Origin of the sequence: Arthrobacter sp. AB6, assembly GCF_031844545.1 — a bacterium.
GTDB lineage: Bacteria > Actinomycetota > Actinomycetes > Actinomycetales > Micrococcaceae > Arthrobacter.
On the sequence record NZ_JAUZVL010000013.1, the window covers coordinates 54,253 to 108,003 of the forward strand.

The following is a 53,751-nucleotide window of genomic DNA, read 5'->3' on the forward strand; positions in this document are numbered from 1 at the left end:
TGGCGGGGTCTGGGGAGCCGTGTCCATGGAACCACTCTGCCACAGGCTGCACCAGGCGGGGCCACTTCCGCCGCTTGCCGCCACTCCTTAACGTCACCCTTCTCCCAGGATCCAGCGCAGGGTCTCGGCGTTGCGCACGGCGTTGCCGCCGCCGTCGTTATTGAAGTAGGCATATACGTCCCGGCCGTTGCCGGACCACTCGCGGATGCGGTCCGCCCACCAGTGCAGGTCGGCGTCAGAGTAGGAGCCCGCGTAGAGGTGCTGGTGGTCGGGGCCGTGAAGCCGCACATACGTGAACGGGGCGGTGGTCCGCAGGATGCAGGGAAGGTTGGCCCCGCTCATGATGCAGTAGGCGGCCTGGTGCCGTTCCAGCAGCGCGTACACCTCGGGGCTGTCCCAGCTCGCGTGCCGGAATTCGACACACACCCGGATCCACTCCGGAACCATGGCCAGGAAGTACTCCAGCCGGGCGTCGTCCCGTTCCATGCCGGGCGGCAGCTGGACCAAAAGGACTCCCCGTTTGTCACCGAGCTCGTGCCAGCACCGCTCGATCCGCTCCAGCCACACCTCCGGCTGGTACAGCTTCCGGGCGTGGGTCAGGCCGCGGGGAGCCTTGACGGACATGCTGAAGCCGTGCGGCAGCCGCCGGTTCCAGCCCGCGAAGGTGGTATCCCGGGGCCAGCGGTAGAAGCTGGCGTTGAGCTCAACGGTACTGAAGCGGGAGACATAGTGGGCAAGCCTGTCCCTTACCGGCAGTTTGGGCGGGTAGAGGACGTTCTCCCAGTGGTCGTAGCTCCAGCCGGAGGTCCCGATGTGGATTGCCATAGTTCCTCCCGTGGGCGTCCGGCCGGCGTTCCTTCAGGCTACACGGCCGATGCCCTTCCTTTTCGGGACGGCTGTGGCAGTGTAAGGACATGGCGCGAATTGAAGATTACGCGGTGGTCGGCGACCTTCAAACCGGGGCCCTGATCAGCAAGGACGGCTCCATCGACTGGCTGTGCCTTCCCCGGTTCGATTCCCCGGCCTGCTTCAACGCCCTGCTGGATACGCCGGAGGCCGGCCGCTGGCTGCTGGCGCCCAAGAGTGGCGGCCCGTGCACCCGGCGGGCCTACCGGGACGGCACGCTGGTGCTGGAGACGGAGTGGGAAACTTCCGGCGGTACCGTGCGGGTCATCGACTTCATGCCGCCCCGCGACTCTGTGGCGGACATAGTGCGCATCGTTGAGGGGGTGAGCGGCAGCGTGCCGATGCACAGTGAACTGGTCCTCCGCTTTGACTACGGCCACATCATCCCGTGGGTCCGCCGGGACGAGCTGGGGCTCCACGCCATCGCAGGCCCGGACGCCGTCTATTTCGTGACCCCCGCGCCGCTTCAGAGCGAGAACATGCACACCGTCAGCGATTTCACGGTCAACGCAGGGGACCGCGTCCCGTTCGTGCTCACTTGGGCACCAAGCCACGTTGCCCGGCCCCACACGGTGGACGCGGAGGAAGTCCTCGGCACCACATCCGCCTTCTGGCGCGGCTGGGCTTCCCAGTGCACCGTCAAAGGAAAATACCAAGAGGCCGTTGTGCGCTCCCTTGTGACGCTGAAGGCGCTGACCTACGCCCCCACGGGCGGCATCGTTGCGGCCGTGACCACGTCCCTGCCGGAGCAGCTGGGCGGCCCGCGCAACTGGGACTACCGCTACTGCTGGCTGCGGGACGCCACCATGACGCTCCAGGCCCTCCTGGCGGCCGGGTACACCGCGGAAGCGGCCGCCTGGCGGGACTGGCTCCTCCGGGCGGTGGCGGGCGACCCCGCGGACCTGCAGATCATGTACGGCATCCACGGCGAGCGCCGCCTGCCTGAGATGGAGCTGCCCTGGCTGAAGGGCTACGAAAATTCGTCCCCGGTGCGCATCGGCAACGGCGCGGCGGAGCAGCTGCAGTTGGACGTCTGGGGCGAAGTGCTGGACTGCCTCGCGCTGACCCGGAATTCGCTGCTGACGCATCCGGACGAGGCCTGGGACGTCCAGTTGGCCCTGATGGAGCACCTGGAGACGATCTGGGACCAGCCGGACAACGGCCTGTGGGAAATGCGGGGCCCGCGCCGCCACTTCACCCACTCAAAGGTGATGGCCTGGGTGGCTGCGGACCGGATGGTGAAAGGCGTCCGGGAATCCGGGCTGCCGGGGCCGGCCGAGCGGTGGGAAAGGCTGCGGGAGACCATCCGCCAGGACGTCATGGCCAATGGCTTCGACGCTGCCCGCAATACTTTCGTGCAGTCCTATGGCCGGCCCGAGCTGGACGCCAGCCTCCTCCTGATTCCGCGCGTAGGGTTCCTGCCGCCCGATGATCCCCGGGTGATTGGAACCATCGAAGCGATCCAGCGTGACCTTACGCAGGACGGGTTCGTCCTGCGGTACCGCCCCGAAGAGAGCGACGACGGCCTGCCGGGGGACGAAGGCGTCTTCCTTGCATGCTCCTTCTGGCTGGTGGAGGCGCTGCTGGGCGCGGGACGGCACGAGGAATCGCGGGAGCTTTTCGAGCGGTTGCTGGACCTGCGGAACGACGTCGGCCTGCTGAGCGAGGAATGGGCCGTGAAAGCCGGCCGGCAGCTGGGCAATACGCCGCAGGCCTTCAGCCACTTCGCGCTTGTGACTAGCGCTTTGGAGCTTCATCAGGATACGGTTCGCCGGAGTGACACCCCCATTCCGCCGGAGACCGCGGAACCGCGCTGAGGCGGCGCGGTCCGGGGTGTCTTCTCCTTCGCAGAAGAGATAAGTATACTTACTAACACCTCATGGAGTGCTCCAACGAAGCACAACGCGGTGACTGATGGAGGAGTGATATGCATGGCCGGATATTTTGAGCTCGTGGATGCCCCTGACGGCGGCTACAGGGTCCGGATGCTGGATGGAGCCGGGAACCTGATGGCCATCTCGGTCACCTTTCCCACCAAAAGGGCTGCAGTTGCCGGCGTGGCAATGGCGCGGGAGATTGCCGGGACCGGATTGATCCGGGACAAGAGCCACGACGGCGCCGGAACGGTTCTCCGCGAACGCGTCCGCCCCGTCAGCTCTGCCAAGGAGGAAGCTGCCCGGCACAAGAAGGCCCCTGCCGCCAAGCGGGCAGCGGTAGGCTGATGGCGTCCCAGGGCACCACACCCCCTGGCGGGCCGCGCCGGGGGGTTCTTTTTGACGTTGACGGGACGCTGATCGATTCGTCCTACATCCACACCATCGCCTGGTGGGGCGCCTTCCGCGAGCACGGCTATGACATCCCCATGGCCTCCATCCACCACTATGTGGGCATGGGCGGGGACCGGCTGGTGGACAGCCTCTTGCCGGAGGGGCGCGACCGGTCAGCGGACCCGGAAGTCATGGCCAGCCACGGGGCGCTCTATGCATCCCACTGGCCTGCGCTCCGCGCCTTCAAGGGGGCAAAAGACCTGCTGGCCCAGTGCCATGCCGGTGGCCTGGCCGTTGCGCTGGCCTCATCCGCCCGCAAGAAGGATCTTGCGGTCATGGAGTCCGTCCTGGACGCCAGCGCTTTCCTTGACGGCGCCACCAGTGCCAATGATGCCAAAGAGAGTAAGCCCGCCCCGGACATCCTGGTGGCGGCACTCGACGCGATTGGCGTGGAGGCCGCGGACGCCGTCTTCATCGGAGACGCCGTCTGGGACATGCTGGCTGCGGGGGCATTGGGGATCCCCGCCATCGGTGTTACCTGTGGCGGAGTCAGCGCCGCCGAGCTCCGGGAAGCCGGGGCGGTTGAAGTCTATGAGGGGCCGCAGGACCTGCTGCAGAACCTGACCTCAAGTGCCATTGGCCGGCTGCTCGCGAGGCCGTGAATCAGCAGTGCGCAGGCTGGGCAGCAGGCTGAGTCAGAGCGACTGCCCGCCCGCGACGGCATCCTCATCGCCTGCATTTGCGGCCTTGTTCCACACCACCGCAACCCTGACCGAACCGTCGTCGTTCCGCTCAATGTCCGTGGCCACTTCCGCCATGTTGGCTCCCATCTCCATGATGCGGGTCCGGTAGCTGTTGACGAGCGCCTCCAGGCTTTCCTCGCTCCACTCGCCTGGCCGCATGCGCGTGGAGATCTCAACGGGTTCCGGCTGGTAGAGCGACATGGCGTTCCTCTTTCATGCGTAGCTGCGGACCTGGCCCTTCCCACGCTAGAAGCCCGGGGCGGAGACGGCAAGTATTTAGTCAGCCTGCTTACTTTTTCTCTCGGAAGCGGATAGCGTCGAATGACGGGCCGCGGCCCGGACGGAAGGCAAAACCTCCAGAAAGGCGAATCGTGAAAGCACTGACCTGGCAAGGAAAACGCTCGGTAAGCGTGGAAGAAGTACCTGATCCCGTGATCCAGGAACCCACCGATGCCATTGTCCGCATCACCTCTACGGCAATCTGCGGCTCGGACCTGCACCTGTACGAGGTCCTGGGACCCTACATGCACAAGGGCGACGTGATCGGCCACGAACCGATGGGCATCGTGGAGGAGGTGGGAAGTGCCGTCACCAACCTTCGCAAGGGAGACAGGGTGGTGGTTCCCTTCAACATCTCCTGCGGCCACTGCTACATGTGCAGCCAGGGCCTCCAGTCGCAATGCGAAACCACCCAGGTCAAAAGCAAGGATTCCGGTGCTGCGCTCTTTGGCTTCTCGGAGCTGTACGGTTCTGTTCCCGGCGGCCAGGCCGAGTATCTGCGCGTCCCGCATGCCGACTACGGGCCGGTGAAGGTGGGAACGGAGCTGCCGGATGAGCGGTACCTTTTCCTCTCCGACATCCTTCCCACTGCCTGGCAGGGGGTGGAATATGCGGACGTCCCCCCGGGAGGCACCCTGGCAGTGTTTGGGCTGGGGCCCGTGGGCCAGTTCGCGAGCCGCATCGGCGTCCAGCGGGGGCTCCGCGTTATCGGCGTGGACCCTGTTCCCGAACGCCGCGCCATGGCTGAGCGGCACGGCGTGGAAACGCTCGACTACGGCAAGGACGTTGCGGACCAGTTGCGGGAGATAACAGCCGGAAGGGGTCCGGACGCGGTGATTGACGCCGTCGGCATGGAAGCCCACGGTTCCCCGGTTGCCGGGTTTGCGCACCAGGCGCTTGGTCTGCTGCCCGACAAACTCGCCCAGAAGGCGATGGAGACCGCCGGGGTGGACCGCCTCGCTGCACTGCACACTTCCATTGATGCCGTGCGGCGCGGCGGGACGCTGTCCCTGAGCGGCGTGTACGGCGGCCAGGCGAGCCCCATGCCGCTGCTGTCCATGTTCGACAAGCAGATCCAAGTGCGGATGGGGCAATGCAATGTCCGGCGCTGGACCGATGACATCCTGCCGCTGGTGGAGGACGACGCCGATCCGCTGGGTGTGATGGACCTGGTCACCCACCGTTCGGGGCTGGAGGGGGCGCCGGCCCTGTATGAGAAGTTCCAGAAGAAAGAGGATGGCTGCATCAAGGTGGTCCTGAACCCGGGGGCGTGAGACTTCCCGGCCCCGCGTTTCCCAACTAGGTAGCGCCAAGTGTCGTTTTGAGGGTCCAGAACGACACTTGGCGCTACCTAGTTGGGAGGGGGCGGCTTAGGTGAGGCGCACCTGGCGGTTCATGTCCTTGTAGAGCAGGTAGCGGAACTCGCCCGGACCGCCGGCGTAGCAGGCCTGGGGGCAGAACGCGCGCAGCCACATGAAGTCCCCGGCCTCCACCTCCACCCAGTCATTGTTCAACAGGTACATGGCCTTGCCCTCCAGGACGTACAGGCCGTGCTCCATGACGTGGGTTTCGGGGAACGGGATGACGCCGCCGGGCTGGAACGTCACGATGTTCACCTGCATGTCATGGGCAAGGTCGTTGGAGTCCGTGAAACGGGTGGTCTTCCAGACGTCGTTGGTGTCCGGCATGGACGTGGGCTCCACGTCCTTTTCGTTGGTGACGAAGGACTTGGCTTCGTAGCCCTCAAGGCGTTCGTAGGCCTTGCGGATCCAGTGGAAGGACACGACGCCGTCCGAGACGTTCTCCAGGCCCCATTCAGCACCGGCCGCCAGGTAGGCGTAGCCGCCTTCCTCCATTCGGTGCAGTTCGCCGTTGAGGGTGAGGTTGAGCCTGCCGCGGGTCACGAAAATGACGCCTTCGACGCCGGCCTCGAACTCTGCCTTGGGAGCACCGCCGCCCGGGGCGATCTCCACGATCAGCTGCGAGAAGGTGGTGGCGAAGCCGGAAATGGGCCGCGCGATGATCCAGGAGCGGGTGTTCGAAAAGCCCGGCAGGTTGGACGTGACGATGTCCGTCATCACGCCCTTGGGGATCACCGTGTAGGCCTCGGTGACGATGGCCCGTTCGGTGGTCAGGTGGGTCTGCGGCGGCAGTCCGCCGGTGGGGGAGTAGTACTTGCCCATGAAGAGGGGTCCTTACCTAGGAGTTGGACGTGGTGGCGAGCCGCGGGTGGGCCAGGGCAGTGAGCTGCGGAATTCCGACGCCGGCAAGCGCCTGGACTTCATCCGCACCGACGGCGCCGCACTGGACGCCGCGGAGGACGAACGCGGCCAGAGCGCGGGCGGTGGCGGGTTCATCCATCACGCCGCCTGCGGTCTGCTCCACGTAGTTCCGCAGCCGGGCCGCGGCTGCGGGCAGTCCCTGCCGGTAGAAGGCATAGGTGGCGGCGAAGCGGCTGGGGAGCTGGGCCGGGTGCAGGTCCCAGCCCTGGTAGTAGCCCCGCTCAAGTGAACGCCGGACGAGCCTGCCGTGCAGCTGCCAGGCGTTTTCCACGTTGTCGCCCACCGGGATGATGTTCGTGGATCCGTCGGAGAGCCGGATGCCGGTGCCGGCCACCGCCAGCTGCATGACCTCCTTGGCGAAGTCGGCCACCGGGTGCTCCATGGACTGGTATTCGGCGGAGATCTGCAGCGACGCCGAGTAGTCGTACGTGCCGTAGTGCAGGCCGCTGATCCGGCCGGGGACAGCGTGCGGGAGCTGCGCCACCGGCGACGTTCCGTCCGGCCCCAGGATGAGCTGCGGTGTTTCCACCTGCACCTCGAAGCGAAGCCGTCCGGCCGGAAGGGAGTGCACGTCCTCAAGCCGGGAGACGGCGTAGTCCATAGCCTTGACCTGGGCCACGGTGGTCACCTTGGGCAGGGTCAGGACCAGGCCTTCCGGGAGTTCCCCGGCGGAGGCCAGGGCGGAGACAAACAGGTCCAAAGTCCGCAGCCCCCGGGAGCGGGTGGCAGCCTCGAAGCACTTGAAGCGGATGCCGATGAACGGCGGAGCGGACCCGGCCGCGACTGCGGCGGCCACGGCGGAAGCCGCGGCAACCGCGGCGGTGTCCTCGGCGTCGTCGCCCCTGTCCCCGAAGCCGTCCTCAAAATCGAGGCGCAGGTCCTCGATGGGCTCGCCGGCGAGTTTCGCTTCGACGCGCGGGGCGACGGCCGCCGCCAGCCCGGCGTCCTGGCCCAGCAGTGAACCGAGCTTTTCCAGCCCGCCGTGGGCGTTCGCCGTGGCCAGCGACTCGGCGCCCCAATCGGCAGCGAACGACGGCGTAAACCGGTCCGCGGGGACGTACACCGTGTGGACGGGCTGGCGGGAGCCGTCGTCGCCCGGGTAGTTCTGCTCCAGCAGCCGGTCCGTGGCTCCCAGTTGCCGGTCGATGTCCGCCAGGTCTCCGGCGGACAGCGACGGCATGGGTGATGCTGCCATGCCTCAGCCCACCAGTTCGTAGGCCGGGGTGGTGAGGAAGTCGGTGTAGTCCTCGGACAGGCAGATATCCGCGATCAGGTCGCTGGCCGGCTTGTAGTAGCGGCGGAAGGCTTCGTCGCCGAATTCGATACGCAGCCGCTCGGTTTCCTCACCCAGGATCCGCTCCACGAGTTCGCGGGTGACGGTGTTTCCGGTATCGGCGAGGACGGACTTGTTGCGGATCTGCTGCCACACCTGGGAGCGGGAGATTTCCGCGGTGGCGGCGTCCTCCATCAGGTTGTGGATGGCCACCGCACCGTTGCCGGACAGCCACACCGCCGTGTAGGCAACAGCCACGTAAAGGTTCAGGCGCAGTCCCGCCTCGGTGACTTGTCCGTCCGCGGAGGCGACGTCCAGGAGCTGACCGGCCGTGACGTTGACCTCGGGGCGCTGCCTGTCCAGCTGGTTGGGCCTGTCACCGAGCACGGTGTCGAAGACTTCCCGGCAGATGGGGACCAGGTCCGGGTGCGCAACCCAGGAGCCGTCGAAGCCGTCGTTCGCCTCGCGGGTCTTGTCCGCCCGGACCTTTTCAAACGCAGCCTCGGTGACTTCCGGGTGGCGGCGGTTGGGGATGACGGCCGCCATGCCGCCCATGGCGAAGGCCCCGCGCTTGTGGCAGGTCTTCACCAGCAGTTCGGTGTAGGCGCGCATGAACGGTGCGGTCATGGCAACGGAGGCGCGGTCCGGAAGCACAAACTCCTCGCCGGCATCGCGGAAGTACTTGATGATGCTGAACAGGTAGTCCCAGCGGCCGGCGTTCAGGCCGGAGGCGTGGTCGCGCAGTTCGTAGAGGATCTCGTCCATCTCGAACGCGGCCGGGATGGTCTCGATCAGCACGGTGGCGCGGATGGTGCCCTGGCCGAGGCCCAGGTAGTCCTGGGCGAAGACGAAGACGTCGTTCCAGAGCCGGGCCTCGAGGTGGCTCTCCATCTTGGGCAGGTAGTAGTACGGGCCCTGGCCGTTCAGGACCAGCTGCTTGGCCACGTGGTAGAAGTGCAGCCCGAAGTCCACCAGCGCGCCCACGGCCGGTTCGCCATTGATCAGCAGGTGCTTCTCCGGCATGTGCCAGCCGCGGGGGCGGGCCACTACGACGGCGAGCGGCGCGTCCGTGCGGAGCCGGTACTCCTTGCCCTCGTCCGAGGTGTAGCTGAGGGTGCCCTGGGCGGCGTCGCGGAGGTTGAGGATGGCGTCGATGACGTTGCCCCACGTGGGTGTGCTCGCATCCTCAAGGTCCGCGAGCCACACCTTGGCGCCGGAGTTCAGTGCATTAATGGCCATCTTTGCCGGTGAGGCGGGCCCGGTCATCTCCACGCGGCGGTCCTGCAAAGCTGCCGGTGCGGGCGCAACTGTCCAGTCGCCGTCGCGCACTTCCTTGGTCTCCGGCAGGAAGTCCAGCTTGCCGGTTTCCGCCACACGCTGCCGCTTGGCGGCGCGGGCCTTCAGGAGTTCGTTGCGGGTGCCGGCGAAACGGTTGTGCAGCTCCTCGACGAACGCCAGGGCCTTCGGGGTGAGGATCTCCTCCGCGCGGTTGATGGGCCGGGGGTCCGTGACAGTGATGGCCATTTCTGGTCCTTTCCTTGTGCTGAAGTCGGGCGGTGAATCAGGCGCCGGCCAGGGCGGCAACGGGAGCCGCGGTTTCCGGAACAGCTGCGTTTGCCACGTTGGCGGCGTGGGCTGCGGCGGCAACGGCTGTTGCGACATCAGCGGCGACATGGGGATCGAAGACGCTGGGGATAATGTAGCTGGCATTCAGCTCGTCGTCAGCAACCCGGTTGGCGATGGCCTCCGCGGCCGCCACCAGCATCTCCGGGGTGATGTCCGAGGCTCCGGCGTCGAGCAGGCCCCGGAAGAAGCCCGGGAAGGCCAGGACGTTGTTGATCTGGTTGGGGAAGTCGCTGCGGCCGGTGGCTACGACGGCGGCGTGCTTCGAAGCAACGACAGGGTCGATTTCCGGCGTCGGGTTGGCCATGGCAAACACGATGGCCTTCTCCGCCATGGCGGCCACCTGTTCCTCGCCGATCACGTGCGGGGCGCTGACGCCGATGAACACGTCCGCGCCGACGAGGGCCTCGTGCAGGGTGCCGGCGAAGCCTTCCGCGTTGGTGTTCTCAGCAATCCAGGCGCGGTGTCCGTCGCCGTAAACCTCCCCCGAGTGGATGGCTCCGGAGCGGCCGGCTGCGATGATGTGCCGCGCCCCTTCGGCTTTTAGCAGCTGGATGATGGCCGAGCCTGCGGCGCCCACGCCCGAGACCACAATCTTCACCTCGTCCAGCTTCTTGCCCACAACACGCAGTGCGTTGACCAGGGCGGCGAGGGTGACGATGGCGGTGCCGTGCTGGTCGTCGTGGAATACCGGGATGTCCAGCTCCTCGCGGAGCCGGTTCTCGATTTCGAAGCAGCGCGGGGCTGCGATGTCCTCCAGGTTGATGCCGCCGTAGACCGGGGCCATTGCCTTGGCGATCATAATGATTTCCTCGGTGTCCTGGGTGTCCAGGCACACGGGCCAGGCGTCCACGTTGGCGAACTGCTTGAAGAGCGCGGCCTTGCCTTCCATCACCGGAAGGGCGGCGGCCGGGCCGATGTTGCCGAGGCCCAGGACGGCCGAGCCGTCGGTAAGGACGGCGATGGTGTTGCGCTTGACGGTGAGGTTGCGGGCCGCCGCAGGGTCCTCGGCTATGGCCAGGCAAACGCGGGCGACGCCGGGAGTGTAGGCGCGCGAGAGATCGTCGCGGTTGCGCAGGGCGACTTTGGGGACGACTTCCAGCTTGCCGCCCAGGTGCATGAGGAAGGTGCGGTCCGAGACGTGCTGGACCGTGACGCCGTCGAGCGCGTTCAGGGCGTCCTTGATGCGGGCGGCGTGTTCGTCGTCCGTGGTGTTGCAGGTGACGTCCACCACGAGGGTCTCGTGGTGGGATTCGCTGACGTCCAGGGCGGTGATGGCGGCGCCTGCCGCTCCGACGGCAGCGGCAAGCTCGCTGGTGGCGCTGAAGCTCGCGGGCGCTTCCACGCGCAGGGTGATCGAATTTCCGGGGCTGGGGTTCGCCATTGAATGTCCTCCTGTTTGGGCCTTCTAAAGGGCCGTGGCCGGCCCGTCTTCTCAAAACCATGTTTTCGTATTATGGATATTATTATCTGCAGAATGGAAATACAAGTTCTCCGAATGCGACTGCGGCAGAGGCATCGCGGTCACCGCGGGGGTGCTGTATGTTGGGTGTTCTAAGCAGCTCTTTTCACGATGCGGATAAGAGTTGTCAGAATCTGAGCCGTAGGAGACAACGGAATGGCAGAAAAAGCGTCGGGCGGCGTGCAGTCGGTAGAGCGCGTCTTCGAACTGCTGGAACTCATCACGGACGCCGGCGGCGACGTCACGCTCAGTGAACTGTCCTCATCCACGGACCTTCCGCTGCCCACCATCCACCGCCTGCTGCGGACGCTGGTGTCCTTGGGCTACATCCGCCAGCTGCCCAACCGGCGCTATGCGTTGGGCCCGCGGCTGATCCGGCTGGGCGAGGGAGCCAACAAGCAGCTGGGCGCCGTTGCCCGCCCGCAGCTCAAGACGCTGGTTGACCAATTGGGGGAGACCTCCAACATGGCGGTGCTGGATTCGGACATGGTGATCTATGTGGCGCAGGTGCCGTCGCTGCACTCCATGCGCATGTTCACCGAGGTGGGCCGGCGGGCCCATACCCACGCCACCGGCGTCGGGAAGGCCATCCTGGCCCAACTGGATGACGAGGTGGTGCGCGGCATCGTCAGCCGCGCCGGGATGCCTACCCCCACCCCCAAGAGCATCGGGGATGTGGATGAGCTCCTCGCGGACCTCAAGCTCATCCGGGAGCGCGGCTACTCCATTGACGAGGAGGAACAGGAACTCGGTGTACGGTGCTTCGCCATGGCGGTACCGAATGCTCCCACTCCAGCGGCAATCTCTGTTTCCGGCCCGGTATCCCGCGTGGACGAGCACTTCGCCGACAAGGCGGTACCCGTCCTCCGCGAAGCGGCCGAGGCCATCTCCCGGGAACTGAACCGCACCTGAGGCACCAAAGCGGCAAGCCGCCGTCGTGCTTAACCGCCGAAATGGCAGTTCGCAGCAATGTTCCTGTGGAGCACTGCCGTGAACTGCCATTTCGCGTTTGCTCCTAGTGCTCCGACGCTTTCTCGGACGACTCGACCTTCACTTCCTTGCCTTCACAGTCGATGAGCTTGCCGCCCTCGAAACGGTCGCCTTCCGCCAGGCACCTGAGGTCTTCCTCCCGCACCACGCGGCCCGTTCCCGCTACGAACACCGACTGGTTCTCCGAGTTGCCGGCTTTGAGGTGGTTGAAGAGGAGGTTCAGCAGGATCGCCATGACCGCTGCCGAGCTGATGCCGGAGTGGAAGATGGTGCCGAACCAGGAAGGGAACTTGTCATAGAACGTCGGCGCGGCGATCGGAATCATGCCGAACCCGATGGACGCGGCCACGATGATCAGGTTCATGTTGTTCTTGTATTCGACCTTCGCAAGGGTCCTGATGCCGCTGGCGGCGACCGTGCCGAAGAGCACGATTCCCGCGCCGCCCAGGACGGCCGTGGGGACGGCGGCAACGACGCGGCCCATGACCGGGAGCAGGCCGAGCAGGACCAGGATCACGCCTCCGGCCGCCACGACATAACGGCTTTTGATCTTTGTGACTGCCACGAGGCCCACGTTTTGGGCGAAGGCGCTCTGCGTAAATGAACCAAACACCGGTGCGATGAGGCTGGAGCCCATGTCGGCCCGCAGTCCTGCGGCGATGCGCTTGGAGTCGGTCCGGGTTCCCACGATTTCGCCGACGGCGAGGATGTCAGCCATGGTTTCGGTCAGGATCACCAGCACAACAATGACCATGGAGATGATCGCCGCAATCTCGAACGTGGGGGCGCCGAGGTGGAAGGGAGTCGGAAAGGCGACAATCGGCCCCTGGCCCACTTTGGAAAAGTCCGCCATCCCGGTGGCCGCGGCGATGGCAGTGCCCGCGACCATGGCCAGAAGGATCGACAGGCGTGAAATAGTGGCGCTGCCGACCTTGCTCAGGAGCAGCACCAGGGCCAAGGTAGCGGCGGCGAGGCCGATGTTCGCCATGCTCCCGTAGTTTTCGGCCTTTCGGTTGCCGCCCATGGCCCAGTTTGCAGCGACGGGCATCAGGGTCAACCCGATGGTGGTGATGACGGTGCCGGTTACCACCGGCGGGAAGAACCTGACGATCTTGGAAAAAATCGGGGCGATCAGCAGGCCGATGGCCGCCGAGACCATCACCGCGCCGAAGACGGCGGGCAACCCGCCTCCACCGCTGACGATCGCGACCATGGTGGCCACGCTCGCAAAGGAAACGCCCTGCACCAGGGGAAGCTGGGACCCGAAGAAGGGGATGCCGATGGTCTGCAGGAGGGTGGCCAGGCCGCCCATGAATAGGGCCGCTGCGATCAGGATGCCGATGTCGGCAGGGGAGAGGCCTGCGGCCTGGCCGACAATCAGGGGAACGGCAATGATGCCCCCATACATGGTCAGGACATGCTGGAAACCGTAGGCGAAGCTGCTCCCGATTGAGAGCCGTTCATCCTCGGGCCTGGTGGAGGTGGCGCGTTTGATGCGCTGTTTGGCGTCGGCTTTGAGGGGGTTCTTGATGTTCATGGCAGACTTTCTGGTTCATGGCAGACGTCTTCGTCTGGCTAACGTTGTCTGGCTAACGGTGTGGCTGAAAGGCTCGGGGCGTGGCCCCGGAGCTTCCCTCCAGGTCACGGGCGCTTCGTAGCGCCATGGGATGACCAATGGAAAGAAACCCCGGGCCCGGATGGGTTGACGGCAGTGCGGTTCAGCAGAACCCGGCGATGCCGGACCAGGCGATATCCGCCGGGGCGGCGTCCTCGCGCTGGACGGTGGCCTCGATCAGGCCGTAGGGGCGGTCCGCCGCATAAAAGACCTCGTTGGGGTTGTCGAGGCCGAACGGCGAGAGGTCCACCAGGAAGTGGTGCTTGTTAGGCATGGAGAACTTGATCTCGTCGATCTCGCTGTGGGCTTCGAGCACCTTGGCGCCCATGTCGAACAGGGTCTGCTGCAGGGCGTGGGAGTACTTCTCGGTGAAGCCTTCGAGCAGGAGTCCCTTGACGTCGTCGTAATTCTTGTTGAAGTCCAGAGCGCTGAAGTCGGTGCCGGCCTTGAAGCGCCAGCGGGCCGAGACATCGGTGGCCAGGATGCGGTCCGTGGTCTCCTGCAGGGTGGTGTATTTGTCCTTCGGGTAGCCCACGAAGCCGGACTGGGTGGACTTCAGGACGGTCAGGTCCTTCAGTCCGGAGATCAGGTGAGTGGCGGCGCCGTCACGGACCAGGACTGCTGTGCGGATTTCCTGGCCGTTGCGCACGAAGGAATGGTTGTGCTCGGCTCCGTGGGCCTGGATCCGGTTCCAACTGTAGGACTCGGCTTCCCAGCGGCCGCCGCTAACCCAGTCGAAGCTGGAGGTGAAGTGCTCCCCGAGGCGAAGCAGGAACGCCTCGGGGGAGCCGATGCCTTCACGGGCAAAGGCATAGATGGTGTTCTTCTGGGTGTCAGTGGCCACCACGTGGGCGTTGTCGCCTTCGAGGTGGGCGGCCGCGAAATCGCCCCGCAGCTGCGAGGTGACGTTGAGGTCTTCGATCTCGTGGCGGTCCGTGTCGCGGGTGATCCTGACCACCCGGACCTCGGCCTTTCCGTACTGGTTGTCGCCGAGGATGATCTTGCTGCTCATGGTCTGTTCCCAACTTCCGGTAAGTGGAACCTAGGTTCCGTCACTGAAATTAAGCGCGCATTTCAAGCGCGTTTCCGGTGGAGCCGACCCAACAAAAAAGAGCCGGCATCCATTGATGCCAGCTCATTACGACCCTGCCTGCTGCTCCCAGGTTACGTGACGTGCGCCACGAGTTGCCTCCCAGCGTACCTCCGCCGGGCCGGTGGTGTACATCACAAGCCGAAAATTCATTTTGTGACCGGACTACCTCCGGACCATTGACGAAGCTGTCGACGGCATCCTATGCTATTCCACATAGCAAAAGTTATTTTCCATTTTATGAAACTATCCCGAGGCCTCGAAGGAGGATCAGATGTACCAGCAGGACAGCACGCCGGCCTCACCGGCACCCTCGGCCCAGGAGTTCTACCTCCCCCTCGGCGGCGGCACCGATCCGGACTTCTACCTGCCGGCTGACCGCGAGCACGTCCCCGGGCCTATCTCGCGCTGGGTCCATGCGCTCCCGGGGTTCGGGCGGCGGGCTTAGCGGGCCCAGGCCGGACCTGCATGAGCACCGCCAGGGACGGCCATGTTCGTTTGCGATGCGGAAAAGGGCTGGCGACACCGGAACTCCGGTGTCGCCAGTCCTTTTCCGCGTCGAGGGTGAGTTCGGGCGTCCAAACCGCGCTACCCGTTCACCGGCCGGCGGGCAACATCGAGGCCCGGGATCTGTCCAGCCGGAAGACTGCCGGGCTATGGGCGGTCGGGTGGTGCAGATTGTGACCGGAGAATGTGAAAGCCCCGAAACGTGGATTTCACATGGCGAAATTAAATTTCCAGAAAACTATGGCGCAGCCCACAATCCGGTGCTAATCTCGTTCTTGCCAAAGGCGGGCACCCGGTTCCCGGGAAGCTATCTACCAGGCGCAACTTAACCTTCACAGCACATGCTGAAGCCTGGTAACCGTCGCACCTGGTTCTACTGGTCCTGCAAGCGGCATCAGGCTTCCCGGCAAAAGGAAGTCGCATCATGAGTACTACCGTCACGGCCGAACAGTTCCTGGCCAGATCCATCAGGTTGGCTACGGCCAACGTCCTGAACAGCGGGGGCCCCTTCGGAGCCATGATCGTCACGGCGGACGGCCGCACGTTCGACGGCGTCAACCGCGTCACCGCGGACAACGATCCCACCGCCCACGCCGAGGTCACCGCGATCCGCACGGCCTGCCGCGAACTGGGCACCTTCGACCTTAGCGGCGCCGCCCTTTACACCAGCTGCGAGCCATGCCCCATGTGCCTGGCCTCTGCGCTCTGGGCCCGGGTGGACCGGGTCATCTTCGCCGCCGACCGGCATGACGCCGCCTCCGTCGGCTTCGACGACGCCGTTTTCTACGAGTACTTCGACAACAAGGACCGGAACTCCCTGATGCCGGTCTCGAAGCTGGTGCTGGACGATCCGGAGGCCCCGGCCCCGCTGGAACCGTTCAACACCTGGAACGCACTCGAAACCAGGATCGACTACTAGGCCCGGCGGCTCACCATGACCATCCTGGACAATTCCCACGAGGAGCATTCGGCTCCAAGCCCCCGCACCCCACAGCCCGCAACGCGCGGCCCCAGGCCGCCGGCACCGGACTCTTTCCTCGACCGGTTCTTCCAGATCACCCAGCGCGGCTCCACGCTTGCGCGGGAGTTCCGCGGAGGCCTGGTCACCTTCTTCACCATGGCGTACATCGTCATCCTCAACCCCCTGATCCTGGGCGGCTTCAGCGCGGACAACGCGCCCACCGACGTCGCCGGCGGCTGGCTCTCCGCCGCGCAGGTGGGCGCCGTCACCGGACTGACAGCCGGCGTCATGACCATCCTCTTTGGACTCGTCGCCAACCTGCCGTTCGGACTCGCAGCCGGGCTCGGCATCAACTCCTTCCTGGCCGTCTCGGTGATCCAGGAAGTCACGTGGGCCGAGGCCATGGGCCTGGTGGTGATCAACGGTTTCCTGATCGTCCTGTTCGGAATCACCGGTGCCCGCACCGCCATCTTCCGGGCCGTACCCAAGGAACTGAAAGCCGCCATCACGGTGGGCATCGGCCTGTTCATCGCCTTCATCGGCTTCGTGGACTCCGGCTTTGTCAAGGCGTCAGCCGGCGGACCCCCCGTCCAGCTGGGCAACGGCGGCTCCATCACGTCGGTTCCCACCTTGGTGTTCATCATCGGCCTGCTGGCCATGGGCATCCTGGTGGCACGCAAGGTCCAGGGCGGGCTGCTGATCGGCATCGTGGCCACCACTTTCCTGGCCGCCGTCGTCGAGGCGGCCATGAAGATCGGCCCGGCCACCGAAACCAACCCCGGCGGCTGGCACCTGAACACCCCGGTGCTCTCCGGCCAGCTGGTCTCGGCACCGGATCTTGGCCTGGTGGGACACTTTGACCTGTTCGGCGCCTTCGGCCGGATCGGAGCCCTGGCCGCCACCATGCTGGTGTTCACGCTGGTGTTCACCAACTTTTTCGACGCCATGGGCACCATGACCGGCCTGGCCAAGAGCGCCGGCGTCGCGCACAAGGACGGAACGTTCCCGCGGCTGAAATCGGCCTTCATCGTGGAAGGCTTCGGCGCCGTGGCCGGCGGGGCAACCTCGGGCTCGTCCAACACGGTGTACATCGACTCCGCCGCCGGCATCGGTGAGGGCGCCCGCACGGGCCTGGCGTCCGTTGTGACCGGCGTCCTGTTCCTGGGCTCGATGTTCCTGACCCCGCTCACCAGCGTGGTTCCGCTCGAAGTGGCCGCGGCAGCCCTGGTGGTGGTGGGCGCAATGATGATGGCGCAGATCCGCGAGATCAAGTTCAGCAAGTTCAGCGTGGCGCTGCCCGCGTTCCTCACCATCGTGACCATGCCCCTGAGCTACTCGATCGCCAATGGCATCGGCGTGGGCTTCATCAGCTGGGCCGTTATCGGGGCCGCGTCCGGCAAGGCCAAGAAGGTCCATCCGCTCATGTGGGTGGTCAGCGCAGGGTTCCTCGTGTACTTCGCCCGCGGACCCATCAACCTGCTGCTCGGCGCCTGACCGCACCGGTTCCGGACATCCGCCCCCGCGACCCGGGGAGCGGATGTCCGGAGCGGCAGCGCATTTTCCGACCCACACGCTTCCAGGACCACATGCTTTCCGAACCAGCCCGCAGGAACGACAATATGGACACCACCGCAGCGCGGAAGAAGGAGTGCCGCCATGCTTGACCTGATCCCCTCACTGGGCAGCTGGGTACCGGCCCTGGCCGGGCAACCTTTCGCAGTGGCCACCATCGTGCGGGCCAGCGGCTCGGTTCCACGGCCTGTTGGCACCTCCATGCTGGTATCCGACGGCGGCGCCATCCTCGGCAGCCTCTCCGGCGGCTGCGTAGAGGGTGCCGTGGTGGCGGCGGCGCTGGACGTCCTGGACGACGGCGTCGCCCGGCTTGAGACCTTCGGCTTCAGCGCCGCCGACGCCTTCGCCGCCGGGCTCACCTGTGGCGGAGAGCTGGACGTGCACATCGAGCCGGCTAACCTGGACCGCACGTGTCCCCTGGGCGAGGCGGTGCGGCAGTTGGCTGCCTACGGACCGGATGAGCCGGTGGCACTGGTCCGCAGGCTGGGCGGCCGCTCTGATGGCGGCAGCAGCGCCGTCGTTCTTCCTGATCCAGGTTCCCCCGGCGTGGCCGGACATCCGGGCCTGGCCGCGCTGCTCGAGGGCAGCCAAGGCACAGGCCGGGCGCCGGCCGCCCTGCTTGGATCCTTCCTGCGCAGCGGCGCCACCGGCGTGCTGGACCTGGCCGGGGCAGGCCTGTGCGCGGGGGGAGCCGCCGTGCTCGTGGAGTCCAGGCTTGCGCCGCCACGCCTGCTGGTGTTTGGCGCCAATGACTTCAGCGCTGCATTACTGCCCGCCGCCAAACCCCTGGGCTGCCGCATGACCCTGGTGGACGCCCGCCCGGCTTTTGCCTCCCAGGCAAGGTTCAGCGCGGCGGATGAGGTGGTCACAGCGTGGCCGCACCAGTACCTCGCAGCAGAGGCCGCCGCGGGCCGCGTGGATTCCCGGACCGTGATCTGCGTCCTCACCCACGATCCCAAGTTCGATATCCCGCTGCTCGAAACCGCACTGGGCCTCAAGGTGGCCTTCATTGGCGCTCTCGGGTCCCGGCGCAGCCACGCCCAACGGGTCCATTCCCTCCTGGACCGGGGAGTGCGCCCGGAGCGGATCGCCCAACTCCACTCACCGCTCGGCCTGGACATCGGAGCAGTGACCCCCGCAGAAGTGGCGGTCTCCGTCCTCGCCGAAATCATCGCCGCCCGCAACCCGGCGGCATCACATCTGCCGTTGAGGGAGACCTCCGGCCCCATCCACCAGACCGCCGAGCCGTCAACACCTGCACCAGCCAAGGCGCCGGCCCCGACAAACCTTTTGCAGCAGGAGATCGCATGGACATGAACACCATCGAGGCGGTGGTCCCCACCACCGACCCCGCAGAATGGCGCGACGGCGACGCGTGGCTGGCCGGCGGCACCGTGCTGTTCTCCTACGGCAGCCTGGCGTTCGGCCCCCGGCCGCTGACGCGCCTCCTGGACCTGGGAAGCTCCGGCTGGGCGCCGGTGACCGTCACTGACGGAGGCATCGAGCTCGCCGCCACCTGCACCATCGCTGAACTGTATGACCTTCCGGCCGCACCCGCAGCGATCGGCCGGACCTGGCCCGCCCTGGACCTGGTCCGCCCCTGCTGCGATTCCTTCGTGGCCTCCTTCAAGGTGTGGAACATGTCCACCGTGGGCGGCAACCTCTGCACGTCCCTGCCCGCCGGACCCATGATCTCGCTCTGCGCCGGACTGGACGGAACGGCCACCATCCTCGGCCCCGGCGGCACCAGCCGCACCGTTCCGGTGGCCGAATTCGTCACGGGCGACGCAAGGAACTGCCTGGCACCCGGCGAGCTCCTGCGCAGCGTCCACCTTCCGGCGTCGGCCCTTGCCGCCCGGGTGGCGTTCCGCCGGCTCTCCCTGAGCAACCTCGGCAGGTCGGGGGTGCTGCTGATCGGGAGGCTCGACGGCGGCGCCTCCTTTGTCCTCACCGTCACCGCCGCCACCAGACGGCCCGTCCAGCTCCGTTTCGTCTCCCTGCCGGAGACGGACGCCCTGGCGGGGGCACTCGACGAGGCGATCCCCGCCGACCTTTACCACGACGACATCCACGGGCTGCCGGCCTGGCGCCGGGACATGACCTACCGCCTGGCCGAGGAGATCCGCGCCGAACTCGCCGCTCCGGACGGGACACCCGGGCTCCGCGTCTCCGGCGACTTCTGGCCAGCCTCCGGCCGTGGATTCCACGCACAGCAGGAAGGGGCCTGAGCATGGCCATCGAGATCAACGGAACGCCGGCCGGGACGGCACCGCGTCCCGGGCAATGCCTGCGCACCTTCCTGCGGGAGCAGGGCAGCCTCGGTGTGAAGAAGGGCTGCGACGGCGGAGACTGCGGTGCCTGCACCGTGCACGTGGACGGCACCCCGGTGCACAGCTGCATCTACCCGGCCGTGAGGGCCGAGGGCCACGCCGTCACCACCATCGAGGGACTGGCGTCCACCGCCGGTGACGGTGCAGGCCTCCACCCCGTCCAGCAGCAGTTCATGGAGCGCCAGGGTTTCCAGTGCGGGTTCTGCACGGCCGGCATGGTGATGACGGCCGCCGCGTTCGACGACGAACAAAAGGAGAACCTGCCACGGAACCTCAAGGGCAACCTCTGCCGCTGCACCGGGTACCGGGCAATTTCCGACGCCGTCTGCGGACACGCCGGCCACCCCGATCCCAAGGGACAGGGCTCCGGAATTGCGGGGGAGGGGCAGCCCGAGCCCGAGCCGGGACAGCTGGGTGACGACGTCCCGGCACCCGCCAGCCGGGCCGTGGTGACCGGCACCGCCCGCTACACACTGGACGTTCCCGCGGACCAGTTGCAGGGACTGCTCCACCTCAAACTCCTGCGCTCGCCGCATGCGCATGCCCGGGTGCGCTCCATCAACCCTGAACCGGCGTTGAAGGTACCGGGCGTGGTGGCCGTCTTCACCCACCGGGACGCGCCGGAACAGCTGTTCTCCACTGCCCAGCACGAACTGTTCACCGATGACCCGGACGATACCCGCGTGCTGGATGACGTGCTGCGCTTCCGGGGCCAGCGGGTTGCCGCGGTGGTAGCCGAAACGGTGGCCGCCGCAGAGGCCGGGGTCCGCGCACTGGAGGTGGAGTACCAGGAACTCCCTGCAGTCTTCTCACCCCGGGATGCACTGCAGCCGGGTGCTCCACTGGTGCACGGGGACAAGGATGGAACTGCGGCGCGCATTTCCCGGCCTGACCGCAATGTGGTGGCCGAGCTGCACTCCGAACTGGGGAGCGTGGCCGAGGGCTTCGCAGCCGCGGATTTCATCCATGAACAGACCTACCGCACCCAGCGCGTCCAGCACGTGGCCCTGGAAACGCATGCGGCCATCGCGTCAGTGGACGGCGACGGGAGGTTGCAGGTCCGCACGTCCAGCCAGGTCCCGTTCCTGGTCCGGCGGACGCTGTGCCGGGTCTTCGGGCTCCCGGAGGAGCAGGTGCACGTGGTTGCTGGCCGCGTAGGCGGCGGGTTCGGCGGAAAACAGGAAGTCCTCACCGAGGACATCGTGGCCCTCGCAGCCCTGAAACTGGGCAGGCCGGTCCAGCTGGAACTGACCAGGACCGAGCAGTTCACCGCCACCACCACGCGTCATCCGTTCACCATCAAGCTCAAGGCCGGCACCAGCAATGACGGCCGGCTCACCGCCCTGGAGCTGGACGTCCTGACCAACACCGGCGCCTACGGCAACCACGGGCCCGGCGTGATGTTCCACGGCTGCGGCGAATCCCTGAGCGTCTACAACTGCGCCAACAAAAAAGTGGACGCCCATGCGATGTACACCAACACGGTCCCGGCCGGGGCGTTCCGCGGCTACGGGCTGAGCCAGATGATCTTCGCCATCGAGTCGGCCATGGATGAGCTCGCAGCCGGCATCGGCATGGACCCGTTCGAGTTCCGCCGCCGGAACATGGTGCGCGAAGGTGACCGGATGCTGTCCACGCAGCCGGAGCCCGAGGAGGACGTCCATTACGGCAGCTACGGCCTGGACCGGTGCCTGAGCCTGGTCCGTGACGCCCTGGCCCGGGGCCGGGAACGCTACCGCGCTGCCGGCCTGGACGAACTGGGCCCGGACTGGCTGACCGGAGAGGGCACGGCACTCTCCATGATCGACACCGTGCCTCCGCGCGGACACTTCGCCCACTCCCGGCTCCGGCTCCTGCCGGACGGAACGTACCAGGCCGACGTCGGAACCGCCGAGTTCGGTAACGGCACCACCACCGTCCACGCCCAGCTGGCCGCCACGGCGCTGTCCACGGAGGCAGCCAGGGTGGTGGTGCGGCAGTCCGATACCGACCTCGTTGAGCACGATACCGGCGCCTTCGGCTCGGCAGGAACCGTGGTGGCCGGCAAGGCAACGCTCGCCGCCGCGGAGGAACTCGCCGTCCGGATCCGCGCCTTCGCAGCCGGCATCCGCCAGACCCAGGCCTCGGCCTGCGTCCTTGACGGCGGTTCGGTGGTCATTGACGGAACACCCGTCCCGCTGGCTGAACTGGCACAGGCGGCTGCGGATGCCGGCGTCGAACTCGCCGCGGAGGGGCGGTGGGGCGGGACGCCGCGGTCCGTCGCCTTCAACGTGCACGGCTTCCGGGTTGCGGTGAAACGCGGCACGGGAGAGCTGAAAATCCTGCAGAGCGTGCAGGCAGCGGATGCCGGCGTGGTGGTTAATCCGCGCCAGTGCCGCGGCCAGATCGAAGGCGGGATTGCCCAGGCCTTGGGCGCCGCGCTGTATGAGGAGGTGGTGGTTGACGACGCCGGCCGGGTCACCACGGACATCCTGCGGCAGTACCACATCCCCACCTTTGCCGACGTCCCCCGCAGTGAGGTGTACTTTGCCGACACGAACGACAAACTGGGGCCGCTCGGGGCAAAATCCATGAGCGAAAGCCCGTTCAACCCGGTTGCACCGGCGCTGGCCAACGCCATCCGCAACGCCACCGGGGTGCGCTTTACCTCGCTGCCCATTGCGCGCGACAAGATCTACCTGGGCCTGAAGGAAGCGGGACTGGTGCCCAACCTGCAGCGCTCGGCCATCTGAGGAACCGGCGTGGCGGGTGCCGTAGGATTCCGATGGCTGCGCAGCCTCGGCCTATAGTCGAGGGATGGAACAGCGGATTTTAGGCAAGACCGGACGGAACGTCTCCATCGTCGGGCTGGGAACCTGGCAGCTTGGCGCGGACTGGGGCAACGTTGACCCGGCACAGGCGCAGGCCGTCCTGGCAGCCTCCGCGGAAGCAGGGGTGAACTTCTTCGACACCGCCGACGTCTACGGTGACGGCAAAAGCGAGCAGGCCATCGGAAAGTTCCTGGCTGACAATCCCGGACTGGATATCACGGTGGCCACCAAGATGGGCCGCCGCGTGGAGCAACGGCCGGAGAACTACACCCTGGCCAACTTCCGCCAATGGGTGGACCGATCCCGGAAGAACCTGGGGACGGATACCCTGGACCTGGTTCAGCTGCACTGCCCGCCAACCCCTGTCTACAGCAACGGCGAGGTGTACGACGCATTGGATACCCTGGTCTCCGAGGGCGCCATCCGCAGTTACGGCGTCAGCGTGGAGCGCACCGACGAAGCCCTGGAGGCAATCCGCCATGAGGGAACCGCCTCCGTCCAGATCATCCTGAACGCCTTCCGGCTCAAGCCCCTGGACGAAGTCCTGCCCGCAGCGAAAGCCGCCAACGTCGGGATCATCGCCCGGGTGCCGCTGGCGTCGGGGCTGCTCTCGGGCAAATACACCAAGGAAACAACCTTCGCGGAGAATGATCACAGGAACTACAACCGCAGCGGTGACTCCTTTGACGTCGGCGAGACCTTCTCAGGCGTGGACTATGAGCTGGGGCTGAAGGCCGTGGCCGAGTTCGAGCAGCTTGTGCCTGCTGGGGCCACTACGGCCCAGGCTGCCATCGCCTGGATTGCCGCGCAGGACGGCGTCACTACGGTGATCCCCGGGGCGCGGAACGTGGATCAGGCAGCGGCGAACGCTGCCGCGGCTTCCGTGCGCGTCAGCGAAGAGTTCGACGCCGGTGTGCGCTGGATTTATGACCACTACTTCCGCGAAGCCATCCATCCGCGCTGGTAGCGTTCACGATTTCGTGGAGCGGCTGGCCGCCATGGAGACCGGGCCTGCCGCCACCAATTTCTTCAACCGTGCTGTGCCGGAGAATGCGCTGCGCAGGCACAACCTGGAGATCTACCTGCAGGAGATGCTGGACCGCCGGCCCAAGGTACTACTGGTCGGGGAGGCCCCGGGTTTCAGGGGCATGCGTATCACCGGGGTGCCCTTCACCAACCGCACGCCCGGGCCCTCCGAGACGGAACTCGGAACCCCTTTCCGGCAGGAACTTGCCGGTTTGTTCGGGATCAGTTCCATCGTGGCGGTGGGCAATGTGGCCCACCACAGCCTGCATCGCAGCGGCCTGGCCATCCCGAAGATCCGGCATCCCGCCCACGGCGGCCGGTCCGGATTCAAACGGGGACTGGAACAATTGCTCGCGGCCGGCATGCAGGCTTGAGCAGGACTCTTTCCCGCACACAAATTCCACCCTCGGCTGCTAGCGGAGAAGCCCCAACTGGTCCGGGGTGTCCACGTCCTCACCGGTGGACAGGTCACTGCAGTCCACCTCATCAACAAGCTCCGGATGCGCCCGCAGGAAGCCGCGTGCCCCGGCGTCGCCCGTCACCGTTGCGCACACCGCCTCCCGCAGGGAGGCGTCGATAAGCAGGGGGTGGCCGCGGCGGAGTGCGGCGTCGCCGGCGTCGCTGCTGTCACGGCTGCGGTACGCGGCGGCGGTGATGCGTCCGGGGCGGTGGCGGGCCAGGAGCCGTTCCACGCTTTCCCGGGCCAGGCCCGGCTGGTCCACCAAAGCGATCAGAACGTGGTCCCGGGGATCCGCGGCCTGGGCCCCGAGCAGGAACGAACCACCCATCCCGGACTCCCAGCCGGTATTGACCACAACCCTGCAGCGCCCTAGGCGGGCAGCGGCTTCAACCTTGGCCGCGCCTGCTCCCAGGACCACCACCACTTCCCGGCAACCGCCATCGAACAGCATTCCGGCGATGGCTTCCACGAGCGGCCGTCCACGGTAGGGCAGGAGCGCCTTCGGCCCCAGGCCCAGCCGGGTGCCTGCGCCGGCGGCCAGAACGACGCCGGTGGCCCTGACCTTATCCGGGAACCCCATAGCTGCACTTTATCCTCCCGGCGGGAACCCCGTCCGGCGCCGGCGTCGAAGGCTCCTGACCGGACAAAGCCGTCAGGTTCATCCGCCTGGCCTGGATGCGTATGGGGCTGCCCACTTCCAAGGTGCGGACCCACGCTGCGCCGCGGCCCAAGACCGTCGTAGGCTGGCCGCTGAACAGCACTGGCGTGCCGGCCGCCCTTTTAGCACCACATCCCAAGGAGAACAGCGTGAACAATACCCCTTCCGCCGCGCGGGTTGCCGTCGTTACCGGAGCAGGTTCCGGCATCGGGCGGGAGGTGGCCCGGCAGATGCTGGCCGCCGGATACCGGGTAGCGCTGGCGGGCCGCCGGGAAGCGCAGTTGAAGGAGGCGGCGGACGATCACCCCGAAGCGCTGGTGGTGCCGTGCGACGTCACCCGGCCCGACGACGTCGAAAGGCTCTTTGAAGCGGTCCGCCGGCGGTGGGGCCGGGTGGACCTGCTGTTCAACAACGCCGGAGTGTTCGGGCCGGCAGCCAGCGTGGACGAGATTTCGCTGGAGGACTGGAACGCTACCCTCGCGGTCAACCTGACGGGATCCATGCTGTGCGCCGCCGCCGCGGTCCGGGCCATGAAGGCGCAGGACCCGCAAGGTGGGCGGATCATCAACAACGGCTCCATTTCGGCGCACTCACCCCGGCCCCGGACGGTGGCCTACGCCGTCACCAAGCACGCCCTGACCGGCCTCACCAAAAGCATCGAGCTGGACGGGCGGGGCTTCGGGATCACGTGCGGGCAGATCGACATCGGCAACACGGCCACGGAGATCATGGACACCATCGGCGTGGGTGCCGGGGCGCTCCAGGCCGATGGCAGCCGCCGCGTGGAGCCCACCTTCCCCGTGGCGGACGCAGCCCGGGCTGTCCTGATGATGGCCAACATGCCGGCGTCGGCCAGTGTGGGGTCCGTGGTGGTCACCGCCGCCGGCATGCCCTTCATCGGCCGCGGCTGAGCCCGGCTACAGCGGGAGCAGTGCAGAGAGGTCAGCCCGGAGGCCCGAGGCAGCAACCTTGTGCGCGGCCACCGCGTCCGCCCAGCCCAACTGGCCCGTAACCAACGCAAGCCAGGTGGCGGCGTCGCACTCTACGACGTTGGGCGGCGTGCCGCGCGTATGCCGCGGACCTTCCACACACTGGGTGACGCCGAACGGCGGCACCCGCACCTCCACGGAATTGCCCGGTGCCCGGGCGGTGAGCTCCTCCAGGCTGTACCGTACGGCAGTAGCGAGGACGGGCCTTGGAACGGGAAGGTCCGACGGCGGGGCGGCGGCTTCCTGCCAGGCTGCGAGGGCGGCGGCACCCTCCGTGGGGTCGATACGACGGCGGGCACCAGCCATGGATCCGGCTTCCTTCACGTTGGGGTTGGCGACAAAGAGAACTTCGAGCGGCAAGAGCCTAGTCCAGCAGCGCCGACACAGCGGGACCCAGCCGAATTTTTCCAACAGGTCTTCCGCCGCCCAGCACAGGGGCAACCACCTTTTCCAAAACGCTGGCAACCCCGGGGATCTCAACCGCACCGGCCGCGGCAAGGAGGGTCAATGCCACCAGCGAGGTGGCCCGGACGTTCCCGTCCAGGATCTTCACGGCTACGGAAACACCCTGCGGCGTGGCCATGGCCAGGACGCCTTCCGCCCCGATCTTCGCGATGATCTCCAGCTCGTCCATAACCAGTGTGTTGGCCTCGCCCCGGCCCTGGACCGCCCAAGGGTAGTCCAGCATGGACGTTGCAATGGTGGCGGCACGGGCGCTGAAGCTCTGGTCGCCCGGGGCTTTTGCCAGCAGCGAGTAACCCCTGGCCAGCCCCATGAGGGAAATTGCCGCCACCGGAGCGCCGCAGCCATCGATGCCCAGGTGGGCGATCTTCTCGCCCGTGTATTCCTCGATGACGGTGCGGACCCGCTGCTGCAGCGGGTGGTTGGGCTCCAGGTAGCTGTGGGTATCCCAGCCGTTTTCGGTGCATGCCCAGAGGAATGCCGCGTGCTTGCCGGAACAGTTGCAGGCAAGCCGGGACTTTCCCCGCTCTGACCGCACCAGCCAGTTGCGGGCCGTCTCGTCCTGGGGCCAGGCCTCCGGGCACTGGAGCTGGTCCTCGCGCACCCCGGCTGCCTTGAGCATTCCTTCCACTACATCCATATGGTCCAGGGACCCGGTGTGGCTGCCACAGGCCACCGCCACCTGCGCGCCCCGCAACGGAACGCCGGACTGCATGGCTGCCAGGGCCTGGAACGGCTTCAGCGTGGACCTGGCAAGAATCGGAGTGTTGATGTCGCCCAGCTCAGTAACCACGGACCCGTCCGCGGCCAGGAGCACGGCAGAACCGATGTGCCGCGACTCCACAAAGCCGCTCCGTTCGATCACGGCCAGTTCCACTGCGGAGTCCACGGTAAAGGTGGCATGCGGGTTGTGCGGCATGGTGCCAGTCTAGGGGCCGCCTGATGGAATGCGGCGGAAGGCCGCCCTACTCGACCGTGACCATCACGGACTGCCAGCCGGACGCGCCGTCGGGAACGGGGTCCGCGCGCCGGTCCGTCTGCACTTCGCCGGACCCGTCGGTGGCACGGACTTTGATGTAGTGCTGGCCGGGGGCCGCGTCCCACTGGTAGGACCACTGGCGCCAGGTAACCAGGGACGCCTCCGTGGAAAGATCCGCGGCCGCCCAGTCGCCGTCGTCCACCTGGATTTCCACTTTGGTGATGCCGCGCGTCTGGGCCCAGGCGGTGCCGCCCACGGCCACTTTGCCTGCGGGAACCTTCGCGAAGGACTTGGGGACGTCCACGCGGGCCATGGTCTTGATGGGGCCTCGTTCGGACCAGCCGCGCTCGGTCCAGTAGGCCTTGCTGTCCGCGAACCTGGTCACTTCGAGGTCCACCACCCACTTGGTGGCGGAGACAAAGCCGTACAGGCCCGGAACCACCATTCGCACGGGATAGCCGTGCTCCAGCGGCAGGGGCTCGCCGTTCATGCCGATGGCCAGCATCGCGTCCCGGTCGTCCTGCAGCACCTCCAGAGGCGTGGAGGCGCTGAAGCCGTCGACGGACGTGGACAGCACCATGTCCGCGCCGTCCTTGGGCTTTGCCCGCTTCAAGACCTCCCGCAGCGGCAGGCCCAGCCATTTGGCGTTACCGGCCAGGTTTCCGCCCACGGGATTGGACACGCAGGTGAGGGTGACGTGGGACTCGATCAGGTCGGCGTCGAGCAGGTCCTGGAAGGTGAGGCGGACCTCCTCCTCCACCATGCCGTGGACCCGGAGCTCCCAGCTGTCCACGTCGATTTCCGGAACGCTGAGGGCGGTGTCAATGCGGTAGAACTCGCCGTTGGGCGTCAGCCAGGGCGCAACTCCCGGCACCGGTGACTGGACGCCGGCGGGAACGGCCGGCGCAGCCTTGGCCGGGGCGGGCAGCTTCAGGGCGTCCCGTGCCTGGAGGATGTTGCTGCGGGCCGCGCCCAGCAGCCTGCCTCCGGTGGCCGCCAAACCTGCAGCGGCCGCGGTGATCCCCGCTGCAGCGAAGAAGCGCCGGCGGCTGGTCCCAGGGCGTTCGGCAGCGTCAGCGGCAGCCTTGGCGGGGGCTTCCGGCCACGCAGCCTGCCGCGGCAGGCGGTTCATCAGCAGCCGCAGGGATGCCAGGCCGGCGAGGGTGCCCGCTACCGAGGGGAGGGCATCTGCCGGCCCGACGCCTGCCCGGGTCACCACGCTCGCGACGATGACCGCCCCCATGGCCAGGACCCCCAACACGCCCAATGCCCAGCGCCGGTAGGCCACCACGCCCAGGACGCATGCCAGCACGGCAATGGTTACTCCCATGCCCGCGAAGAGCGCAGCTTTGTCATTGGTGCCGAAAGTGGCGATGGCGAAGTCCTTCAGCCAGGACGGCGTGAAGTCGATGAAGGTCGATCCCAGGGCGATCAGCGGTGTGGCGCGCGCGGTGAAGAACGCCCCGAGCAGTTCGGCCACGGCAAGGACGACGGCGGCTGCCACCGCACCTGCCAGCGCGGCCATGGCAATGGGTCCCTTGGGCGAGTTCCTCAGCTTCTTCATGATGGGTATTCGGAGCGGCGGGGGCCACGGATTGTCGCGGCTGCCGGGGTACAGGATTGAACCGCCGACACAGCTTAGGAACGGGCAGGGTGCACAAAGTACCCTTGGAGACTGTGAAGGTACTCGTCATCGGCCCCGGAGGCCGCGAACACGCCATTGTCCGCTCCCTGCTCGCCGACCCCAACGTGTCCGAGGTCCACTCAGCTCCCGGCAACGCCGGCATCAGCAAGCTGGTCCCAACCCACAACATCAACGCCAACGATCCCGACGCCGTGGCCGCCCTGGCCACCAGGCTCGCTGTGGACCTGGTGGTGGTGGGTCCGGAGGCGCCGCTCGCAGCAGGTGTGTCCGACGCTGTCCGCGAGGCCGGGATCCCCGTGTTCGGCCCCAGCAAGGCGGCGGCGCAGCTCGAGGCCTCCAAGGCTTTCGCCAAGGAAATCATGGCCGAAGCCGGAGTGCCCACGGCCATGGCCATGGTGGCCGCCAACGCCGAGGAAGCCGCCTCGGCCCTGGACACCTTCGGCGCCCCCTATGTGGTGAAGGACGACGGCCTGGCCGCAGGCAAGGGTGTGGTTGTCACCAAGGACCGCGAGGAAGCCCTGGCCCACGCGCAGTCCTGCTTCGACGCCGGCGGCTCGGTTGTCATCGAGGAGTTCCTGGACGGGCCCGAGGTCTCCCTCTTCGTCCTTTGCGACGGACACAACACCGTGGCACTTTCCCCGGCACAGGATTTCAAGCGGATCTTCGACAACGACGAAGGCCCCAACACCGGCGGCATGGGCGCCTACACTCCGCTGGAATGGGCGCCGGAAGGCCTGGTCCAGGAAGTCCTGGACCGCGTCGCCCAGCCCACCGTCAACGAAATGGCAAGCCGTGGCACCCCGTTTGTCGGCGTACTGTTCGTTGGCCTGGCCCTCACCTCGCGGGGCACCCGCGTCATCGAATTCAACGTCCGTTTCGGCGACCCGGAAACCCAGGCCGTCCTCGCCCGGCTCAAGACGCCCCTTGGTGCCCTGCTGCTGGCAGCTGCCAAGGGCGAACTGGACAAGGCGGAAGAGCTGCGGTGGGCGAAGGAGACTGCCGTCGCCGTCGTCGTCGCGTCCGAAAACTACCCGGACACTCCGCGCACCGGAGACCGCATCCGCGGGCTCAAGAAGGCGGAGGAACTGGAGGGCGTGCACGTCATCCACGCCGGCACCTCCTTCGACGAGGACGGTAAGGTGGTGTCCGCCGGTGGACGCGTGCTCGCCGTCGTCGCGCTGGGCAGCGACCTGGTGGAGGCGCGTGAAAGAGCGTACGACGGCGTGGAACTGATTCAGCTCGAGGGCGCGCAGTTCCGCACGGACATCGGCGGCAAGGCTGCCCGCGGGGAAGTGAAGGTCCCCTTCAATGCCAGTGCATCCCTCCACGGGACCAAGACGAAGGCCTAGCATGAGCAACGTTCCAGCACCGCGCGGTTTCAGCACCACGGCCCCTGACCTGCCCGGATGGACCCATGTCTACTCGGGGAAAGTCAGGGACCTGTACGAGCCGGCGGACGAGTCCATCCTGCGGCGCGTCGGCCAGGACTGTGTGCTGGTGGTAGCCAGCGACAGGATCAGCGCCTTTGACCATGTCCTGTCCAGCGCGATTCCGGACAAGGGGCGCATCCTCACCCAGTTGAGCCTGTGGTGGTTTGACCAGTTGGGCGTGGAACACCACGTGCTGGGATCCACGGTGGAGGACGGCGTCCCCGCCGCGGTGGAGGGCCGGGCCATGATCTGCAAGAAGCTGGACATGTTCCCGGTGGAATGCATCGCCCGCGGCTACCTCACAGGCTCCGGCCTGCAGGAATACAAGGCCTCGGGGACCGTGTGCAGCATTCCGCTCCCGGAGGGACTGGTGGACGGTTCGCGCTTGGACCACGCCATTTTCACGCCCTCGGCCAAGGCGGCGGTAGGGGAGCATGACGAGAACATCACCTACGACGCCGTGGCGGCCATGGTGGGCGACGACATCGCAGGACGCCTGAGCGAGCTCACCTTGAAGATCTACACCACGGCCGAAAGGATCGCGCGGGAACGCGGCATCATCCTGGCGGACACCAAGGTGGAGTTTGGCTACGACGCCGTTTCGGGCTCGATCACGCTTGGCGATGAGGTCCTCACGCCGGATTCCTCACGGTTCTGGGACGCCGCAACATACCAGCCGGGCCGTGCACAGCCTTCCTATGACAAGCAGTACGTCCGGGATTGGCTCACATCGGACGAATCGGGCTGGGACAGGTCCTCGGACGTTCCTCCGCCGGCCCTGCCGGCCGAGGTCATCGACCGCACCCGCAGCCGCTACGTCGAGGCCTACGAGAAACTTACGGGGAAAACCTTCGCCTGACGGAGCCCCAGCTGCTCCCGGCGAACGGCGTGTTGACTAGCTGGCTTTGGAAGCGGCTGCAGCGCGCCGCTGGGCCAGCTTTATTTCCAGGACCGCGTCCAGTGCCTGCTGGACGCGGTCAGCAGCTCCAGCGGCACTGAAGGCTTTCTGCGCTTCTTCGAGGTGCACCAGGGCTTCCTCTGATTCGCCCGCAGCCTTGAGCGACTTCCCCAGCAGCAGCGACACTTCGCCGGCGGTGTGCTTCGCCAGGCTGTCCCGCTCGGCATGGATTTCCCTGAGCTTCTCGACGGCGGCAACAATGTCCCCGGTCAGGTACAGCCAGCGGGCGCGGATGAAAGCAACTTCCAGCTCATCGCTCTTGGTGCCGCTGACGATTGAAAAGGCAAGCTCGGCCCGCTCAATGGATGACAGCGTTTCAGGCTCCACAATTCCGGATGACAGCCGTACCGCGGCGGACGCTTTATTAAAACGGGCCCACAGCTCAATGTCGTTTGCCGGTGACAGCAGTTTGGCCGCGCGTTCGTGGTGTTTGACGCCCTCCACATAATCGTGGCGCATAAAGGCCACGTTGCCGATGACCCAGGCCACCTCGCCGGCCAGCTGGGACATCGCGTGCTCATCCACCTGGGCCAGCAATTCCTGGCAGTACTTCCACGCCTCATTAAGACGGCCGCTTTCGGCCAACGCGCCGATCAGGGCCCGGAGTGCGCCGATGGTGATCACTGAGCCCTTGGGCAACTGCTTGGCGAAGGCCACCGCCTCCGTTGCATGCTCCACGGCAGCCGTCAGCTGGCCCTGTCGCTGGCACACAACCGCGAGCATCTGCCGGGCACGCGCGCCCAGCCCAACGGATTCCCTGGCCATCGGGTGCTCGAGCAGCCTTTCCACGAGCTCCCTGCACTCCAGCAAATCGCCATGTTTCAGCAGGCACTCGGCCTGCATGTAGCTCATGTTCCACCAGGCGCTGGTGTTCCGTCCGTCCAGTGCTATCTGAGCAGCAGCAGCCGCATGGCTCGCCGCGAGCGGGTAGTCCCTCAGGTCCCATGCCTGGCGGGCGTACAGTCCTGCCAGGACATACTCGGCATCGCTCACCGAAATGGGCTGGCTCCATGCTTCCAAGGCCTTTGGTGCGAGCTCCAGCCTGCGCGCCAGTTCTTCAATGACCTCCGCGGTTGGCTCCCTGCGCCCTGTTTCCAGCAGGGAAATGTAGCTGGGTGAATACAGGTCCTTGCCCAGTTCCGCCTGTGTCAGCCCCCGTTCGAGCCTCTCCGCCCGGAGCTTCTCCCCGAATCCGTTGCCCACGGGACTCCTCCTTTCTCCACAGGTTTCCTCTTGGCGCTTGACAGCCACTGTGGAAAACATTTTACAATGTATGTCAACAAGGACAGTGCTGGCTTTGTAACGAATCCGACTCGTATTGAGGAACTAATATGTTGAAGAAGATTGCAGCGGCAGCCGCCTTAGCTGGGGCCTTGGCGTTTTCTGCAGCGGCTCCGGCTGTCTTGTCTGCAGGTTCCATTGCCGACACGGAACGAGTGGCTGTAGCCCGAACCGGAAACTGGCCGGATCCTGTCTCCTCCAAGGAGACCAAGGAGAAGAAGGCCGACACCACCTACACCACCAGCACGGGCAACTGGCCCGACCCCGTGTAATAGCTTCCTCACAAACAGGAGGCGAGGAAAGCCCCGGAGCATCCGCTCCGGGGCTTTTCCTTTACCGTAAAGTTACCGATTCTCCGGATTCCAGATAACACAAAAGAGGGCCTCCGTATGGAGACCCTCTTCAGTTGTGGTCGGGATGACAGGATTTGAACCTGCGACCTCTTCGTCCCGAACGAAGCGCGCTACCAAGCTGCGCTACATCCCGATCCGCTGCAAAAGCAACTTTACAAGGATAGCCGATGCCGGGTCCCGATGCGAAATCCTCAGCGTGGGCGGAAATGCCCGCCGGTCGGGTCAGGGGCCGGGATCAGACCAGCGAGTCCTTCCATGCCCCATGCAGGTCGGCAAAGCGCCCGCCCCTGCCAATGAGCTGGGCAGGACTGCCGTCCTCCACGATGCGGCCGTCCTGCACCACCAGCACCCTGTCCGCGGTTTCCACCGTGGACAGGCGGTGGGCGATGATCAGGGCCGTCCTGCGGGCCGCCTCCGTGCCCGCGAGGAGGCGGGCCAGGCCCTCCTGCACCAGCCGTTCGGAGGGGATGTCCAGCGAGGAGGTCGCCTCGTCCAGGACCAGCACGGCCGGGCGGGCCAGGAATGCCCTGGCAAAGCTGATGAGCTGCCGCTGTCCGGACGACACCCGCCCGCCGCGTTTGTTGACGTCCGTGTCATAGCCCTCGGGAAGTTCCATGATGAAGTCGTGGGCGCCCACCGCTTTGGCTGCTTCCTCGATTTCGGAACGGGCGGCTTCCGGGCGTCCCAAGGCGATGTTGTCGGCCACCGAGCCGCTGAACAGGAACGCCTCCTGGGTGACCATGACGATGTTGCGGCGCAGGTCTGTTGTGCCGAGGTTCCGGAGGTCGATGCCGTCGAGTGTGATCGAACCCGATGTGACGTCGTAGAAGCGGGCTATCAACTTGGCCAAGGTGGATTTCCCGGCTCCCGTCTGGCCGACCAGGGCCACGGTTTGCCCCGCGGGGATGTGCAGGTTCAGGGTGGGGACGATGATTGGACCGTCTCCGTACCGGAATTCGACGTCTTTGAAGTCGATTGCCCCCCTGGCGTCCTTCAGGGTGACGGGATTCTTTGGCGGCCGGACAGTCGGCACCTCCTCGAGGAGCCCCGAGACCTTTTCGAGCGCGGCCTGGGCACTCTGGAACGAGTTGTAGAACATGGCCATCTGGTCCACAGGCTGGAAGAACCGTTTGGTGGAGAGGATGAGCGCAAGGAGAACCCCCACTTCCAGATCCCCGCCGAGGACGCGGAAGCCCCCGAAGAGCAGGACCACTGCCACGCACACGTTGCCGATCAGCACCAGCCCCGGCTGGAAGATGCCGTTGAGGTTGATGGAGCGCACGGTGACCCGCCGGTAGTCCTCTGCGAGCAGGCCGTAGCGCCGGGAGTTTTCCTGCTCCTTCCGGAAGGCCTTGACTGCACGGATGCCTGTCATTGTCTCCACGAAATGCACAATCAACCGGGCGGAGACCACACGCGATTCCCGGAAGACGATCTGGGAGTGTTTCTGGTACCAGCGGGCCAGCAGGAACATGGGAACGCCGGCGGCCAACACCAGCAGCCCGCTCCGCCAGTCCAGTGCGAACATGGTAGCTGCAGTGAAGACCATGAACAGCATCCCTGAGGCCAGCGAGCTGACACCGGAGTCCAGGAGCTCCCGAAGGGCCTCCAGGTCCGAGGTCTGCCGGGCGATGATCCGGCCGGAGGTGTACTTTTCGTGGAACTCCAGGCTCAGCCGCTGGGTGTGGCGGAAAACCCGGAGGCGCAGGTCCAGCAGCATTGCCTGGCTCAGCCTGGCGGTGGACGTGACATACAAAGCCGTGAGCCCCGCCGTCGCAGTGGCAGCGAGCAGGTAGGCGACGCCGGTGAACACCAGGGGCGTGTTGTCCCCTGCCTGCAGGGCGGGCAGTGCGCGGTCGATGCCGAAGGCGATCAGCGCCGGGCCGGCCACGCGTGCCGCCTGGGACAGGACCACCATGGCGATGGTCAGCCAGAAGCGCATTCGCACCGGCCGGATCAGTGACCGCAGCAGCGCCAGCGACCGCCGTCGTACCGCCCTGCTGTCGCTCTTGCTGAGGTGGGCGTTGTCTTCGTTGGCGGTGCCGAATGGCGTGGCAGTCATCGGTTGGCCTCCGCTTCCTGGACATCGGACTCTTCGTCGAGGTCTGACAGCTCCGAGTCCAGGTCCCGGGGTTCCTGGTCCAGGCTGGCGATGACGTAACGGTAATGGTCGTTGCCCGCCAGCAGCCCGGTATGCGTTCCGACGGCGGTGATCCGTCCTTGTTCCAGCAGGGCCACCCGGTCCGCGAGGGCCACAGTGGACGGCCGGTGCGCGACGATCAGCGTGGTGGTGTCCTTCAGGACTGTCCGGAGCCGGGTCTCCACGAGCTCCTCCGTGTGGACGTCCAAAGCGGACAGCGGGTCATCCAGCACCAGCACCCGCGGGCGGGCGGCGATGGCCCGTGCCAGCGCAATCCGTTGGCGCTGCCCGCCGGACAGGCTGAGGCCCTCCTCGCCGATCAGCGTGTCCACGCCTTCCGGGAGGGAATACGCGAAGTGCGCCTGGGCCACGTCCAGTGCCTCGTCCAGGGCGGCCTCGGTGTGTTCCGGTGCCCCGAGGAGCACGTTGTCGCGGACGGAATTGGAGAACAGGGTGGTGTCCTCGAAGGCGACGCCCACGAGGCGGCGGAGTTCCTCCACGTCGAAATCCCGCAGGTCCACGCCGTCGATGGTGATGGAGCCGCCGGTGACGTCGTACAGGCGGGGGACCAGCTGGATCAAGGCGCTCTTGCCGCTGCCCGTGATCCCCACCAGGGCCATGGTCTCACCAGGCCGGAGTTCGAGGTTGATGTCCTTCAAGATGGGCTTGTCCGGGGCGTCCTCGAAGGCAAAAGTGGCGTTGTTGAAACGGAGTGCGCCGGCGGGCCGGAGCGGCCTCCGCGGTTCCGCGGGGCTGGTAATGGAGTTGTGAGCATCCATCACTTCGTAGTGGCGGTCGACGGCGGTCTTGGCGGTGAGTGCCATGGCCAGCAGCATGCCGGAAAATTCAACAGGTGAGGCAATGACTGCCGCGGTGGCGAAGAAGGCTACCAACGCGCCGATGCTCAGCTGCCCGCTGGAGCACAGCATGATTCCCACCACCAGGCCTGCGCCCAGGGCGAGTTCCGGCAGGAGCGTGACCACCATGGTGAACATGGCCTGGTGGCGCGCCTTGGCGATTTCCGTCTGGCGGAGCTCTTCGGCTTGTCCTTCGAAGGTTTCGAGTGCTTCCCGGCTGCGGCCAAAGGCTTTGAGCACCCGGATGCCATGGACGGATTCCTCCACCGTGGTGGCCAGGTCTCCTGCCTGGTCCTGGCTCCGGCGTGCCACTTTGCTGAAGCGGGTCCGGAACCGGAAGCTGTACGCCATGATGGGCACGGCCGCGGCCAGGAAGATCAGGGCAAGCTGCCAGCTCATGGCGAACATGACGGCAATGCCGATGATCACTGTGAGGGTGGTGACCACCAGCATGATGGCCCCGAACGCCATCCAGCGGCGCAGGAAATTCAGGTCCGTCATGGCGCGGGACAGGAGCTGGCCGGAGCCCCAGCGGTCATGGAAGGAGACCGTCAGCTCCTGGAGATGGTCATAAAGGGAGACGCGCATGCGGGATTCCACGGTGGTGGCCGGGTTGATGACGAACTGCCGGCGGAGCGCAACCAGGCCAGCTTCTGCGATACCCAGGATCAGGATGATGCCGGCCGACGTCCAGATCGCCCCGGTGTCGCCGCCCGGCTGCAGTGACTCGTTGACCAGGACCCTGAGGGCCTGCGGGATGGCCAAGGCTACAACACTGGCAAGCAGCGCGCAGAGGAGTCCCAGCACGAGCCGGGGAATGATTGGCCGGACATGGGGGTAGAGACGACTGACCGATCGAAAAAATGGAGTTTGCCTGGCCATGCCCGCTTCTCAAGCTCTAAAACGAATGTAGTTTCCCGTAGCAACTACCCTATGCCATGGCGTGAGGCGATTCACAGGGACGGCAGTTCCGGAACGGGCTTGGCAAGTTATTGCAGTGGGCAACAGGCCCTGTTCACCTCGTCAGGCAGGGGAGGTCAGGGTCAGCAGGACGGCCTCCGGCCGGCACGCGATCCTCACCGGAGCGAAGCGCGAGGTGCCGATGCCGCCCGAGACGTTGACCGGCGTCGTGCGTCCATTGCTGCTCCAGTCATGCAGGCCTTTTGCGCGCCAGGTGGGAAGGTCGCAGTTGGCCACCAGGGCGCCGTAGCCCGGGATGCATAGCTGCCCGCCATGGGTGTGGCCGGCGAGCAGGAGGTCTGCGCCGTCCTCGGTGAAGTGGTCAAGCACCCGCTGGTAGGGCGCGTGGATGACGGCCACTTTGAGGTGGTCTGCGGCGTCCTGGTTCACGGTCCCGCGCGGCCATCCGGCGTACCGCTCGCGTTGCAGGTGGGGATCATCCACTCCTGAGAAGTCAAAGCGCATGCCGTTCATGACCAAGGACTGGTGACGGTTGGTCAGGTCCACCCAGCCACTCATACCGAAGCCTGAACGCAGCCGCGGCCAGTCAAGCGCCGTCGGCTTGGGCTTGGCCTTGGACGGCCCCAGCAGGTAGGAGGCGGGATTCTTCAGGCTCGGGGCGAAGTAGTCATTGGAGCCAGGGACAAAGACACCGGGGAATTCCAGCAGCGGACGGAGCGCGGCCAGGAGGGGATCCACGGCTTTTGCGTGGCTGAGGTTGTCGCCGGTGTTCACCACCAGGTCCGGCTGGAGTTCGGCCAATGACTGCAGCCACGCAGCCTTCTTCTTCTGGCCGGGAACGAAGTGGATGTCGCTCAGGTGCAGTATGCGGAAGGGGTTCTTCCCCGGCGGCAGGATGGCCAGGGTCTCTTCACGGAGGACAAACTGGTTTTTCTCCCACAGGCCGTACCCGAAGGCGGCCATTCCGGCGGCAGCCCCGGTCCCGGCGGTGACGGCAAAGCCGCGCCCGATGGTCCGGGCGCGGCTGGCCAACTCGCTGGATGAAATCATCGGCGGCTAGTTCTTCTTGTCGCTGTTGCCCGGTCCGGAGTTCCCGGCAGGAGCAGAGGGGGCCGGCGCCGGCGCCTGGGTGGCCTGCGGCCCCGTCGTCGCGGGCGTCCGTGTGCCGGTGCCGCCGTTCAGGAGGTTGCTGGGCGGGGCCGGGAACGGATTGGTGCCGTAGGCCGGCGCGATCCGGGACATGAAGTTCGAGAACATGGGACCGGCGATCATGTAACCGTCGATTCCGGGGTAGAACTTGCCGTTAACCGTGATGTTCTGGCCGGCCCGGTCCTGCGCACCGAGCGCGTCGCCGAACCAGGCAGCCGTGGCCAGGCCCGTGGTGTGGCCTACCACCCAAGTGGACCCATTGTTGTTGGATGTACCGGTCTTGGCGCCGATCGGGAAGTTGGTGCGCGTGGAAATCCGGGGCTGGATCAGCGAGCCGGAGCCGCGGTTCAGGACCTCCTGGAGCGCGTAATTCACGCCGCGGGCAACCTCCGGCTTGACCGCGTCCCGGCAGCTGCTGGACTGTGCCGGCAGGGTGGCCCCGGTCTGGTCGGTCACGGCAGTGATGGCGATGGGCTCGCAGTACTTGCCATCGTTGGCGAACGTAGCGAAGGCGCTGGCCATGGTCAGCGGGGCAGTCTGGGTGGAACCCAGCAGGTTGCCCAGCGTGGACATGTTGATCTTCGGGTTGGGTTCCCCGTCAGCCGGGAGCCCGCCATGGAGTCCTGTTGCATCCACGATCTTTTGGATACCGCAGAAGTCCAGCTGTGCCGCTGAGGCGAAGGTGACCGTGTTGATGGAGTTGTAGAGGCCTTCGAGGACCGACAGCGGCCGGTACCACTGCGGTTCGGCGTTCTGCAGGTCGTCGGCCGCGCCGAGTGACTTCTGGGCCGTGTTGTAGGCGCCTGTCACCTGGCCGCAGGAGTTACGCCACGGGAAGTTCAGCGGATAGCGGCGCTGTGCTGCGTTGACCACGGTGTTCATGGACTTGCCCTCGTTGAGCCACTGCGCGAAGGTGAACGGCTTCATGGTGGAGCCGGGCTGGGCACCGCCGAGGCCGTTGAGGTCGTTGCCGTCCTTGTCCAGCTTGTCCACGTTGAAGTTCACCTGGGAATCGAAGGCGCCTTCGGCGGGCAGGAAGGAAGTGTTCTGGGCCATCGAAACGATCTTGCCGGAGTTGGGCTGCACCGAGACCATGGCAGCACCCCATTTGTCCGGGTTGGCGCCGGCCGAGGCGTTGACCTGCTCCTGCGCCACCGCCTGGGCGTTCGGGTCCAGCGTGGTGGTGATGGTCAGGCCGCCACCGTAGATGAGGCGCAGGCGTTCTTCGCGGTCCGCACCGTACGCCGGGTTGTTCTCCAGCAGGTGCAGCACGTAGTCGCAGAAGTAGGGGGCGGTGGAGGCGTAGGCGCAGCCTTGCTTAGGCTGCGTCACCTTGGTCTCCACGGGGGTGGCCACCGCGGCATCGTGGTCGGCCTGGGTGATCTTGCCCTGGTTCAGCATCAGGCCCAGTACCAGGTCGCGGCGCTGCTTGGCGTTCTCCGGGTTGTTGATGGGGTCGAATGCGGACGGGCTGTTGACGAGTCCGGCCAGCAGGGCTGCCTGCGGGAGCGTAAGGTCCTTGGAGCTGGTGCTGAAGAAGAAGCGGGACGCGGCTTCGATGCCGTATGCGTCACGGTTGAAGAAGACGATGTTCAGGTAGCCCTCAAGGATCTGCTCCTTGCTGAATTCCTTTTCCAACGCGATGGCAAGCTTCATCTCGCGGAGCTTGTCGCCCACGCCCTTGTTCACGCCATTGAGCTTGATCTGGTCCTCGTTGCCCTCGGCGGCGAGATTGGCGTTGAGGACGTTGTTCACGTACTGCTGCGTGATGGTGGACGCGCCCTGCTTGTTGCCGCGGGCAGTGCTGACCAGCGCGCGCAGGATGCCTGTGGTATCCACGCCCCCGTGATCATAAAAACGGCTGTCCTCGACGGCGATGACAGCTTCTTTAACGAAGGGCGAGATCTGGTCCAAGGCGACCTTGGTGCGGTTCTCGGTGTAGACACTGGCGATCTCGCTGCCGTCAGCAGCCAGGATCCTGGTGGTCTGGTTGGGCGGATCAACCTTCAGCTCGGCCGGAAGGGTGTCGAAGAACTCGATGGAACCGCTCGCTGCGCTGCCTGAAACGGCCGCCGCTGGAACCAGCAGGCCTGCTACCAGGACACCGCAAATAGCACTCACGCCAAGGAAAACGAGGATCTTACCAAGGGTGGTGGCAGTGTCGAATAATGGGTTCGTACGAGTCGCCATGTTTTCCACTTTACCGGCAAGGACTAGTCTTTCTCTCATGACCAAATGGGAGTACGCGACGATTCCGCTCATTATTCACGCCACAAAGCAGATCCTGGACCAGTGGGGAGACGACGGCTGGGAGTTGGTGCAGGTGGTCCCCGGACCGGACGGAAACGGCCTGGTCGCCTACCTCAAGAGGGAGAAGCAGTAGCATGGGCACCTCCGCAGAGGCCACGCCTGGCGCAGCAGCGGCGCCTGTTTCAGCTGTTGAGCAGCGGCTCAAAGAGCTTGGGCTCACCCTTCCCGAGGTCGCCCCGCCCGTGGCCGCCTACGTCCCCGCCGTGATCTCCGGCAGCCACGTGTACACCTCGGGACAGCTGCCGTTCATTAACGGCAAACTGCCGGCCACAGGCAAAGTGTCGGCCGGAACCGAAGGCTTCGCCGACGAGCCCACGGTTTCCCCGGAAGACGCCCAGCGGTTCGCGGCCATTTGCGCCGTCAACGCCTTGGCAGCCGTCAAGAGCGTCATTGGTGACCTTGACCGGATCACCCGCATCGTCAAGGTTGTGGGTTTCGTCTCGTCCGATCCGTCCTTCACAGGACAGCCGGGCGTCATCAACGGCGCGTCGGAATTGCTGGGGCGCGTCCTCGGTGACGCGGGGCAGCACGCCCGTTCCGCCGTCGGCGTCTCCGTGCTGCCGCTCGATTCTCCTGTTGAGGTCGAACTCATAGCGGAATTCAGCTAGGACCGGTAGGTTTCCCTTGCCTCAGCTAGCTCGACGGCTCTTTGCTCTTCCCCAGGACCTTGAAGGGGCCGCCCAGAGCTGGCTCGAACACGGCGAACGGACGCCCCGCGCAGCGCGCCTTGCGTCGTCCGTGGTCCTCCTGCGCGATTCCCCTACAGGCCTGGAGACCTGGCTGGCCTACCGGCCGGGGTCCTCGCCGTTGGGCGTCCTCGCCTTCCCCGGCGGATCGCTGGACGCCGCCGACGACGATCCCGTGGGCTGGCTCGGCCCCCCGCCCCAGCATTGGGCTGAGCAGATGGGAACGGACGACGTCGGGCTGGCGCGCCGCCACGTGCTGGGCGCCATCCGCGAACTCTTCGAGGAAACCGGCGTGCTGCTGGCCGGCCCGGACATGGCCAGTACCGTGGAAGCGACATCGACCCCCGAGTGGATGCGCGCCCGTACGGCCGTGGCCGAGCAGGAGAAGACCTTCCCGGAGATCCTGGCAAAGCGGGGACTGTCCGTCCGGACGGACCTGCTGAAGTCGCTCGTCAACTGGCGCAGTCCGGACTTCGCGCACCGCCGGTTCGACACCCGCTACTTCGCCGCCACCGTGCCCCTGAACCAGCAGCCCACCCTGCTGGAAGGGAAGGGCGTCTGGGGGCGCTGGGTCAATGCTGCCGACGTGATCGCCGATCGCGATACCACCGCGCTGGGCGACGAGGTTGGCCAGGAGAACACGGTGGGCCGCACCTTGGGTGAGCTCCTGGTTCCCGGCTCCGAAATCATGCTTGAGAAGATGGCCATGGCCAACGGCTGCATCGCCTACCTGAGCTACAAGCGTAAGGCCCATGTGTACCAGCCGGTCCTGGTTGAAGAGGACGGCAAACTCATGCTCGAAGTCGAGGCCGCCAAGACAACCCCGGACGATCCCCAGCGCGAACGGTAGGTCCGCGGCCGGGTTCGGTCCGGTTGGCCGCTCCGCCCACTTGAAACGCTCTCTCACTTGATGCTGGTTTTCCACCAACGCTCTCTCGCTTTCCTTGGGAAAGTGAGAGAGCGTTGGCCGTTTTGGCGCATCAAGTGAGAGAGCGTTGGCCGGGAGACAACAGGCCCGGGGCCGGGGCCGGGGCCGGGGGCGGCGGGTTGCTAGCGGGAGCGCTGGCGGAGGCGCTGCATGTCCAGGATGACAACGGCGCGGGCTTCCAGCCGGAGCCAGCCGCGCTGGACGAATTCGGCGAGGGCCTTGTTGACGGTTTCGCGGGATGCGCCGACGAGCTGGGCGAGCTCTTCCTGCGTGAGCTCGTGGGCTACCAGGACACCGTCCGTTGCCGGCCGGCCGAAGCGGTCAGCCAGGTCAAGCAGCGCCTTGGCAACGCGGCCCGGAACGTCCGAGAACACCAGGTCGGAAAGCGAGTCGTTGGTGCGGCGCAGGCGGCGGGCCAGGGCCTGCAGCAACTGCGCGGAGACCTCCGGGCGGGTGCGGAGCAGCGTATTCAGGCTCTCGTTCCGGAGGCCGGCAAGCCGGGTCTCGGAGACGGCGGTTGCCGTTGCGGTGCGCGGGCTGGGATCGAAGAGGGCCATTTCGCCGAAGAGTTCGCCCGGGCCCAGGATGGCCAGGAGTGACTCACGGCCATCAGGGGAGGTCCGGCCCAGCTTCACCTTGCCGGAGACGATGAAGTACAGCTGGTCGCCCTGGTCGCCTTCACGGAACACCGAAGCGCCGCGGGACAGGTCCACCTCGGTGAGCTCGTCCGTCAGCAGACGGAATGCGTCGTCGTCGAGCGTGGCGAAAAGGGGTGCTCGGCGCAGTACCTCGATGTCCATGAAATCTCCTGAATAAAAGTGTCGGCTGTGGCGCTTGTGCCATTGTTTCAGAATTTTCAAGGTTCTGTGACGAACTTGGCAGTCAAAACGCGCTGGTGCAGGGCCGCAACGGCCCGTCCGGACCCGTCGCGGGGGACCGCGAAGGTGGTGGCGTAAGGGGACTGCCGTCGGCCTGCAGGGCGGGGAGCTGTCCAGAATATTGTCAGCATCCAACATTAGAATGAGGGTTCAACTGCTTAATAAGGAGCCTCAGTGGTCGGCTTGACTGTCCTGGACCTGGTCCTGATCCTGGCGCTGCTGTCATATCTTGTTTACGGCCTGCGCAATGGTTTCCTGGTGACAGTCGGCGGCATTGCGGGATTCGCTGCCGGAGCAGTGGCAGCCTTTTTTGCAGTCCCCCTGGTGAGCGGCTTTGTCCAGGACTCCGGATGGAGGCTGACCGCCATCGTGGCAGCCGCCGTTGTCTTGGTGGTCCTGGGGCACGGCCTGGGGACGATGGCAGGCCGGCAAATCCGCGGCGCCGTGCGGATCCGGCCCCTGCGTGCGGCGGACCGCCTGGTGGGCGGAGCCGTGAACGTTGCGGTTTCCGCGCTGGTGATCTCCATGCTGGCCTTCAGCGTCAGCTCCCTGGGCGTGCCGCTTGTTTCCCAGCAGCTGGCCGAATCCAAGGTCATCCGCTTTATCGACGGCCTGACACCGGACAGCGTCAAAGCCACCATGGCGCAGCTTCGCTCCACGGTGATCGGCAACGGCATCCCCACGCTGCTGGAGGGTCTGGAACAGGGGCCGGCAGTGCCGGTACCGAACGCCAGTACCGATACGCCCGCCCTGAACCGGGCCGCCGGTTCCGTCCTCAGGATCGCCGGGACCGCCTACCAGTGCGGCCAGAACCAGACAGGCACCGGATTTGTGGTCTCCGCGGACCGTGTGATCACCAACGCGCATGTCGTGGCGGGCGTGTCGCAGCCGGTGGTGGAACTGCCCGACGGCGGGGCGATGCCCGGGCGCGTCGTCTACTTCGACACCAAGCACGACCTCGCGGTGCTGGCCGTGGAGAACCTCCCCGCGGATCCGCTGGAGCTAAGCCCCGATCTGCCCAACGGCAGCCCCGCCGCTTTTGCCGGCTACCCCCACGGCGGCCCGTTCCAGTCCAAGCCGGCCACGGTCCAGGACATCACCACTGTGATGGTGCCGGACATCTACGGCAACAATGCCTCACCAGAGGAGATCTACCGCCTGGCCGGTGATGTGCAGCCCGGGAACTCCGGCGGCCCGCTGCTGACAACGCAGGGGGATGTGGCAGGGGTGATCTTCGCCAAGGCGACCGCGGACACCGAAATGGGATTCGCCATCACCATGGATGACCTGAATCCCGTGGCCTCCAAGGCAGCGTCGTTGAGTGCACCCGTTTCCTCCGGGCAGTGCATCCAGAAGTAGCGGTTAGAGGACCTCGGCGAGGTAGTCGATGGCCAGCCTATAGCCGAACACCCCGGCGCCCACGATGACCGCCGAGCAGACAGGGGACAGGAACGAGTGGTGCCGGAACTCTTCCCGCTGGTGCACATTGGTGATGTGGACCTCGACGGCGGGGAGCTGCACGGCGGCGAGGGCATCACGGAGAGCCACTGAGGTGTGGGTGAACGCCCCCGCGTTGATGACGATGCCCGCGGCGTTGCTCCGGGCGGCGTGGATGACGTCGAGGAGGACGCCTTCGTGGTTGGACTGGACGCATTCGGCCGTAAAACCGTGCGCCTCGGCGGCTGCGGCCGCCAGCTGCTCCACGTCCGCCAGGGTGGAGGTGCCATACTTCTCCGGCTCCCGGGTTCCCAGCAGGTTCAGGTTGGGTCCGTTGATCACCAGGATGGTGCGGCGGGCGGCAGGGTCGGTGGAGGCTTCAGTCATGGTGACAATCTATCGGCTGGCTTTGGGTGCCGCTCATTCTTACGCCGGCACCCCCATCGGTCGCTCCGTAAATGCCGTTTTGAAGCGTGAAAACGACGTTTACGGAGCAACCGACGGTTACTGGAGTGCGGTGAACCGCATCAGCAGCGCATGCTCGGGGTTGAGGTTGGGCATGGGCAGGCCCACCTCGGCGAAGAAGCGTCCGGTTGCCTCCGCCCCGTCCGCCAGCCAGGCCGGCGGCTGCACCTGGGTGTAGGTGTGGCCGTAATCGGAGTCGTCCGGAGTGGGGAAGATCGCCTCCGCGCGATAGCTTCGCTCGGGGTCCAGCCCCGGGATGCCCAGCCGGCCCGGCACCTCAGCGGCGGAGGTGCGCGTGCTCACCAGGGCGAACAGGCCCGCCGTCGTGCCTTCGGCCGCAGGGGCCTCGGTGACGACGCCGTGCAGCAGCAGGGCATCTCCGGCCACGTCCGCGTGGACGCGGCGGCCGCCGTGGATCAGCGCGCGGTGTTCCTTGAACAGGGCGATGAAGCGCTTGAGTTCCTCACGCTCAGCCCCGGTGACCTGCCGGACATCCCACTCCATGCCGAAGTGGCCGAACAGCGCGGAAATGGCCCGGAAGGAGAGATCGTGCGTGCGGGCGGTAGTGTGCGAGGTGGTGGGCCCGATGTGGCTTCCCACAAGTTCCGGCGGGACCACCGCGCCGGTCCAGCGCTGGATGGTCTGCCGTTCCAGCGCATCGTTGCAGTCGGATCCCCAGATCCGGTCCGTCCGCTCCAGGATGCCCAGGTCCACGCGTGCCCCGCCGGAGGAGCAGGATTCAATTTCGACGGCGGGATGCGCTTTGCGGAGCTCGTCGAATAGCCGGTAGGCGGCCAGGGTTTGCTCGTGGACGGAGGAGCGGCCGGCGTGGCCGTGCTCCGTGAGGTCCCTGTTCTGGTCCCACTTCAGGTAACTGATGTTGTTCTCGCGAAGGAGCGCATCGATTCGGCTGAAGATGTACTGCCAGGCTTCAGGATTCACCAGGTCAATGATGTGCTGGTTGCGCCATTCCAGGGGAAGGCGGCCGCCGTCCTTGTGCTGGACGGCGGACGGGCCAACGATCCAGTCAGGATGGGCCCGGGCGATGTCCGAGTCCAGGTTGACCATTTCCGGCTCCACCCAGAGCCCGAACTCCATGCCGCGCGAGGTGACGGCCTCAATGAGCGGGGTCAGGCCGTTCGGCCACAGGCTTTCATCCACGTACCAGTCGCCGAGGCCGGCGTGGTCGTCGCGGCGGCCGCGGAACCAGCCGTCGTCGAGCACGAAGCGCTCCACGCCCAGATCGGCAGCGGACTCGGCCAGCTCAATCAGCGTGTCCAGGTTGTGGTCGAAGTAGACGGCCTCCCAGGTGTTGAGCACCACCGGGCGCGGCTTGCCGGCGGGCCGGCCCGTGGAAGCGGCGGGCAGCACGTGGTGGGGCCGGGACCGGAACCAGCTGTAGAAGGCTTCGGTGATCCCGTCCAGTCCCATGTCCGAGTAGGCGGCGAACAGGGCGGGCGTTGTGTAGCTGCCGCCGGCTTCAAGGATGACTTCGGCAGGCCCCAGGAGCTCTGAACCGCCGATCATGGTGCGGCCATCGCCGATGGTGTCGGCGAACTGCTCGTGGTTCCCGCTCCAGGCCAGGTGCGTGGCCCAGACTTTCCCGTGCCGGTTGCCGAAACCGGCGCTCCCGGCGGCGAACAGCAGGGAGGAATCATGGCCGGTGCGGCCGTGCCGGCCCGTCCGGACCCACGTTCCCTGCTGGATGGCCCGGCGCTGCGGGTGGCGCTCGCGGCACCAGCGGCCGGTGAGGTCGAGGAGTTCGACGGCGTCAGGCGCCACGGGGAGGACGGTCGCCAGTTCGTCGAGCTGGTAGGGGGTGGTGCCGTCATTGGTGACGGTATGCCGCAGTTCCAGCAGGCCGCCGTCGTGCAGGGCCAGGGTGGATTCCACCGTGAGGCCGGCATCCGGGTCCGACTGGACGATGACGGCGGCACCGCCGTTGACGCTGGCTGTAACGGCGCGGAGGCGGGCCGAGAAATCAAGCCCGGAGACGCCGTCGGCCATTCGGGAACCGCGCAGGGCGGCCCTGCCGCGCCACGACGACGAAGCCTGGGGGAGGAGGCCCGCCGGGACGCGTGCGTCGATGGCGGAGTGCGGGACCGGGGCGGTGAGGATGGCGAGGTCCGGCAAGGCGGCGCCCAGGTCCGCACCCCAATGGATGACCTCGGCCTCTCCGCTGTCGAAGCTGATCACCAGGCTGGTGCCGGCGGAACGGAGGTGGAGGGGGTCCATAAGATCTCTTTCGGTTTTGTGGGGTGATGCAAAGCAGGGTGGTGGATGCCGCCGCCGCGAGGAGGGGACGGCGGCATCCAGCCGGGTGGCTGCGACCACATACGCAGCCACGGGTAGGGGGCGTTGCCGAAGCAGGGGCCTACTTGAAGAGGGCGTTGACCTGTTCGTTGGCCTGGGTGAGGGAGCTCGCCGGCGCCTTGCCGGAAACCACCGCGTCCATGGCGGGCTCCATGATGCCCTTGACCTTGGCAGTGTTGTCCGTGATCGGGTACAGGAAGGTGGTCTTGTTCTTGACGTGCTCGGTGAAGGCTGACACGTCCACGCCCTTGGCCTTGAAGGCCTCCGACGCCTTCTCGGACGAGGCCTTCAGGGCCGGGAAGACAACAGCCTTGGACGCGACGACGTCCTGGCAGTCAGCCGAGGCAAGGTACTCCACCCACTTGATGGACGCGTCCTTCTTCTTCGTACCCGCCCAGATGGAATCAGCCAGGCCGTTGAACATGGAGGCGCGCTCGCCTTCGGGGCCCACCGGGGTAGGCGCGATGCCAACCTCGACACCCTTGTAGCCGGTGTACTGGCCGATCATCCAGGACCCGTGGGCGTTGATGGCGGACTTGCCTGCTGCGAAAGTGTCAGCCATGGCCGCACCGACGGTGGTTTCCAGCTTGGGCATGTAGCCCTTCTCGGACAGCCCGGCGAACCAGTCCATGCTCGCCTGGAACTTGGGGTCGTCGTAGTTGTAGCGGGTGCCCCACGGGTTCTTGTCCGTGTGGGACCAGCCGGTGGTGTTGGTGAGGTAGCTCCACTCGGTCTGGCCCGAGGAGTCGCCGCCGCCGTTCAGGCCCAGCCCGTAGACCTCGACGTTGTTCTTGTCGAAACCGGGCTCGTCGCCGCGCTTCCCGCTCTTGTCCACGGTGAGGTGGGCGATGACCTTTTCGTAGGTGCCGCCGTCCTCCGGGTTCCAGGTGAGGTCCTTCATCTGGTCCTCGGTGATGCCCGCGCTGGCGAGCATGGCCTTGTTGTAGAAGAGGCCGATGGTGTCCCAGTCCTTGGGCAGGCCGTAGCGCTTGCCGTCCTGGCCCACCCAGAGATCGGCGAGGCCTTCGTTGTAGGCGGTCAGGTCGATGTTGTCCTTCTGGACGGCGTCGTCGATGGCCAGCAGCTGCTTGTTTTCGGCCAGTTCGCCGTAGCGTCCCAGGTGGTTGGTGAAAACGTCCGGGGCGGTGCCGCCAACAAAGCCGTTGGTGAGGGTGCTCCAGTAGTCATCCCAGCCGCGCTGGGTGATCTTCACCTTGATGTCCGGGTTGGCCTTGGTGAAGTCGTCGGCGCACTGCTGGTAGGCGGGGAGCTGGTTGGCGTCCCAGAGCCAGTAGCTGATCTCGCCCTTGGCAGATTCTGCTGAGGAGGAAGATCCGCTGCAGGCGGAGAGGGAGAGCGCCAAAGCTGCGGCAACGGCAACGGCGCCGAGGGATTTCTTCATGGTTCTACTTTCCTTTTGGGGATGGGAGGGAGGCAGTGAATGAGGTTCTTATTTGATGCCGGAGAAGCCGATGGAGTTGACGATCTTCTTGCCGAAGGCGGCGAAGAGGACCAGCACCGGCAGGGCCGAGATGAGGGTCGCCGCCATCAGGCCGGACCAGTCCGGTGCGCCCTGCGGTGACTGGGACTTGAAGACGCCGAGCCCCACCTGCAGGACGCGGACATCGTCCTGTGACCCCACCAGCAGGGGCCAGAAGTATTCGTTCCATTGGCCGATGAAGGTGAGCAGCGCCAGTGTGGCGATCGGGGCGGCGGCGTTGGGAAGCACAATCTGGAAGAAGATGCGCAGGTGCTTGGCGCCGTCGAGCATGGCCGCTTCCTCCACCTCCCGGGACATGTTGAGGAAAAACTGCCGGAGGAAGAAGATGGCGAACGGCGTCATGAAGATGTACGGGAGGACCATGCCGAGCATCGTGTTGAGCAGGTCGAGGTTCTTGATCAGCAGGAAGTTGGGCAGCGCGGTGAAGATCGGCGGGACCAGCATGGTTCCCAGGAAGAGGCTGAAGACGGCATTCCGGCCCTTCCAGCGCAGCCGGGCAAAGGCGTAGGCGGCCATCGCGCTGAAGAAGACGGCGCCTGCGGTGGTGATGGAGGAAAAGATGATCGAGTTCCGCAGGTAGAGCCAGAAGTTGATGGCTGCACCGGAACCGCCTTCCGCGACGGCGTCGGCCGGGCTCTGCAGCCCGAAGACCCGCAGGAACGCGCCGAAGCTGAACTCCGCGGGAAGGAGGCTGGTTGCGTTGGCGGCAAGCGCGTTGTTGGTGGACAGTGCCGTGCGCAGGACCCAGAAGAACGGGAGGATCGAGACGGCGATGGCGAGGACAATGAGGGCCCAGGCGCCGGCGCGGCGGGCGTTGAACGGACGACGGCGGCGGGCTGGCGCCGGCAGCGTTGCGCGGCTTGTGGTGGTGGTCATGCGGGAGGCTCCTTAGTCCAGGTCCGACTCGTTGCCCTTGAGGAACTTCATCTGGATGAAGGCCACCAGGGCGAGGATGAGGAAGAGAATGACGGCGATGGCTGATCCGTAGCCGAAGTCCGACTCGGTGAAGGCCCGCTGGTAGATGTAGTACTGGATGACGCGGGTGGCGTTGACCGGCCCGCCGCCGGTGGTCACTGCGACAGTGTCGAAGACCTGGAAGGAGCCGATCACCGTTACGACGAGGACGAGGACCAGGACCGGCCGCAGCAGCGGAAGGGTGATCTTGGTGAACGTCTGGAACGGCGAAGCGCCGTCGAGCTTGGCAACTTCATAGACGTGGCCCGGGATGGCCTGCATGCCGGCGAAGATGAGCAGGGCGGTGTAGCCCATGTGGCGCCAGGTGTTGATCAGGGCCTGGGTGGGGATGGCCCACTCCTCGCTGCCGAAGAACGCGACGCGGGGGAGGCCGGCCCACTCGATGAACTGGTTGACCACGCCAATCTGGTAGTCCAGCATCCAGAACCACAGCAGTGCCGCGATGATGTTGGACATCATCCAAGGCAGCAGCAGGGCTCCCCGGATGAGGGTGGACTTGGCGACCCTGTTCATCAACAGTGCCAGGCCCAGGGCCAGGGCGGTCTGGAGGACGATATTGAGGAAAACGTACTGGCCTGTGACGGCCAGGGAGTTCCAGAAAAGTGGATCCTTGGCGATCGCCGTGTAATTGTCCACCCCCACCCACGTGGGGTCTCCCAGGATGTTGTACTCCGTGAAGCTGAGGTAGACACCGCGAATGGTGGGCACCACGTAGAAAACGACGAAACCGATCATTGCCGGGGCGATGAACAGCAGTGCGATCTTGAGATCGCCGAACCGGCGGAGGCTGCCCCGCGGCTTGGCTGCAGACACCGCTGCGCCGGTGGCGGATCTCGGGTTTTTGGCAAGGGTGGTCATCTTCGACCCTTTCCTGACTGTGATGGGGGTAACAACTAGGGAAGAATCTACACGAGTAGATTCAAGTGGGCAAGGGGCTAATTTTCCTTTTTGTCCGTATGCATTAGTCCATTCACCGGACTGTTGACTCGAGTAGATTGCAATGGAACACTGGGAGTCTCCGGGACAGCGCTTGCCGCGCCCCTGCAATCCTCGAAAGGCAGACAATGACGTTTTCGATCGGCGTGGTAGGAGCCGGCCAGTTCGGCAGCCAGTTCGCGCACCTGTTCAATCTCCACCCGGGCGTCAGTAGCGTCTTCGCTGTGGACGACGTTGCGCACCGCGCCGCCGAGGCCGCCGGGCGCTACCATTTGGCAGGCACCATGGCGACTTTCGAAGACCTTCTTGCCTCCGACGTCGACGCCGTTGCGATCTTCACACAGCGCTGGACACACGGTCCGCTCGTGGAACAGGCGCTCCGGGCAGGCAAGCACGTCTACTCAGCCGTTCCCATGGCGATCTCAGAAGAGGAAATAGCGCGGATCATTGAGGCCGTCCGGGAGACCGGGCTGGTGTACATGATGGGGGAGACCAGCTACTACAACCCGGCCACAGTCTTTGCCCGCAAGCAGCTGGCCGAGGGAAAGTTCGGGCGGACCTTCTACGCGGAAGGCGACTACGTCCACGATATGGACCTGGGCTTCTACGAGGCCTACCAGTACAGCGGCGGTGAGCGCTGGAAGGAAACCGCCAGCTACCCGCCCATGCTGTATCCCACCCACGCTGTAGGCGGAGTGCTGGGAGCAGTCCCGGCCCATGCAGTCAGCGTCAGCTGCGTCGGCGTCAGGGATGACCGCAATGACGGCGTCTTTGACAAGGACGTCAGCATGTTCGGCAACGACTTCTCCAACGCCACCGCACTGTTCGAGCTGAACGACGGCGGCGTCATGCGCACCAATGAGATGCGCCGGGTGGGCTACCCCTCGCACATCCGCGAGTCCCGGTTCCGGTACTTCGGGACGGAGGCCAGCTTCGAGCAGCTCGCCAAGGTGTCCGTCTGGCAGGACAAGCGCAATGTCCACGATATCTCCGAGCAGCTGGAGACCCGGCCCAGCATCCCCCTCGATGACCCCTCCCTCGCGAATGTTGCACCAGAGCTGAGGGACGCATTCGTCTCCGGCCTGGCCCCGGTCCATGACCCCGGCCGGCTTCCGGAGGAATTCCTGGGCGCGCCCAACGGCCATGAGGGCAGCCACCACTTCCTGGTGGACGACTTCGTGACTGCCGTCAACAACCGCACCCTGCCTCCGGTGAACGCCTGGGTGGCCGCCCGGTTCACCCTTCCCGGGATTGTTGCCCACCAGTCCGCCCTCAGGAACGGCGAACGGCTCCCCATCCGTGACTTTGGCGATGCGCCGGGTACAGACATTTAACATGGACAGCATGACTACTCCGGCAGTGCAGGTTGCACGAGGCGGCCCCGTGACCCGCAAGGACGTTGCGCGCTATGCCGGCGTGAGCACCGCCGTCGTCAGCTATGTGGTCAACGGCGGTCCCAAGAAAGTTGCACCAGCCACAGAAGCGAAGGTCCAGGACGCCATCCGCGTCCTGGGCTACCGCCCCAACGCGGCGGCCCGTGCCCTCAAGCTGGGCTCCAGTGAGACGCTGGGGCTTGTGGTCCCGGATATTTCCAACCCCTTCTTCGCCCTGTTCTCCCATGCCGTTGAGGACGCCGCTGCCGCCCTGGGCTACGCCCTGGTACTGGGCAACTCGGACGGAAACCTGGCCAAGGAGCGGCGCAACATCCGCAACCTTGCCGCCAGGCAGGTGGATGGCGTGCTGCTGGCCAGTGTCCTCTTCGAACCCGACCTGGAGGTCCTGGAAACCGCGGACATCCCCTCGGTGCTCCTCAACCAGGAACGTGACGCACCGGGCTTCAACAGCATCGGCGTTGACCTCGCCGCCGGCGCCAAAATCGCCGTCGAGCACTTGATCGGGCATGGGCACGCCAACATCGGCCTGGCCATGGGCACCAACGTGTCCGGCAGCACCGACGGCCGTGAAGTGGGCTGGCGGGAGGCACTCCATGACGCCGGCCTGCAGGAGGGCCCGATCGCGTACAGTTCCTTCACCCGCCCCGGGGGTTATGTTGCCGGCCAGCGGCTGCTGGCATCGGTGAACCGCCCCACGGCCATTTTCGCTACCTCCGACATGCAGGCGATCGGCCTGTTGCGGGCCGTGCACGAGGCGGGGCTGTCCGTCCCCGGTGAGATGGCGGTGGCGTCCTTTGACGGGTCCGCCGAGTCCGAATTCTCCTGGCCTCCGCTGACCACGGTAGAGCAGCCCGTGGCCGCCATGGCGGAAGCTGCAGTGGCCGCGCTGGTGGGAGCCACCCGCGGGGAAAAACCACAGCACCGGATCTTTCCCACCACGCTGCATGTAAGGCAGTCCTGCGGCTGTCCCTAGTGGCTCCCGGGCGGCGAGGGTCCGCTTAGGCGGCGGCGAGGGTCCGCTTAGGCGGCGGCGAGGCGCAGCCGCCCCACCTTTTCCTGCAGGACGCGCTGCGCCTCAAGCCCTAGCCCGGAATCGCTGATGACCTCATCCACGTCATCCAGCGCGGCAATGGAACTGATGCCCAGCAGGCCCCACTTGGTGTGGTCCGCCAGCACCACGGTTTTGCGCGCGGCCGCCATGAAGGCACGGTCCGTCTCAGCCTCGAGCAGGTTTGGGGTGGTAAAGCCGGCATCGGCATCCATCCCGTGCACACCCAGGAACAGCACGTCCAGGTGCAGCTGTTTCAGCGCAGCGGTGGCGATGGGGCCCACCAGCGCGTCCGATGGCGTGCGCTCGCCGCCAATCAGGATCACGGTGGAGCTGTACCGGGCGGAGCCGGCCGAGGCCGCGTGATGGAAAAGGTCCGCAATGCGTACCGAGTTGGTGACCACCGTGATCTGCGGTCCGTTGACCAGTTCCTTGGCCAGGGCCCAGGTGGTGGTTCCTGCGCTGAGCCCCACGGCCATGCCCTCCTGGACCAGCGTTGCCGCCTCCACCGCGATGGCACGCTTCTCCGCCGTCAGCTGCGTGGACTTGAGGTCGAATCCGGGCTCGTGGGTGCTGGTGTCGCCCGGGATCTTCGCCCCGCCATGGATCCGCTCCAGCCGGCCGCCCTCCTCCAGTACCTCGATGTCGCGGCGGACCGTCATCAGGGACACGCCCAGTTGCTGGGCCAGGTCTGACACCCGGACAACCCGCTCCCGCTGGACGGCGTCCAAAATAGCCTGGTGGCGTGCGACGGGGAGCATCTGTGCGGATCCTTCGGCAGGGGACGAGTCTGGTCCCAGCATACGACGACGGCGACGCCAGGCTGTGAGCCGGGCGTCGCCGTCGTGCGTGAGGCTGCTTT

48 protein-coding genes and 1 tRNA gene (1 of these 49 only partly in view) are annotated in these 53,751 nt (G+C 66.1%); 23 read left to right on the top strand and 26 right to left on the bottom strand.

What is annotated here, in order from left to right; genetic code table 11:
* Together Q9R30_RS11885 and Q9R30_RS11890 are read right to left on the bottom strand one after the other, a co-directional pair.
* A protein-coding gene (locus Q9R30_RS11885) for an App1 family protein (RefSeq protein WP_104999065.1) crosses the window boundary here: on the bottom strand, positions 1-27 show its 5' end (the start). Its footprint begins 1,080 nt before the window's first position; only the first 27 of its 1,107 coding nucleotides appear in the window; it begins with the start codon at positions 25-27; its stop codon lies off the left edge, out of view.
* 66 nt (positions 28-93) lie between these two features.
* A complete protein-coding gene (locus tag Q9R30_RS11890; protein ID WP_311217699.1) occupies positions 94-825 on the bottom strand; it encodes a DUF72 domain-containing protein in 732 nt (243 codons plus the stop codon).
* A gap of 89 nt (positions 826-914) precedes the next feature.
* Here Q9R30_RS11890 and Q9R30_RS11895 point away from each other — a divergent pair, with 89 nt between their 5' ends.
* From Q9R30_RS11895 to Q9R30_RS11905, 3 genes are all read left to right on the top strand, one after another.
* The gene (locus Q9R30_RS11895) at positions 915-2,723 is read left to right on the top strand and encodes a glycoside hydrolase family 15 protein (RefSeq protein WP_311217700.1); all 1,809 of its coding nucleotides are present in this window, start codon (positions 915-917) and stop codon (positions 2,721-2,723) included.
* A 114-nt stretch (positions 2,724-2,837) separates the two neighbouring features.
* Positions 2,838-3,128 (top strand): hypothetical protein, encoded by a 291-nt coding sequence (locus Q9R30_RS11900; protein ID WP_311217701.1) that lies wholly within the window; start codon positions 2,838-2,840, stop codon positions 3,126-3,128.
* Entirely contained in the window at positions 3,128-3,835 is a 708-nt protein-coding gene (locus Q9R30_RS11905; protein WP_311217702.1) for an HAD family hydrolase, read from the top strand. Before Q9R30_RS11900 ends, Q9R30_RS11905 begins: the two co-directional genes overlap by 1 nt.
* A 33-nt stretch (positions 3,836-3,868) precedes the next feature.
* On the opposite strand, the gene Q9R30_RS11910 is transcribed toward Q9R30_RS11905, so the two are convergent.
* Positions 3,869-4,117, bottom strand: a complete 249-nt coding sequence (locus tag Q9R30_RS11910) for a hypothetical protein (protein WP_104999060.1) — start codon at positions 4,115-4,117, stop codon at positions 3,869-3,871.
* Positions 4,118-4,287: 170 nt separating this feature from the next.
* Between Q9R30_RS11910 and Q9R30_RS11915 the strand changes: the two genes are divergently transcribed.
* Positions 4,288-5,469 carry a zinc-dependent alcohol dehydrogenase gene (locus tag Q9R30_RS11915; RefSeq protein ID WP_104999059.1) on the top strand — a complete coding sequence of 394 codons (1,182 nt, stop codon included), beginning with the start codon at positions 4,288-4,290 and terminating at the stop codon, positions 5,467-5,469.
* 96 nt (positions 5,470-5,565) lie between these two features.
* On the opposite strand, the gene Q9R30_RS11920 is transcribed toward Q9R30_RS11915, so the two are convergent.
* The 4 genes from Q9R30_RS11920 to Q9R30_RS11935 are packed head-to-tail and all read right to left on the bottom strand — an operon-like array spanning position 5,566 to position 10,757.
* Complete coding sequence (locus Q9R30_RS11920; RefSeq protein WP_104999058.1) at positions 5,566-6,378, bottom strand: bifunctional allantoicase/(S)-ureidoglycine aminohydrolase; 813 nt, start codon at positions 6,376-6,378, stop codon at positions 5,566-5,568.
* Between the two features lie 16 nt (positions 6,379-6,394).
* Positions 6,395-7,672 carry a DUF6986 family protein gene (locus Q9R30_RS11925; protein WP_311217703.1) on the bottom strand — a complete coding sequence of 426 codons (1,278 nt, stop codon included), beginning with the start codon at positions 7,670-7,672 and terminating at the stop codon, positions 6,395-6,397.
* A 3-nt stretch (positions 7,673-7,675) separates the two neighbouring features.
* On the bottom strand, positions 7,676-9,274 hold the full coding sequence (gene aceB / locus Q9R30_RS11930; protein WP_104999056.1) for a malate synthase A: 1,599 nt from the start codon (positions 9,272-9,274) through the stop codon (positions 7,676-7,678).
* A 37-nt stretch (positions 9,275-9,311) separates the two neighbouring features.
* Positions 9,312-10,757 (bottom strand): NAD-dependent malic enzyme, encoded by a 1,446-nt coding sequence (locus Q9R30_RS11935; RefSeq protein ID WP_311217704.1) that lies wholly within the window; start codon positions 10,755-10,757, stop codon positions 9,312-9,314.
* A gap of 234 nt (positions 10,758-10,991) precedes the next feature.
* Here Q9R30_RS11935 and Q9R30_RS11940 point away from each other — a divergent pair, with 234 nt between their 5' ends.
* Entirely contained in the window at positions 10,992-11,747 is a 756-nt protein-coding gene (locus Q9R30_RS11940; RefSeq protein ID WP_104999054.1) for an IclR family transcriptional regulator, read from the top strand.
* A 103-nt stretch (positions 11,748-11,850) separates the two neighbouring features.
* On the opposite strand, the gene Q9R30_RS11945 is transcribed toward Q9R30_RS11940, so the two are convergent.
* Both Q9R30_RS11945 and pucL read right to left on the bottom strand, forming a co-directional pair.
* A complete protein-coding gene (locus Q9R30_RS11945) occupies positions 11,851-13,362 on the bottom strand; it encodes a nucleobase:cation symporter-2 family protein (protein WP_311217705.1) in 1,512 nt (503 codons plus the stop codon).
* A gap of 181 nt (positions 13,363-13,543) precedes the next feature.
* Positions 13,544-14,452: a factor-independent urate hydroxylase gene (gene pucL / locus Q9R30_RS11950; RefSeq protein WP_311217706.1), complete on the bottom strand. Its 909-nt coding sequence runs from the start codon at positions 14,450-14,452 to the stop codon at positions 13,544-13,546.
* 352 nt (positions 14,453-14,804) lie between these two features.
* On the opposite strand from pucL, the gene Q9R30_RS11955 reads away from it, so the two are divergent.
* The 8 genes from Q9R30_RS11955 (at position 14,805) to Q9R30_RS11990 (ending at position 24,110) form a co-directional block, all read left to right on the top strand.
* Positions 14,805-14,978 carry a hypothetical protein gene (locus Q9R30_RS11955; RefSeq protein WP_311217707.1) on the top strand — a complete coding sequence of 58 codons (174 nt, stop codon included), beginning with the start codon at positions 14,805-14,807 and terminating at the stop codon, positions 14,976-14,978.
* A 483-nt stretch (positions 14,979-15,461) separates the two neighbouring features.
* Entirely contained in the window at positions 15,462-15,956 is a 495-nt protein-coding gene (locus Q9R30_RS11960) for a nucleoside deaminase (RefSeq protein ID WP_157241061.1), read from the top strand.
* A 15-nt stretch (positions 15,957-15,971) separates the two neighbouring features.
* On the top strand, positions 15,972-17,492 hold the full coding sequence (locus Q9R30_RS11965) for an NCS2 family permease (protein ID WP_311217708.1): 1,521 nt from the start codon (positions 15,972-15,974) through the stop codon (positions 17,490-17,492).
* Positions 17,493-17,654: 162 nt separating this feature from the next.
* Entirely contained in the window at positions 17,655-18,887 is a 1,233-nt protein-coding gene (locus tag Q9R30_RS11970; protein WP_311217709.1) for an XdhC/CoxI family protein, read from the top strand.
* Complete coding sequence (locus tag Q9R30_RS11975) at positions 18,878-19,798, top strand: FAD binding domain-containing protein (RefSeq protein ID WP_311217710.1); 921 nt, start codon at positions 18,878-18,880, stop codon at positions 19,796-19,798. The genes Q9R30_RS11970 and Q9R30_RS11975 overlap by 10 nt, the downstream gene beginning before the upstream one ends.
* Positions 19,799-19,800: 2 nt before the next feature.
* On the top strand, positions 19,801-22,632 hold the full coding sequence (locus Q9R30_RS11980) for a molybdopterin cofactor-binding domain-containing protein (protein ID WP_311217711.1): 2,832 nt from the start codon (positions 19,801-19,803) through the stop codon (positions 22,630-22,632).
* A gap of 64 nt (positions 22,633-22,696) precedes the next feature.
* Positions 22,697-23,677, top strand: coding sequence for an aldo/keto reductase (locus Q9R30_RS11985; RefSeq protein ID WP_311217712.1), 981 nt, complete (start codon positions 22,697-22,699; stop codon positions 23,675-23,677).
* The gene (locus Q9R30_RS11990; protein WP_311217713.1) at positions 23,637-24,110 is read left to right on the top strand and encodes a hypothetical protein; all 474 of its coding nucleotides are present in this window, start codon (positions 23,637-23,639) and stop codon (positions 24,108-24,110) included. Before Q9R30_RS11985 ends, Q9R30_RS11990 begins: the two co-directional genes overlap by 41 nt.
* Positions 24,111-24,149: 39 nt before the next feature.
* Here Q9R30_RS11990 and nboR read toward each other — a convergent pair whose 3' ends face one another.
* Complete coding sequence (gene nboR, locus Q9R30_RS11995) at positions 24,150-24,776, bottom strand: nicotine blue oxidoreductase (RefSeq protein ID WP_311217714.1); 627 nt, start codon at positions 24,774-24,776, stop codon at positions 24,150-24,152.
* Positions 24,777-25,003: 227 nt separating this feature from the next.
* Between nboR and Q9R30_RS12000 the strand changes: the two genes are divergently transcribed.
* Entirely contained in the window at positions 25,004-25,765 is a 762-nt protein-coding gene (locus Q9R30_RS12000) for an SDR family oxidoreductase (RefSeq protein WP_104999855.1), read from the top strand.
* A 6-nt stretch (positions 25,766-25,771) separates the two neighbouring features.
* On the opposite strand, the gene Q9R30_RS12005 is transcribed toward Q9R30_RS12000, so the two are convergent.
* The 3 genes from Q9R30_RS12005 to Q9R30_RS12015 are packed head-to-tail and all read right to left on the bottom strand — an operon-like array spanning position 25,772 to position 28,848.
* A complete protein-coding gene (locus tag Q9R30_RS12005) occupies positions 25,772-26,149 on the bottom strand; it encodes a sterol carrier family protein (RefSeq protein WP_311217727.1) in 378 nt (125 codons plus the stop codon).
* A gap of 58 nt (positions 26,150-26,207) precedes the next feature.
* Positions 26,208-27,224, bottom strand: a complete 1,017-nt coding sequence (locus tag Q9R30_RS12010) for an asparaginase (protein WP_104999044.1) — start codon at positions 27,222-27,224, stop codon at positions 26,208-26,210.
* 46 nt (positions 27,225-27,270) lie between these two features.
* Positions 27,271-28,848, bottom strand: coding sequence for a molybdopterin-dependent oxidoreductase (locus Q9R30_RS12015; protein ID WP_311217715.1), 1,578 nt, complete (start codon positions 28,846-28,848; stop codon positions 27,271-27,273).
* Between the two features lie 113 nt (positions 28,849-28,961).
* On the opposite strand from Q9R30_RS12015, the gene purD reads away from it, so the two are divergent.
* Both purD and Q9R30_RS12025 read left to right on the top strand, forming a co-directional pair.
* Entirely contained in the window at positions 28,962-30,278 is a 1,317-nt protein-coding gene (gene purD / locus Q9R30_RS12020) for a phosphoribosylamine--glycine ligase (RefSeq protein WP_311217728.1), read from the top strand.
* A 1-nt stretch (position 30,279) separates the two neighbouring features.
* Entirely contained in the window at positions 30,280-31,218 is a 939-nt protein-coding gene (locus tag Q9R30_RS12025) for a phosphoribosylaminoimidazolesuccinocarboxamide synthase (RefSeq protein ID WP_311217716.1), read from the top strand.
* 36 nt (positions 31,219-31,254) lie between these two features.
* On the opposite strand, the gene Q9R30_RS12030 is transcribed toward Q9R30_RS12025, so the two are convergent.
* Entirely contained in the window at positions 31,255-32,520 is a 1,266-nt protein-coding gene (locus tag Q9R30_RS12030) for a helix-turn-helix domain-containing protein (RefSeq protein WP_104999040.1), read from the bottom strand.
* A 128-nt stretch (positions 32,521-32,648) separates the two neighbouring features.
* Here Q9R30_RS12030 and Q9R30_RS12035 point away from each other — a divergent pair, with 128 nt between their 5' ends.
* Positions 32,649-32,870 carry a hypothetical protein gene (locus tag Q9R30_RS12035; protein ID WP_104999039.1) on the top strand — a complete coding sequence of 74 codons (222 nt, stop codon included), beginning with the start codon at positions 32,649-32,651 and terminating at the stop codon, positions 32,868-32,870.
* Positions 32,871-33,007: 137 nt separating this feature from the next.
* Here Q9R30_RS12035 and Q9R30_RS12040 read toward each other — a convergent pair.
* From Q9R30_RS12040 to Q9R30_RS12060, 5 genes are all read right to left on the bottom strand, one after another.
* Positions 33,008-33,084 (bottom strand) — tRNA-Pro (locus Q9R30_RS12040).
* 102 nt (positions 33,085-33,186) lie between these two features.
* The gene (locus Q9R30_RS12045) at positions 33,187-35,013 is read right to left on the bottom strand and encodes an ABC transporter ATP-binding protein (RefSeq protein WP_311217717.1); all 1,827 of its coding nucleotides are present in this window, start codon (positions 35,011-35,013) and stop codon (positions 33,187-33,189) included.
* Positions 35,010-36,830, bottom strand: coding sequence for an ABC transporter ATP-binding protein (locus tag Q9R30_RS12050; protein ID WP_311217718.1), 1,821 nt, complete (start codon positions 36,828-36,830; stop codon positions 35,010-35,012). The genes Q9R30_RS12045 and Q9R30_RS12050 overlap by 4 nt, the downstream gene beginning before the upstream one ends.
* Positions 36,831-36,971: 141 nt before the next feature.
* Entirely contained in the window at positions 36,972-37,919 is a 948-nt protein-coding gene (locus Q9R30_RS12055; RefSeq protein WP_311217719.1) for a metallophosphoesterase, read from the bottom strand.
* 6 nt (positions 37,920-37,925) lie between these two features.
* Complete coding sequence (locus Q9R30_RS12060) at positions 37,926-40,208, bottom strand: transglycosylase domain-containing protein (RefSeq protein ID WP_104999853.1); 2,283 nt, start codon at positions 40,206-40,208, stop codon at positions 37,926-37,928.
* Positions 40,209-40,245: 37 nt separating this feature from the next.
* On the opposite strand from Q9R30_RS12060, the gene Q9R30_RS12065 reads away from it, so the two are divergent.
* Genes Q9R30_RS12065 through Q9R30_RS12075 form a run of 3 tightly spaced genes read left to right on the top strand, consistent with a single transcriptional unit; the run spans position 40,246 to position 41,864 of the window.
* Positions 40,246-40,401 carry a DUF4177 domain-containing protein gene (locus tag Q9R30_RS12065; RefSeq protein WP_003797879.1) on the top strand — a complete coding sequence of 52 codons (156 nt, stop codon included), beginning with the start codon at positions 40,246-40,248 and terminating at the stop codon, positions 40,399-40,401.
* A gap of 1 nt (position 40,402) precedes the next feature.
* Positions 40,403-40,936: a RidA family protein gene (locus Q9R30_RS12070; RefSeq protein WP_104999035.1), complete on the top strand. Its 534-nt coding sequence runs from the start codon at positions 40,403-40,405 to the stop codon at positions 40,934-40,936.
* 16 nt (positions 40,937-40,952) lie between these two features.
* Complete coding sequence (locus tag Q9R30_RS12075; RefSeq protein WP_104999034.1) at positions 40,953-41,864, top strand: NUDIX hydrolase; 912 nt, start codon at positions 40,953-40,955, stop codon at positions 41,862-41,864.
* Positions 41,865-42,064: 200 nt separating this feature from the next.
* Here the strand turns inward: Q9R30_RS12075 and Q9R30_RS12080 are convergent, their stop codons facing one another.
* Positions 42,065-42,742, bottom strand: a complete 678-nt coding sequence (locus Q9R30_RS12080; protein ID WP_050684013.1) for a Crp/Fnr family transcriptional regulator — start codon at positions 42,740-42,742, stop codon at positions 42,065-42,067.
* A 252-nt stretch (positions 42,743-42,994) separates the two neighbouring features.
* On the opposite strand from Q9R30_RS12080, the gene Q9R30_RS12085 reads away from it, so the two are divergent.
* Complete coding sequence (locus Q9R30_RS12085; RefSeq protein WP_311217720.1) at positions 42,995-44,179, top strand: MarP family serine protease; 1,185 nt, start codon at positions 42,995-42,997, stop codon at positions 44,177-44,179.
* A 3-nt stretch (positions 44,180-44,182) separates the two neighbouring features.
* Here Q9R30_RS12085 and aroQ read toward each other — a convergent pair whose 3' ends face one another.
* The 5 genes from aroQ to Q9R30_RS12110 form a co-directional block, all read right to left on the bottom strand.
* Positions 44,183-44,644, bottom strand: coding sequence for a type II 3-dehydroquinate dehydratase (gene aroQ / locus Q9R30_RS12090; protein WP_104999032.1), 462 nt, complete (start codon positions 44,642-44,644; stop codon positions 44,183-44,185).
* 117 nt (positions 44,645-44,761) lie between these two features.
* The gene (locus tag Q9R30_RS12095; RefSeq protein ID WP_311217721.1) at positions 44,762-46,957 is read right to left on the bottom strand and encodes an alpha-galactosidase; all 2,196 of its coding nucleotides are present in this window, start codon (positions 46,955-46,957) and stop codon (positions 44,762-44,764) included.
* A 139-nt stretch (positions 46,958-47,096) separates the two neighbouring features.
* Positions 47,097-48,437, bottom strand: coding sequence for a sugar ABC transporter substrate-binding protein (locus Q9R30_RS12100; protein ID WP_104999030.1), 1,341 nt, complete (start codon positions 48,435-48,437; stop codon positions 47,097-47,099).
* Between the two features lie 48 nt (positions 48,438-48,485).
* Positions 48,486-49,412, bottom strand: a complete 927-nt coding sequence (locus tag Q9R30_RS12105; RefSeq protein ID WP_311217722.1) for a carbohydrate ABC transporter permease — start codon at positions 49,410-49,412, stop codon at positions 48,486-48,488.
* A gap of 12 nt (positions 49,413-49,424) precedes the next feature.
* Positions 49,425-50,369, bottom strand: a complete 945-nt coding sequence (locus Q9R30_RS12110; RefSeq protein ID WP_311217723.1) for a sugar ABC transporter permease — start codon at positions 50,367-50,369, stop codon at positions 49,425-49,427.
* Positions 50,370-50,575: 206 nt separating this feature from the next.
* On the opposite strand from Q9R30_RS12110, the gene Q9R30_RS12115 reads away from it, so the two are divergent.
* Together Q9R30_RS12115 and Q9R30_RS12120 are read left to right on the top strand one after the other, a co-directional pair.
* Positions 50,576-51,781 (top strand): Gfo/Idh/MocA family oxidoreductase, encoded by a 1,206-nt coding sequence (locus Q9R30_RS12115; RefSeq protein ID WP_311217724.1) that lies wholly within the window; start codon positions 50,576-50,578, stop codon positions 51,779-51,781.
* A gap of 10 nt (positions 51,782-51,791) precedes the next feature.
* Entirely contained in the window at positions 51,792-52,814 is a 1,023-nt protein-coding gene (locus Q9R30_RS12120) for a LacI family DNA-binding transcriptional regulator (RefSeq protein ID WP_104999852.1), read from the top strand.
* A 47-nt stretch (positions 52,815-52,861) separates the two neighbouring features.
* Here the strand turns inward: Q9R30_RS12120 and Q9R30_RS12125 are convergent, their stop codons facing one another.
* Positions 52,862-53,650 (bottom strand): DeoR/GlpR family DNA-binding transcription regulator, encoded by a 789-nt coding sequence (locus Q9R30_RS12125; RefSeq protein ID WP_104999026.1) that lies wholly within the window; start codon positions 53,648-53,650, stop codon positions 52,862-52,864.
* Positions 53,651-53,751 lie beyond the last annotated feature (101 nt).

Coding starts and splice junctions, on each gene's coding strand:
- Q9R30_RS11890 (WP_311217699.1), bottom strand. CDS start 825: ATGGCAATCCACATCGGGACCTCCGGCTGGAGCTACGACCACTGGGAG.
- Q9R30_RS11895 (WP_311217700.1), top strand. CDS start 915: ATGGCGCGAATTGAAGATTACGCGGTGGTCGGCGACCTTCAAACCGGG.
- Q9R30_RS11900 (WP_311217701.1), top strand. CDS start 2,838: ATGGCCGGATATTTTGAGCTCGTGGATGCCCCTGACGGCGGCTACAGG.
- Q9R30_RS11905 (WP_311217702.1), top strand. CDS start 3,128: ATGGCGTCCCAGGGCACCACACCCCCTGGCGGGCCGCGCCGGGGGGTT.
- Q9R30_RS11910 (WP_104999060.1), bottom strand. CDS start 4,117: ATGTCGCTCTACCAGCCGGAACCCGTTGAGATCTCCACGCGCATGCGG.
- Q9R30_RS11920 (WP_104999058.1), bottom strand. CDS start 6,378: ATGGGCAAGTACTACTCCCCCACCGGCGGACTGCCGCCGCAGACCCAC.
- Q9R30_RS11925 (WP_311217703.1), bottom strand. CDS start 7,672: ATGGCAGCATCACCCATGCCGTCGCTGTCCGCCGGAGACCTGGCGGAC.
- aceB (WP_104999056.1), bottom strand. CDS start 9,274: ATGGCCATCACTGTCACGGACCCCCGGCCCATCAACCGCGCGGAGGAG.
- Q9R30_RS11935 (WP_311217704.1), bottom strand. CDS start 10,757: ATGGCGAACCCCAGCCCCGGAAATTCGATCACCCTGCGCGTGGAAGCG.
- Q9R30_RS11940 (WP_104999054.1), top strand. CDS start 10,992: ATGGCAGAAAAAGCGTCGGGCGGCGTGCAGTCGGTAGAGCGCGTCTTC.
- Q9R30_RS11945 (WP_311217705.1), bottom strand. CDS start 13,362: ATGAACATCAAGAACCCCCTCAAAGCCGACGCCAAACAGCGCATCAAA.
- pucL (WP_311217706.1), bottom strand. CDS start 14,452: ATGAGCAGCAAGATCATCCTCGGCGACAACCAGTACGGAAAGGCCGAG.
- Q9R30_RS11955 (WP_311217707.1), top strand. CDS start 14,805: ATGTACCAGCAGGACAGCACGCCGGCCTCACCGGCACCCTCGGCCCAG.
- Q9R30_RS11960 (WP_157241061.1), top strand. CDS start 15,462: ATGAGTACTACCGTCACGGCCGAACAGTTCCTGGCCAGATCCATCAGG.
- Q9R30_RS11965 (WP_311217708.1), top strand. CDS start 15,972: ATGACCATCCTGGACAATTCCCACGAGGAGCATTCGGCTCCAAGCCCC.
- Q9R30_RS11970 (WP_311217709.1), top strand. CDS start 17,655: ATGCTTGACCTGATCCCCTCACTGGGCAGCTGGGTACCGGCCCTGGCC.
- Q9R30_RS11975 (WP_311217710.1), top strand. CDS start 18,878: ATGGACATGAACACCATCGAGGCGGTGGTCCCCACCACCGACCCCGCA.
- Q9R30_RS11980 (WP_311217711.1), top strand. CDS start 19,801: ATGGCCATCGAGATCAACGGAACGCCGGCCGGGACGGCACCGCGTCCC.
- Q9R30_RS11985 (WP_311217712.1), top strand. CDS start 22,697: ATGGAACAGCGGATTTTAGGCAAGACCGGACGGAACGTCTCCATCGTC.
- Q9R30_RS11990 (WP_311217713.1), top strand. CDS start 23,637: ATGACCACTACTTCCGCGAAGCCATCCATCCGCGCTGGTAGCGTTCAC.
- nboR (WP_311217714.1), bottom strand. CDS start 24,776: ATGGGGTTCCCGGATAAGGTCAGGGCCACCGGCGTCGTTCTGGCCGCC.
- Q9R30_RS12005 (WP_311217727.1), bottom strand. CDS start 26,149: ATGGCTGGTGCCCGCCGTCGTATCGACCCCACGGAGGGTGCCGCCGCC.
- Q9R30_RS12010 (WP_104999044.1), bottom strand. CDS start 27,224: ATGCCGCACAACCCGCATGCCACCTTTACCGTGGACTCCGCAGTGGAA.
- Q9R30_RS12015 (WP_311217715.1), bottom strand. CDS start 28,848: ATGAAGAAGCTGAGGAACTCGCCCAAGGGACCCATTGCCATGGCCGCG.
- Q9R30_RS12025 (WP_311217716.1), top strand. CDS start 30,280: ATGAGCAACGTTCCAGCACCGCGCGGTTTCAGCACCACGGCCCCTGAC.
- Q9R30_RS12035 (WP_104999039.1), top strand. CDS start 32,649: ATGTTGAAGAAGATTGCAGCGGCAGCCGCCTTAGCTGGGGCCTTGGCG.
- Q9R30_RS12045 (WP_311217717.1), bottom strand. CDS start 35,013: ATGACTGCCACGCCATTCGGCACCGCCAACGAAGACAACGCCCACCTC.
- Q9R30_RS12050 (WP_311217718.1), bottom strand. CDS start 36,830: ATGGCCAGGCAAACTCCATTTTTTCGATCGGTCAGTCGTCTCTACCCC.
- Q9R30_RS12055 (WP_311217719.1), bottom strand. CDS start 37,919: ATGATTTCATCCAGCGAGTTGGCCAGCCGCGCCCGGACCATCGGGCGC.
- Q9R30_RS12060 (WP_104999853.1), bottom strand. CDS start 40,208: ATGGCGACTCGTACGAACCCATTATTCGACACTGCCACCACCCTTGGT.
- Q9R30_RS12065 (WP_003797879.1), top strand. CDS start 40,246: ATGACCAAATGGGAGTACGCGACGATTCCGCTCATTATTCACGCCACA.
- Q9R30_RS12070 (WP_104999035.1), top strand. CDS start 40,403: ATGGGCACCTCCGCAGAGGCCACGCCTGGCGCAGCAGCGGCGCCTGTT.
- Q9R30_RS12080 (WP_050684013.1), bottom strand. CDS start 42,742: ATGGACATCGAGGTACTGCGCCGAGCACCCCTTTTCGCCACGCTCGAC.
- aroQ (WP_104999032.1), bottom strand. CDS start 44,644: ATGACTGAAGCCTCCACCGACCCTGCCGCCCGCCGCACCATCCTGGTG.
- Q9R30_RS12095 (WP_311217721.1), bottom strand. CDS start 46,957: ATGGACCCCCTCCACCTCCGTTCCGCCGGCACCAGCCTGGTGATCAGC.
- Q9R30_RS12100 (WP_104999030.1), bottom strand. CDS start 48,437: ATGAAGAAATCCCTCGGCGCCGTTGCCGTTGCCGCAGCTTTGGCGCTC.
- Q9R30_RS12105 (WP_311217722.1), bottom strand. CDS start 49,412: ATGACCACCACCACAAGCCGCGCAACGCTGCCGGCGCCAGCCCGCCGC.
- Q9R30_RS12110 (WP_311217723.1), bottom strand. CDS start 50,369: ATGACCACCCTTGCCAAAAACCCGAGATCCGCCACCGGCGCAGCGGTG.
- Q9R30_RS12115 (WP_311217724.1), top strand. CDS start 50,576: ATGACGTTTTCGATCGGCGTGGTAGGAGCCGGCCAGTTCGGCAGCCAG.
- Q9R30_RS12120 (WP_104999852.1), top strand. CDS start 51,792: ATGACTACTCCGGCAGTGCAGGTTGCACGAGGCGGCCCCGTGACCCGC.
- Q9R30_RS12125 (WP_104999026.1), bottom strand. CDS start 53,650: ATGCTCCCCGTCGCACGCCACCAGGCTATTTTGGACGCCGTCCAGCGG.